At 30.3% G+C, this 57,671-nt stretch carries 51 protein-coding genes (2 of these 51 running past the window's edge); 35 read left to right on the forward strand and 16 right to left on the reverse strand.

The features are described from left to right. A protein-coding gene (locus CX675_RS03920) for a YafY family protein (protein ID WP_130733909.1) crosses the window boundary here: on the forward strand, positions 1–138 show its 3' end. It extends 888 nt beyond the left edge of the window; only the last 138 of its 1,026 coding nucleotides appear in the window; the start codon falls outside the window, past its left edge; the stop codon is at positions 136–138. Positions 139–187: 49 nt separating this feature from the next. Here the strand turns inward: CX675_RS03920 and CX675_RS03925 are convergent, their stop codons facing one another. Then, on the reverse strand, positions 188–1,078 hold the full coding sequence (locus tag CX675_RS03925; protein ID WP_130733910.1) for a hypothetical protein: 891 nt from the start codon (positions 1,076–1,078) through the stop codon (positions 188–190). A 119-nt stretch (positions 1,079–1,197) separates the two neighbouring features. Between CX675_RS03925 and CX675_RS03930 the strand changes: the two genes are divergently transcribed. Together CX675_RS03930 and CX675_RS03935 are read left to right on the forward strand one after the other, a co-directional pair. Further along, complete coding sequence (locus CX675_RS03930) at positions 1,198–2,229, forward strand: formimidoylglutamase (protein ID WP_130733911.1); 1,032 nt, start codon at positions 1,198–1,200, stop codon at positions 2,227–2,229. A 60-nt stretch (positions 2,230–2,289) separates the two neighbouring features. Further along, positions 2,290–3,555, forward strand: a complete 1,266-nt coding sequence (locus tag CX675_RS03935) for a DEAD/DEAH box helicase (RefSeq protein WP_130733912.1) — start codon at positions 2,290–2,292, stop codon at positions 3,553–3,555. A 12-nt stretch (positions 3,556–3,567) separates the two neighbouring features. On the opposite strand, the gene CX675_RS03940 is transcribed toward CX675_RS03935, so the two are convergent. From CX675_RS03940 to CX675_RS03950, 3 genes are all read right to left on the reverse strand, one after another. Further along, positions 3,568–5,775 carry a response regulator gene (locus CX675_RS03940; protein WP_130733913.1) on the reverse strand — a complete coding sequence of 736 codons (2,208 nt, stop codon included), beginning with the start codon at positions 5,773–5,775 and terminating at the stop codon, positions 3,568–3,570. Positions 5,776–6,010: 235 nt separating this feature from the next. Then, complete coding sequence (gene ettA, locus CX675_RS03945; RefSeq protein WP_130733914.1) at positions 6,011–7,705, reverse strand: energy-dependent translational throttle protein EttA; 1,695 nt, start codon at positions 7,703–7,705, stop codon at positions 6,011–6,013. A 40-nt stretch (positions 7,706–7,745) separates the two neighbouring features. Beyond that, complete coding sequence (locus CX675_RS03950) at positions 7,746–7,928, reverse strand: CAL67264 family membrane protein (protein WP_008258152.1); 183 nt, start codon at positions 7,926–7,928, stop codon at positions 7,746–7,748. 356 nt (positions 7,929–8,284) lie between these two features. Here CX675_RS03950 and CX675_RS03955 point away from each other — a divergent pair, with 356 nt between their 5' ends. The 4 genes from CX675_RS03955 (at position 8,285) to CX675_RS03970 (ending at position 15,035) form a co-directional block, all read left to right on the forward strand. Continuing rightward, positions 8,285–11,359, forward strand: a complete 3,075-nt coding sequence (locus CX675_RS03955) for a gliding motility-associated C-terminal domain-containing protein (RefSeq protein WP_130733915.1) — start codon at positions 8,285–8,287, stop codon at positions 11,357–11,359. A 39-nt stretch (positions 11,360–11,398) separates the two neighbouring features. Continuing rightward, positions 11,399–12,331, forward strand: a complete 933-nt coding sequence (locus tag CX675_RS03960) for a type IX secretion system membrane protein PorP/SprF (RefSeq protein WP_130733916.1) — start codon at positions 11,399–11,401, stop codon at positions 12,329–12,331. Positions 12,332–12,341: 10 nt separating this feature from the next. Beyond that, positions 12,342–14,294: an OmpA family protein gene (locus CX675_RS03965; RefSeq protein ID WP_130733917.1), complete on the forward strand. Its 1,953-nt coding sequence runs from the start codon at positions 12,342–12,344 to the stop codon at positions 14,292–14,294. 84 nt (positions 14,295–14,378) lie between these two features. Then, a complete protein-coding gene (locus CX675_RS03970) occupies positions 14,379–15,035 on the forward strand; it encodes a hypothetical protein (RefSeq protein ID WP_130733918.1) in 657 nt (218 codons plus the stop codon). On the opposite strand, the gene holA is transcribed toward CX675_RS03970, so the two are convergent. After that, positions 15,036–16,040 carry a DNA polymerase III subunit delta gene (holA, locus tag CX675_RS03975; RefSeq protein WP_130733919.1) on the reverse strand — a complete coding sequence of 335 codons (1,005 nt, stop codon included), beginning with the start codon at positions 16,038–16,040 and terminating at the stop codon, positions 15,036–15,038. It lies immediately after the preceding gene. Between the two features lie 65 nt (positions 16,041–16,105). On the opposite strand from holA, the gene CX675_RS03980 reads away from it, so the two are divergent. From CX675_RS03980 to CX675_RS03995, 4 genes are all read left to right on the forward strand, one after another. Next, positions 16,106–16,561, forward strand: a complete 456-nt coding sequence (locus CX675_RS03980) for a type I restriction enzyme HsdR N-terminal domain-containing protein (RefSeq protein ID WP_130733920.1) — start codon at positions 16,106–16,108, stop codon at positions 16,559–16,561. Positions 16,562–16,694: 133 nt separating this feature from the next. Beyond that, the gene (locus tag CX675_RS03985) at positions 16,695–17,690 is read left to right on the forward strand and encodes a glycosyltransferase family 2 protein (RefSeq protein WP_130733921.1); all 996 of its coding nucleotides are present in this window, start codon (positions 16,695–16,697) and stop codon (positions 17,688–17,690) included. Positions 17,691–17,762: 72 nt separating this feature from the next. Continuing rightward, the gene (locus CX675_RS03990) at positions 17,763–18,605 is read left to right on the forward strand and encodes an OmpA family protein (RefSeq protein ID WP_130733922.1); all 843 of its coding nucleotides are present in this window, start codon (positions 17,763–17,765) and stop codon (positions 18,603–18,605) included. Positions 18,606–18,765: 160 nt separating this feature from the next. Then, on the forward strand, positions 18,766–19,341 hold the full coding sequence (locus CX675_RS03995; protein ID WP_130733923.1) for a chalcone isomerase family protein: 576 nt from the start codon (positions 18,766–18,768) through the stop codon (positions 19,339–19,341). 51 nt (positions 19,342–19,392) lie between these two features. Here CX675_RS03995 and CX675_RS04000 read toward each other — a convergent pair whose 3' ends face one another. Genes CX675_RS04000 through CX675_RS04010 form a run of 3 tightly spaced genes read right to left on the reverse strand, consistent with a single transcriptional unit; the run spans position 19,393 to position 23,411 of the window. Then, entirely contained in the window at positions 19,393–20,415 is a 1,023-nt protein-coding gene (locus tag CX675_RS04000) for a carboxypeptidase-like regulatory domain-containing protein (RefSeq protein WP_130733924.1), read from the reverse strand. Positions 20,416–20,417: 2 nt separating this feature from the next. After that, a complete protein-coding gene (locus CX675_RS04005; RefSeq protein ID WP_130733925.1) occupies positions 20,418–21,038 on the reverse strand; it encodes an L-threonylcarbamoyladenylate synthase in 621 nt (206 codons plus the stop codon). Positions 21,039–21,077: 39 nt separating this feature from the next. After that, positions 21,078–23,411 carry an ATP-dependent helicase gene (locus tag CX675_RS04010; RefSeq protein ID WP_130733976.1) on the reverse strand — a complete coding sequence of 778 codons (2,334 nt, stop codon included), beginning with the start codon at positions 23,409–23,411 and terminating at the stop codon, positions 21,078–21,080. Between the two features lie 279 nt (positions 23,412–23,690). On the opposite strand from CX675_RS04010, the gene CX675_RS04015 reads away from it, so the two are divergent. Then, the gene (locus CX675_RS04015; protein ID WP_130733926.1) at positions 23,691–24,212 is read left to right on the forward strand and encodes a hypothetical protein; all 522 of its coding nucleotides are present in this window, start codon (positions 23,691–23,693) and stop codon (positions 24,210–24,212) included. Positions 24,213–24,266: 54 nt separating this feature from the next. Here CX675_RS04015 and CX675_RS04020 read toward each other — a convergent pair whose 3' ends face one another. From CX675_RS04020 to CX675_RS04050, 7 genes are all read right to left on the reverse strand, one after another. Next, the gene (locus CX675_RS04020; RefSeq protein WP_165395968.1) at positions 24,267–26,015 is read right to left on the reverse strand and encodes a hypothetical protein; all 1,749 of its coding nucleotides are present in this window, start codon (positions 26,013–26,015) and stop codon (positions 24,267–24,269) included. An 85-nt stretch (positions 26,016–26,100) separates the two neighbouring features. Beyond that, positions 26,101–26,733 (reverse strand): response regulator transcription factor, encoded by a 633-nt coding sequence (locus tag CX675_RS04025; RefSeq protein ID WP_130733928.1) that lies wholly within the window; start codon positions 26,731–26,733, stop codon positions 26,101–26,103. After that, complete coding sequence (locus CX675_RS04030) at positions 26,730–28,055, reverse strand: sensor histidine kinase (protein ID WP_130733929.1); 1,326 nt, start codon at positions 28,053–28,055, stop codon at positions 26,730–26,732. Before CX675_RS04030 ends, CX675_RS04025 begins: the two co-directional genes overlap by 4 nt. A gap of 72 nt (positions 28,056–28,127) precedes the next feature. Next, positions 28,128–29,351 (reverse strand): kelch repeat-containing protein, encoded by a 1,224-nt coding sequence (locus CX675_RS04035; protein WP_165395969.1) that lies wholly within the window; start codon positions 29,349–29,351, stop codon positions 28,128–28,130. A gap of 18 nt (positions 29,352–29,369) precedes the next feature. Then, positions 29,370–30,152, reverse strand: a complete 783-nt coding sequence (locus CX675_RS04040) for a hypothetical protein (RefSeq protein ID WP_130733931.1) — start codon at positions 30,150–30,152, stop codon at positions 29,370–29,372. A gap of 122 nt (positions 30,153–30,274) precedes the next feature. Next, positions 30,275–31,183 carry a patatin family protein gene (locus tag CX675_RS04045; RefSeq protein WP_130733932.1) on the reverse strand — a complete coding sequence of 303 codons (909 nt, stop codon included), beginning with the start codon at positions 31,181–31,183 and terminating at the stop codon, positions 30,275–30,277. Next, the gene (locus tag CX675_RS04050) at positions 31,184–33,265 is read right to left on the reverse strand and encodes a M1 family metallopeptidase (protein ID WP_130733933.1); all 2,082 of its coding nucleotides are present in this window, start codon (positions 33,263–33,265) and stop codon (positions 31,184–31,186) included. 85 nt (positions 33,266–33,350) lie between these two features. Here CX675_RS04050 and CX675_RS04055 point away from each other — a divergent pair, with 85 nt between their 5' ends. From CX675_RS04055 to CX675_RS04070, 4 genes are all read left to right on the forward strand, one after another. After that, positions 33,351–34,073, forward strand: coding sequence for a diphthine--ammonia ligase (locus tag CX675_RS04055; protein WP_130733934.1), 723 nt, complete (start codon positions 33,351–33,353; stop codon positions 34,071–34,073). 6 nt (positions 34,074–34,079) lie between these two features. After that, entirely contained in the window at positions 34,080–34,574 is a 495-nt protein-coding gene (locus CX675_RS04060) for a hypothetical protein (RefSeq protein ID WP_130733935.1), read from the forward strand. Further along, positions 34,559–35,278, forward strand: coding sequence for an aspartyl/asparaginyl beta-hydroxylase domain-containing protein (locus CX675_RS04065; protein ID WP_240723587.1), 720 nt, complete (start codon positions 34,559–34,561; stop codon positions 35,276–35,278). Before CX675_RS04060 ends, CX675_RS04065 begins: the two co-directional genes overlap by 16 nt. Before the next feature lie 103 nt (positions 35,279–35,381). Further along, positions 35,382–35,978: a hypothetical protein gene (locus CX675_RS04070; protein WP_130733936.1), complete on the forward strand. Its 597-nt coding sequence runs from the start codon at positions 35,382–35,384 to the stop codon at positions 35,976–35,978. 102 nt (positions 35,979–36,080) lie between these two features. Here the strand turns inward: CX675_RS04070 and CX675_RS04075 are convergent, their stop codons facing one another. Then, a complete protein-coding gene (locus CX675_RS04075) occupies positions 36,081–36,554 on the reverse strand; it encodes a MerC domain-containing protein (protein WP_130733937.1) in 474 nt (157 codons plus the stop codon). 239 nt (positions 36,555–36,793) lie between these two features. On the opposite strand from CX675_RS04075, the gene CX675_RS04080 reads away from it, so the two are divergent. From CX675_RS04080 to CX675_RS04170, 19 genes are all read left to right on the forward strand, one after another. Next, entirely contained in the window at positions 36,794–39,331 is a 2,538-nt protein-coding gene (locus tag CX675_RS04080) for a DUF559 domain-containing protein (protein ID WP_130733938.1), read from the forward strand. A 313-nt stretch (positions 39,332–39,644) separates the two neighbouring features. Continuing rightward, entirely contained in the window at positions 39,645–40,757 is a 1,113-nt protein-coding gene (locus CX675_RS04085) for an acyltransferase (protein ID WP_130733939.1), read from the forward strand. 354 nt (positions 40,758–41,111) lie between these two features. Next, positions 41,112–41,345 (forward strand): hypothetical protein, encoded by a 234-nt coding sequence (locus tag CX675_RS04090; RefSeq protein WP_130733940.1) that lies wholly within the window; start codon positions 41,112–41,114, stop codon positions 41,343–41,345. 218 nt (positions 41,346–41,563) lie between these two features. Next, a complete protein-coding gene (locus tag CX675_RS04095; RefSeq protein WP_130733941.1) occupies positions 41,564–42,556 on the forward strand; it encodes a hypothetical protein in 993 nt (330 codons plus the stop codon). Positions 42,557–42,638: 82 nt separating this feature from the next. Beyond that, entirely contained in the window at positions 42,639–44,171 is a 1,533-nt protein-coding gene (locus CX675_RS04100; protein ID WP_130733942.1) for a right-handed parallel beta-helix repeat-containing protein, read from the forward strand. Positions 44,172–44,413: 242 nt separating this feature from the next. Beyond that, positions 44,414–45,220, forward strand: coding sequence for a hypothetical protein (locus tag CX675_RS04105; RefSeq protein ID WP_130733943.1), 807 nt, complete (start codon positions 44,414–44,416; stop codon positions 45,218–45,220). A 54-nt stretch (positions 45,221–45,274) separates the two neighbouring features. Further along, positions 45,275–45,838 (forward strand): DUF6705 family protein, encoded by a 564-nt coding sequence (locus CX675_RS04110; protein ID WP_130733944.1) that lies wholly within the window; start codon positions 45,275–45,277, stop codon positions 45,836–45,838. Positions 45,839–46,276: 438 nt separating this feature from the next. Beyond that, positions 46,277–46,960 (forward strand): hypothetical protein, encoded by a 684-nt coding sequence (locus CX675_RS04115; protein ID WP_130733945.1) that lies wholly within the window; start codon positions 46,277–46,279, stop codon positions 46,958–46,960. A 193-nt stretch (positions 46,961–47,153) separates the two neighbouring features. Next, entirely contained in the window at positions 47,154–48,269 is a 1,116-nt protein-coding gene (locus CX675_RS04120) for a WG repeat-containing protein (RefSeq protein ID WP_130733946.1), read from the forward strand. Between the two features lie 16 nt (positions 48,270–48,285). Next, a complete protein-coding gene (locus CX675_RS04125) occupies positions 48,286–48,675 on the forward strand; it encodes a DUF1801 domain-containing protein (RefSeq protein ID WP_130733947.1) in 390 nt (129 codons plus the stop codon). A 172-nt stretch (positions 48,676–48,847) separates the two neighbouring features. Continuing rightward, entirely contained in the window at positions 48,848–49,417 is a 570-nt protein-coding gene (locus CX675_RS04130) for a Crp/Fnr family transcriptional regulator (RefSeq protein WP_130733948.1), read from the forward strand. A 95-nt stretch (positions 49,418–49,512) separates the two neighbouring features. Continuing rightward, the gene (locus CX675_RS04135) at positions 49,513–50,034 is read left to right on the forward strand and encodes a YceI family protein (protein ID WP_130733949.1); all 522 of its coding nucleotides are present in this window, start codon (positions 49,513–49,515) and stop codon (positions 50,032–50,034) included. A 6-nt stretch (positions 50,035–50,040) separates the two neighbouring features. Then, entirely contained in the window at positions 50,041–51,102 is a 1,062-nt protein-coding gene (locus CX675_RS04140) for a nitronate monooxygenase family protein (RefSeq protein WP_130733950.1), read from the forward strand. 132 nt (positions 51,103–51,234) lie between these two features. After that, entirely contained in the window at positions 51,235–51,810 is a 576-nt protein-coding gene (locus tag CX675_RS04145; protein WP_130733951.1) for a superoxide dismutase family protein, read from the forward strand. A 204-nt stretch (positions 51,811–52,014) separates the two neighbouring features. After that, on the forward strand, positions 52,015–52,473 hold the full coding sequence (locus CX675_RS04150) for a GNAT family N-acetyltransferase (protein WP_130733952.1): 459 nt from the start codon (positions 52,015–52,017) through the stop codon (positions 52,471–52,473). Then, the gene (locus tag CX675_RS04155; RefSeq protein WP_130733953.1) at positions 52,470–52,838 is read left to right on the forward strand and encodes a hypothetical protein; all 369 of its coding nucleotides are present in this window, start codon (positions 52,470–52,472) and stop codon (positions 52,836–52,838) included. Before CX675_RS04150 ends, CX675_RS04155 begins: the two co-directional genes overlap by 4 nt. Positions 52,839–52,952: 114 nt before the next feature. Beyond that, entirely contained in the window at positions 52,953–54,014 is a 1,062-nt protein-coding gene (locus CX675_RS04160) for an efflux RND transporter periplasmic adaptor subunit (protein ID WP_130733954.1), read from the forward strand. Between the two features lie 2 nt (positions 54,015–54,016). Then, positions 54,017–57,103 carry an efflux RND transporter permease subunit gene (locus CX675_RS04165; RefSeq protein WP_130733955.1) on the forward strand — a complete coding sequence of 1,029 codons (3,087 nt, stop codon included), beginning with the start codon at positions 54,017–54,019 and terminating at the stop codon, positions 57,101–57,103. Positions 57,104–57,105: 2 nt separating this feature from the next. Continuing rightward, on the forward strand, positions 57,106–57,671 hold the start of the coding sequence (locus CX675_RS04170; RefSeq protein WP_130733956.1) for a TolC family protein. It continues 739 nt past the right edge of the window; 566 of the gene's 1,305 nt are visible here — the first part of the coding sequence; its start codon is at positions 57,106–57,108; its stop codon lies off the right edge, out of view.

The following is a 57,671-nucleotide window of genomic DNA, read 5'->3' on the forward strand; positions in this document are numbered from 1 at the left end:
CCAAATTATGAGTTAGAACGTTTATTATTAGGTTTTGGCAATGGATTAGAAGTTATAAAACCAAATAATTTAAGAAAAAGAATGATCCGCATTATAGAAAAAACCTATGAACGATATCAATCTAAAATAGCAGAATAAAAAAACGGAACTACTATAGTTCCGTTTTTTTTGTTAAAAGTAACAGGTATTATTTTAAAACAAAACTTGTTTTAGAAACATTTTCACCTTTTTCGCTAAATACATTTACAAAATATGTACCCGCTTCAAAGTTGTCTCCTGCTAATTCTTCAGTAACTTGTACCGATTTATTTTCGTACTTAACAGTAGTAATAAAACTATATGTTAATGTTTGATCTTCTCCCATTGGAATTGTTTTCTTCTCCCCTAAGATATTTCCTTTAGTGTCCATCACCTGAACATAGTATTTTCTATCTCCAGAAGAAGCAATTTGATTTTCAGCAATTACAAAACTAATTTTTAATTTATCTGCTCTACTTGCTTTTGTTGTTTCTACTTGTTTTCCAGAACTTCTTTCTTTAACAGCTAATACATTTAAGTTTAGTACTGCTAATTTAGATGCTTTTTCAATAGTTTTAGTCATGTTGTTGTTTTGAACTAAAAGTGTATCAGTAAACTTTCTGTTTTCTTCTAAAACAGTATTTGTACTGTCTAAAGAAGTGGTTAAAGAAACATTTTGTTCTTTTAATAATTTGTTTTCAGCTACCAAATTATCCATTTCTCTTTTTAAACGGAAATACTCTCCTTTGTATCTTTCCATTGCTTTGGCATCACCTTTAGATTTTTCTAATTCTTCTAAAAGTTTTGTCATTTCTTCTTTTTGCTCATCAATCTCGCCTTTTAATGCAGTATTTTCTCCTGACATTGCCTCTAATTCAGCGATTCTAGCTTTGATATCGTCTTCTAAAGCTGTTTTTTCAGTAGTTAATTCTGTTAACTGTTTTTTATTATCAGAGGTTAATTTATAAATATAACCGATACTACCTAACAACAATAATGCTAATACAACTATTGCCGCTTTTAAACCTGAGTTACTCTTTGTGTTTGTGTTTTCTTCCATAAATTTTTGGTGATTACTTAATTTTTTAAACAAATGTACAATTTATAAAGTATTTATTCAATCTTAGAACGAAAGTTATATTAAAATAGTATTTTTGATGTGAAATTTTTTTAAAAAAAATGGAAAAGATCAACTTATTAACCGTTAAGGAATTGGCCAAAATTACCCATCACAGAAGTGGTGAAATAAAATTAGGTGAAAAAGTAATAACTATCCCATCAAATGAAAATATTTGGGAATTTATATCCAAATGTGATGCTCAATTTGTTGTTTTTGGGATTCCAGAAGACATTGGTGTCAAAGCAAATTTAGGAAGAGTGGGAACAGCTTCTGCTTATGAAAGTGCTTTAAAAAGCTTGGTAAATGTACAACATAATAAATTTTGTAAAGGAAACAATATAATTGTATTAGGTCATTTAGAGGTTACTGAAGAACTTCAAGAAGCAAATGAACTAAAGATATCAAACAAAGAACACAAAAAGAGGCTTTTTACATTAGTAGAAAAAATAGATAAAGAAGTGTCGCATATTATTCATCAAATTATAAAATGCGATAAAATTCCTATTGTAATTGGTGGTGGACATAACAATGCTTACGGAAATATAAAAGGACTAGCATTGGCAAAAGGGAAGCCGGTAAATGCTATTAATTTTGATGCTCATACCGATTTTAGAATTTTAGAAGGTAGGCACTCTGGTAATGGTTTTAGTTATGCATTTGAAGAAGGTTTTCTTAAAAAATATTTTGTCTTTGGTTTACATGAAAATTTTGTTTCTAAAAGCGTTTTCAATTCTATAAAAGAGCAAGATACGAGGTTAAAATATGTTTCTTATGAAGAAATTGAAGTGAGAAAACAAAAAAACTTTGCATCTCAATTAGAAGAAGGATTAGCCTTTATAAAGCAAGATCCTTTTGGAATTGAATTAGATTTAGATGCCATTCCTCATATTTACTCTAGCGCCATGACTTTGAGTGGCTTTAGTGTACAGCAAGCAAGAGAATACATTCATTACTTTGGGAAACATAAAAACGCAGCTTATTTGCATATTTGTGAAGGAGCACCAGATCTAGATTTAACAAATAACAATCATTTAACTGGAAAATTAATGGCTTATTTAATAACCGATTTTATAAAAAGTAAAGTTTTGTAATCCCATTTTTAATAGCAAAACTCTATTTTCTTTTAATTACCTTTGTACAAAAATTTTGTAATGACATTTAAAGAACTTCATTTAATAAACAATATACAAGAAGCTTTAGAAGAAGAAGGCTATGTAAAACCTACTCCTATTCAAGAGCAAGCGATACCTGAAATTTTAGCTGAAAAAGATTTAGTAGCATGTGCACAAACGGGAACAGGTAAAACAGCCGCTTTTGCTATTCCAGTAATTCAGCTGATTCATAAAATTGTAGGTTCGGCAAAAAAAGTGAAGCGTATTAGAACACTTGTTATTACTCCTACAAGAGAATTAGCCATACAAATAGGTGACAGTTTTGATACTTATGGGAAGTATACCAATATTAAAACATTAGTTATTTTTGGTGGTGTAAATCAAGTGCCTCAAGTAGATCAATTAAAAAAAGGAATTGACGTACTTGTAGCTACACCAGGACGTTTACTAGACTTATATAAGCAAGGATTTATTGATTTAAATCACATGCATCAATTAATCTTAGATGAAGCAGATCAAATGCTAGATATGGGCTTTATAAATGATGTAAAAAAAATAATTAAGCTTACTCCAGATAATAGACAAACTTTGTTATTTTCAGCTACAATGCCTTTGGCTATCAGAGAATTAGCTGACACCTTTTTAAATAATCCAAAATATATTACCGTTACTCCTGTTTCTAGTACAGCTGAAAAAGTAAGTCAAAAAGTATATTTTGTTGACAAATCGGAAAAAAGGAATTTATTATACCAACTCATTACAGAAGAAAATTTAAAAAATGTTTTGGTTTTTACCCGAACAAAGCATGGTGCAGATAATATTGTTAAAGCTTTAAAGAAAAAAGGTATTGATGCAGGTGCTATTCATGGAGATAAATCGCAAAGTGCCAGACAACGTATTTTAGAAAGTTTTAAAAATCAAGAAATTCCAATTTTGATTGCTACAGATATTGCAGCTCGTGGAATTGACATTGAAAGCTTACCTTTTGTAATTAATTTTGATATTCCAAATATATCTGAAACCTATGTGCATCGTATAGGAAGAACGGGTAGAGCTGGTAATACAGGACTTGCTATTTCTTTTTGTGGTAAAGATGAAAAAAACTACTGGAATGATATTGAAAAATTAATTCGGATTAAAGTAAAAGTAGTTGAAAATCATTCTTTTCCTTGGAAAGAAGAAGAAGAAAAAAAAGAAGGTGCAAAACCCGACTATAGAAATAAAAACAAATCCAAATCTGATAACAAAAGCAATAATTCCAGAAAATCAGATGGATCGAAAAAGAATAAAAAAAGATGGTATTAACCTGAAGAAATTTTATTCTTCTTTATTGTTCACATGCAATCGAATCATTTGGAATAATTTTCTAGCATCAAATGGTTTAGCAATAATATCGTCTATACCCGATTGTTTGGCTTTCAGCTGAACTTCTTCTTTTTCAAAAGCGGTAACAGCAATAATTGGAATGGTAACTCCTTTCTGACGAATTAATTTTGTAGTTTCAAAACCGTTAATTTTAGGCATATTAATATCCATCAAAATGGCATCAAATTGATGTTTTTCGAGCAATTCTAATGCAAAGTAGCCATCATCAGCAATTTCACATTGAAACTTGTGGTTTTCCAATAATTTTTTGGTAACAATTTGATTAATTTTATTGTCTTCCACAACTAATATCTTATAGGTTTTTGGCAACGATAAATCTACTTCAATATTGTTAACAAATTCATTTACTTTATTTTCTCCCGATTCGAAAGGAATCGTAAATGTTACTGTAGTTCCTTTGTTAACTTTACTTTCTAATTGAATATCTCCTTTGAATAATTCAATTAATTTTTTCACAATAGTTAGTCCTAATCCAGTACCTTGATAATCATCTTCTTTTCTATCTATTTGGACAAATTTGTCAAATACTTTATCTTGATACTCTTCTGGAATTCCTGCACCTGTATCTATTACTTTAAATTGAATAAAAATTAAACCATCTTGTTCTTTAACTAAATCTGCTGAGATAGTTACTTTTCCATCATGAGTAAATTTTAAAGAATTACTGACTAAGTTTAAAATAATTTGCGACAATCGGATACTATCACCAATAATATATTCTGGAATTTTTTTATCCACTTTAATTAGAAGATCATTATTGTATTTTAAAGCAATATTATCTAACGAATTTTTTATCGTTTCTAATTTGTCTTCTAAATTGAATAAGTTATTTTCAAGAACCACTCTATTTTCTTCAAACTTATATACTTTTAAAATATCGTTTACTAATGAAAGTAAGTAATTTGCTGAAAATTTTAACGCTTTTAAATGAGGGCTATTTTCTAATTCTTGATGCTCAACCTCTATGATATCAGTAATCCCTATAACTCCATATAAAGGTGTTCTTAATTCATGACTAATGGTTGAAACAAATTGTGATTTTACTTTAGAAGCTTCTTCTGCTTTTTCCTTAGCTATTTTTAGTTCTTCGTTAGCTTCTCTTAATTCTTCATTCGATTTTCTTCTAACTCGATTTAATTTTAGTTGAGAATACAATATAGTAAGTGTTGTTAAAAAGATAACACCAATTAATATAATTAATATTTTGATATTCAGAAGTTTTTGATCTTGGACGCGTTTATCTGCTTCCATCTTAATTAAATCTCGCTTTACTTCTTCTTTTTCAATTTGTTCAACTAACCCTTTTACTTTTTCATTTCTTTGTGCTTCATTTTCTAATTCACGAAGAGAATCAGTAGCTAATAAATATTTATAGGCTTTATCGTATTGTTTTCTACTAAAGTAGAATTCGGCTAAGCTTTTATTCATACCAACTTCGTGAGCAGGATTAAAATTTTTGTATTTTGATTGGCAAATAGCTAATGCTCTCAATAAGTTATTTTCAGCTATTCCAAAATTACCTTTAAACGCTTCATAATCGCCATTTAAAGAGTAATAAAAAAATTGAGCTTCATATTCTTGTTTTAATGAATCTATATGTGATCTTACCTCACTTAGATGTACTTTTCCTTCTTCATATCTTTTCTTTTCAAAATAGGTATTTACTAAATTTAATTTATTATAAGTAAATTCGATAATATCTACTTTTCTAGCAAATTCTAAAGATTGTAAATAATATTTGATACCTGTTTCGTCATCTCTCTTATTGTAAGAATATACGTTTCCTAAATTATTGTATAACCAACTCTTAATTGTATCATTATTTGCATTTGCAGCATGAATTAGAGCTTTATTATAATAATCAATAGCTTTATCAAAATCATAAATTTCAACGAAATTTAACCCAATAAAATTATACGCTTTAGCAATAGAAGATTCGTCATTTTTTTTTATGGCTAATGCCAATGCTTTCTTTGCATTTTGCAACGATAATTCTGGTTGACTAGAATGCAGATATTTCCCTGATTCATATAAGTATTTTTTAATTGTTTTAGTTTCAGAATTTTGTATTTGAGAAAACGTTACAATTGAAAAAACGAAGCATAAAATAGGTAATAGTATCTTATGTAAATAACTCATTGGGTAGCGTTTGGACCATTTTAAATATTCTCTAACTTGTTAAAAGTACTATTTTTATATAAAAAAAACTATAAAAAGAAAGAATTGTTCTTTTCTTTATTAAGAAAGTACTGCTATTTTCAATATCCTTAAAGACAAGTATTTTAAAAATAAGATTAGTAATAGTCATAAAAAAACCTACTTCAAAATGAAATAGGTTTTCTATATTATTGATTAAAAAAGGAAAAGTACATTTTTAATTTCGAATCAATTTTTTATATTTAATTCGAGTAGGCGTTACCTCTTTTCCTAAACGTTTCTTCTTATTTTCCTCATATTCTGAAAAACTTCCTTCAAAGAAATAAACTTGAGATTCTCCTTCAAAAGCTAAAATATGGGTACAAACTCTATCTAAAAACCATCTGTCGTGAGAAATAATTACGGCACATCCTGCAAAGTTTTCTAAACCTTCTTCTAATGCTCGTAAGGTATTGATATCTAAATCATTTGTAGGCTCATCTAATAATAAAACGTTGCCTTCTTCTTTCAAGGTCATGGCTAAATGCAAACGGTTTCTTTCACCACCAGATAAGGTTGCCACTTTTTTGTTTTGATCGCTACCTCCAAAATTAAAACGGGATAAATACGCTCTAGAATTTACTTGTCTTCCACCCATCATCATTAATTCTTGACCATCACAGAAATTTTCATAAATAGATTTTTCGGGGTTAATATCACTATGCGACTGATCTACATAGGCGATTTTAACAGTATCTCCTATTTTAAAGCTACCACCATCTGGCTTTTCTTCATCCATAATCATTTTAAAAATGGTAGATTTACCAGCTCCATTCGGTCCAATAATACCTACAATGCCTGCTTGAGGTAATGTAAAATTTAAATTATCATATAGTAATTTATCTCCAAATGCTTTAGCAACATTTTGAGCTTCAATAACATTGGTTCCTAAGCGTGGGCCATTTGGAATATAAATTTCTAATTTCTCTTCTAGCACTTTTTGATCTTCATTTAATAACCGATCATAATTTTGCAAACGTGCTTTTTGCTTTGTTTGTCTTCCCTTTGCTCCTTGTCTAACCCAGTCTAACTCACGTTCTAAGGTTTTTCTTCTTTTTGAAGCCACCTTCTCTTCTTGTTCCATACGTTTAGACTTTTGATCTAGCCAAGAAGAATAATTTCCTTTCCAAGGAATACCTTCTCCTCTATCTAATTCTAAAATCCAACCTGCAACATTATCCAAGAAATAACGGTCGTGTGTTACTGCAATTACTGTTCCAGCATATTGCTGTAAATGTTGCTCTAACCAAAGTACAGATTCAGCATCCAAGTGGTTAGTTGGCTCATCTAATAACAACACATCTGGTTGTTGTAATAATAAACGACAAAGTGCAACACGTCTTCTTTCTCCTCCTGATAAAAACTGAATTGGAGTATTAGCTTCTGGAGTACGAAGTGCATCCATGGCTACTTCTAGTTTGTTGTCTATCTCCCAAGCTCCAGCAGCATCAATTTTGTCTTGTAGTTCTGCCTGACGATCCATTAATTTTTGCATCTTATCTGCATCTTCATATACTTCTGGCAAACCAAAACTATCATTTATTTTATTAAACTCATCTAATAAATTATAAATTTCTGCCGCACCTTCTCTTACAATTTCAATAACTGTTTTAGTTTCGTCTAATTGTGGTTCCTGTTCTAAATACCCTACAGTATAACCAGGGGCAAAAACTAAATCTCCTTGAAAGTTTTTGTCTAAACCAGCAATAATCTTTAATAATGAAGATTTACCAGAACCATTAAGACCTAAAATACCAATTTTAGCTCCATAGAAGAAACTTAAATAGATGTCTTTTAAAACTTGTTTATTTGTACTAGAGTAAATTTTATTTACTTTAGACATTGAAAAAATTACTTTCTTATCGTCTGACATATATATTGTTTGTTACTTAATTTTTGTTTTTGAAATAGACTTATACTCTTCCTTTTAATGCATTAAAAACCCAAGCAATAGCAAAAAAACCAACTCCTACTGCTGAAAAACCCCATCCTGCTACATCAGCATAGCGGTAAATACCTAAACCAATTAATAATAATCCCATAAGTATCATAATAAATGTAGCCCAAGCTAATACTGTATTTTTATTCATTCCCATTTTATACTTTTTTAAATTTGAGGATAGCAAATATACAAAATCTATCAAAAATATAATTAATTATAATTTTCAATACAATATTTCTTACAAAATACAGGTGAATTTATATATCTTTTATTTTTTTAACATTTTTTACAGTAAAACAACAAGTGTTTTAACAATAATTTTTGTAAATTTACAAAACAGGCAAAAAAACAAAAACATTTCTTTACAACTATCTGTAATAAAATACTGTAGTTTCTTTATGATTCTTTTCATATCTAAACTTCAAGTACAAAAAGCTTTTTTTCAATAATTTATATTATTTGGGGAAAGCATAATCGATTAATTGATTTATTAATTTATTATAGACAGTTATGAAAAAAAACTACATCCAAACCAGTCTAGAAAAATGGACATTTATTCCGCTATTCCTTTTTCTATTTTCCATTAGTGTTTCAAACGCACAATCTGTTATTTATGCGCAAAACATTGTTTCTGAAAGCAATGTTGATAATAGCGCAAATGCTATTGACCAAAACCAAAGTACCTTTGCAGTAGTTAGAGCAAGTACAGGAATTGCTGTAGGTATTGGTAGTTACTCTGGTCATATTGAACTAGAATTTCCAACAACCTTACATGCTAATACAACTACTTTTGTTAAAGTAGAAGCTGAGGATAATTTGTTTGATGTTTTACTAGGGGGAAGTTTAGGTAATTTACTGTCTGATGTTTTAGGAATTGTAATTATTGGTAACCAAGAATTTACTATTCAAGCTAAATTAGATAATACAGTTATACAAACCGGAAATTCACAAATTGTAAATGATTTTGCAAGTCCTAATCTAAAAGTAGTTATTAATGCTGCGGGCGAACATTTCATAGCTATTACCCCAAATGCTGACTATAATAGAATTCGTTTAACCAATAGAGTTGGTTCTTTATTAGGTTTAAACAATGTTAAAGAGCTTCATGTTTATGGCGCTTTTTATATGGATGAAACTTCTGAATGTGGTAGACCTTTATATACTTCCTATGATGGTAACGGTCTTAATCTCGATTTAATAAATCTTGCTGGAGCCGGAGTTGATAATCCTGAATATGCAATTGATACAGATATAAATTCCTATTCTGAACTAAGTTTAGGTGTATTAAGTGTTGCAGCATCAATTGAGCAAGTCGTTTATTTTGGTGGTTTATCCAATACTAATGATGTTTTTAATATTAGATTAAGAGTAGATCCTTCCTTATTAGCAATTGGTGTGGCCAATAATATTAATATTACTGCTTATGATGGTACTACTGTAGCAAGTTCCATAAATTTAAATAGTCTTTTAAATCTGGAGCTCATTAATTTAATGCAGAGTAATCAAATAGTAACTATTCCATACACACCTGGAATGCCTGTTGATCGAATTATGCTACGATACACCTCTTTATTAAATACCACAATCTTCCAAAAACTAGATTTATATGATATTGAAAGAGTACCTCCTGCTCCAACAATTGATGCCAATTCGCAAAACGTAGCAATTTGTGCTGGAAATATTGCCAATTTAGTAGCTTATGCAGATCCAAATACATTACAATTATATTGGTATGATGTACCTAATGGTGGCACACCTATAGCTATTGTAAATTCAGGAGAAGCATTTACAACTCCAGTTTTAACAACAACAACTAGCTTTTATGTTGCTGCAAGAAATCCAAACTGTAATGAAGAATCACAAAGAGTTGAAGTTGTTGTTACTGTTAACCAAACCCCTACAGCAAACGATATTGATGTGAGTGGTGCTGAAAATGCAATTTGTGCTATAGATGAAGTTGTTTTAACACCATCAAGTACTACCGTTTCAGGAACTTTTAATTGGTATTTTGATGCCAATGCAACTACAGAAATCACAAATGGATTAGTGGTGGGTAATATTTCTTACGCAATTGACTCTAATGGTGTTTTAACTATTACTGGATTAAACATTACAGATAGTCCAGCCACATATTATGTAAGTATTACAGATGCAACAACTTCCTGTTCAAATGCTCCAGGAGATTTAAAAGGAGTAACAATTACTATTACAGATGAGGCGACACCAACAACTAATAATTCCACACAAGAATTTTGTCTTTTATCCAATGCAACTATTAATGATATTCAAGTAAATGAATCTCCAATTAATTGGTATGCAACATTAACTGGCGGTACTCCTTTAGATCCAAGTACATCATTAACTAATAATACTACTTATTATGCCGCTTTTGTAGGCGCAACATGTGAAAGTAGTATCCGTCTTGAAGTTACAGTAATGATTAGTGATGAAATGACACCAACAACTAATAATACAACACAAGAGTTTTGTAATTCTCAAAATGCAACTGTAAATGATTTACAGGTAAATGAGTCACCTGTAAACTGGTATGCTACTCCTACTGGTGGTACACCTTTAGCTACAACAACATTACTTACTGATAATACAACATATTATGCGGCTTTAGTAGGTGCAGCTTGTGAAAGTAGTGTTCGTTTAGAAGTTACCGTTAATTTAACAACTGACAGTCAAGCAAGTATAAGTGGAGACTTTGCAAATGTTTGCTACAGCAATGAGTATACCTATACTACAGAAAGTAGCATGAGTGATTATCAGTGGACAGTAACAGGAGGAACAATAACTGCCGGTGGTAGTGTGTCATCTGATTTTGTTACTGTAAATTGGAATCAAACTACTGTTGGTAATGTTAGTGTTAGCTATTCTAGTCCATCACTTTGTAATGGTACTGCTTCATTTTCACAAGATATCACAATAAATAGTTGTTCCGATATTACAATAACTAAAGTCGCAGATAACGCTATCGTAGCTATAGGTGAAACCGTTGTATTTACCATCACAGTTCATAATAATGGGATATCTAATATTAATGATATACAAGTTTCTGAAAATCTTCCTTCTGGTTATACTTATGTGTCTAATACAACTACTAATGGGAATTATAATATTTCTACGGGAATTTGGACCATAGACAGTTTACTTGCAAACCAAAGTGCTGTTTTACAAGTAACAGTTACTGTAAACGCGAGTGGTAATTACACGAATACTGCATCAATTATAGATTCTGATCCATTAGATACAGATTTAGACAATAATAATGCAACTGCAGAAGTAGAAGTTTCTTGCTTAATCGTTTACAATGAATTCTCGCCTAATAATGATGGTCAGAATGAACATTTTATAATTGATTGTATTGAGAAATATCCTAATAATAAACTAGAAGTATTTAATAGATATGGCAATATTGTTTATGAAACTAGTTCGTATAAAAATACTTGGAATGGTGTTGCTAATGTAAGTGGTGTTGTAAATCAAGGTGAAACCTTACCAGTAGGAACCTATTTCTACACTTTAAAAATAGACGATTTAAATATGACGCAATCGGGTTGGCTATACATTGCTAAATAAATCCTTTCTATAATTCAACAAACAAAATCTACTTCGTTTATGAAAAAAAATTATAAAATCTTTATAAAGACACTTCCTGTAGTATTGTTTTCGCTCACTTTTTTTATCACGTTTGGGCAACAACAACCTCAATATACGCAATATATGTATAATACTATAAGTATTAATTCGGGATATACTGGCACGAGTACAAACCTTGAAGCCGTTTTATTGCATCGATCACAATGGGTAGGTATTGATGGAGCTCCTACTACACAATCGCTTGGTATACATGGAAAAATTGGTGATTATACCGGTTTAGGCTTAAGTGTTATTAATGACAAAATTGGTCCTCAAAGTCAGCAATATTTTAATGCAAGTTTTGCCTACAGAATACAATTAAGCGAAAGTACTACACTCTCGCTCGGTATTAATGGAGGGATGAATTTATTAAATATAGATTGGTCTAAAGGAACCTATAAAATGGCAACTGATAATGCTTTTAACAATAATATCAATAATAATATCAGATTAATTTTTGGAACTGGAGGTTTTTTATATCATGAAAATTGGTATGTAGGTCTTTCTATCCCAAACTTTATCATTTCTGAATCATATGATGACATTCAAGAATCAGTAATAAGAAGACGAACACATTATTTTGTACAAGGTGGTTATGTTTTTAACGTATCTCCTAAAATAAAATTTAAACCTGCCTTTTTAGCAAAAATTGTAGAAGGTTCCTCTGTTACTTATGATGGTTCTTTAAATTTCCTTTTATATGAAAAGTTAACTTTAGGTGCTGGTTACCGATTTACAGATGCTGTTTCTGGACTAGTCGGTTTTCAAATAACCAATTCTATTTTTGCGGGTTATGCCTATGACCGATCTGTAACTGATTTACAAAAATACAATGATGGTTCTCATGAAATTATATTCAAATTTAATTTAAACGGAAAAGCGAAACTAGCTCGTTCGCCAAGATTCTTCTAAAAAAAACATTATGAAAAAAATATTCCAATTCTCAGTTCTAGTATTTAGTTTTTGTGTGTTTTCGCAATCTAATTTAGAAAAAGCAACAAACTATTACAATACAATGCAGTATAAAAAGGCAATCGAATCGTATCAAAAAGTCATTGAAAAAGAAGACGTTAAAAGCCATGAGACAATTTTTAGAATTGCCAATAGTTATTTTTATATTAATGATTATCAAAACGCTAAGAAGTGGTTTGATAAAGTATATGAAATTCAACAAAAGACAATGGCCGAAGTTAACTTTCTAAAATATATAGAATGTTTAAAAGCAAACAGAGATAATGAAACGGCTAATAAAATATTAAAAGAATATTACAGCGATAATCCTAAAAAATTAAAAACATTAGCTTTTCAAAAAAGAAACTTAGATAGTATTAACAGTGAGAAATCACTTTATACTGTTAAAAACCTTTCTATCAATACACCTATGTCCGACTTTGGTGCAGTAAAATATGGTCCCAATAAAATTATTTTTTATTCTACCAGAGACACCGCTAAAATGAATGTGAAGATATATTCTTGGAATGAACAACCTTACTTAAATACTTATGTAGCAGAAAAAAATCTTTCTACGGGAGAAATAACCAATGTACAACCTTTTCTAGAAAATCTAAATTCTAATTATCATGAAGCTACTGTTGCATTTTCAAATGATTTAGAAAAAATATATTTTACCTCTAATTATTTAAAAAAGAACAAAATTAAAATAAATAGAGAAGGTTGTTCTAATATGAAAATTTTAAGAGGTGTAATAAAAGATGATAATATTATTAAAACTGAAGTTTTAAAATTTAATGACGAAAAATATTCTTTCGCACATCCTGCTTTATGTGATCAAGGAAAATATCTATTCTTTGTTTCTGATATGCCAGGTGGTTATGGCTGTACTGATATTTATTATGCAGAAATATTTGAAGATGGTACAATAAACACTCCTGTTAATGCGGGTCCAATGGTTAATACTGCTGGAAGAGAAATGTTCCCTTATTTTACAGATAATACGTTATACTTTTCATCGGATGGCCATTTTGGAATGGGAGGCTTAGATATATTTGAAGCCAAAGTAGGTCCAAACGCAACTTTTTCAACACCACTTAATCTGGGTGAGCCCATTAATAGTAATATGGATGATTTTTCTTTTACCTATGATATTACTGAAAACACAGGCTATTTCTCATCAAATAGAGCTATGGGAAAAGGAGATGACGACATCTATTATTTTATAAAGCAAAAACCAGAAAAATACCAAATATATGCTGGTAATGTTTTAGATGAAACCACTAAATTACCCATTCCTTTTGCTGATGTAAAAGTAATTGATGCTTTTGGTGATACCGTTCAAACCTTGCAAACTGATACGGTTGGTTTTTACGAATTAAAATTACCATGTGATTCTGAATTTGTAATAAATTTCTCAAAACCCGATTATAATTCCAAAAATATAACCGTAAAAACCGATAGCACTCCTTTAAAAGAAATGAAAAATAATATTGTTTATTTAGTAAATTATAACAATCTAGTGGTTAAAGAAGGGGATATTGAAAAAGTTAAAATTAATCCTATTTATTTTGACTTAGATAAATATGACATAACTGCTAGAGCAGAAATTGAACTAGATAAAGTGTATTATTTAATGAATGAATTTCCAAATGTTATTATTAAAATTGAATCACATACCGATTCTAGAGGTTCAGATTTACACAATTTAACACTTTCAGACAATAGAGCTAAAGCCACGCAAACTTATCTATTATCTAAAGGTATTTCTCCTACCAGAATTGTCGATGCTAGAGGATATGGAGAAACTCGATTAAAAGTAAATTGTCCAAATGGTGTTAAATGTACCGAAGAACAACATGCTATTAATAGACGTTCCGACTTTATAATAATTAATGAATCCAATGCTATAAGTTATAAGTAAAAACGGTCTATAATTTTCTCGAGTAGAATTTTAATTAACTATTGTTATTAGCCATTACCCTAGTATTAATTTAATTCTTTTATTATGAGAAATTATTTACTGTTACTTACAACACTTTTTTTAAGCTATTTACCAAGTTTGGCTCAAGTTGGTATTAATGAAACAGAACCTAAAGCAACTCTTCATATAAACGGAGATGCCATAATCGAATCAGTTCCAAAGTTATCTACTCCACTACAAAAAATTATTACATTAAACGCATCAAATAACCGAATTGAATATGTTGAAGCAGAAAAATCTTTTGTAAAGGGTTTTGGAGGAGCTGGATTTTCAGTTCTTGGAACAACTTTAATTAGTGGATGGAACCAAATATCATTTCCTAATTTAGAATTTGATGAAAATGCAGATTATAATACTACAAATCAATATTTTGTTGCTCCCATGAATGGTATATATAATGTAGCTGTATATGTAAAAATGACATCATTAGTCAATGTATCTAATTTAGGTGTGGGTATTTTTAAATATACTGGTGGAACTACCACTCTTATTGCAGACGAATCGTATGAATCGTTATCAGTTACTATTTTAGGTATTGGTGTTACTTCTCCACCAGTTAGAAATACACAAACACTAGTGAAACTAAATACTGGAGATCGTATTTATTTTGGAATTAGATCTAGTAATTTAGTCGTTTTTAATAATGCTGAAGCACAGTTTTCAATATTTCAAGTTAAATAACTAATTAAAAATCTTAATTAACATTTCCTTTAAAAGATCGTGTTGAGAAATTGAATTTGCCCCTACTCCTTTACTTTTTACGTCTATATCACGTAAGGAAGATACTATTGCGCTTACTTTTTTCATTGGATAATTACGAATAGCTACATCATAATCGGAGACAAAAAAAGGATTTATCTTTAAAACTCTAGCTACATTTGCTTTCGATTTATCTTTTAAACCATGATACTGCAATAATTGAGAGAAAAAACCAAAAACTAAACCCGTTGTTACCACAATAGGATTATCTTTTGGGTTCTGTGAAAAAAAAGCAATAATTTGATAAGCTTTTAATTGATTTTTTTCTCCTATCGCTTTTCGAAGTTCGAAATTATTGTAATCCTTACTAATTCCAATATTTTCTTCAATGTCTTTTGCGGTTATTGTATGTCCTTGAGGAAGAATAATTTTTAACTTATCCAGTTCATTACTAATTTTCGATAAATCGGTACCTAAAAATTCTACTAGCATAGCAGCCGCTTTGGGTTCTATAGCATATTTTTGACCTGCTAATACTCTTTTAATCCAATCACCTACTTGATTTTCGTATAATTTTTTACTTTCGAAAACAACGCCTGTTTTACCCAATAGTTTGGTTACTTTTTTTCTTTTATCTAACGTTTTGTATTTATATGCAAAAACCAAAACTGTAGTAGGTTGCGGATTTTCAGCATACGCTTCTAATTTATCAATATTTCTAGATAACTCTTGGGCTTCTTTTACCACTACTACTTGTCTTTCCGCCATCATAGGATAGCGTTTAGCATTGGATACAATATCTTCTATAGAAGTATCTCTACCATATAAAACCACTTGGTTAAAACCTTTTTCATCTTCCGTTAATACATTATCTTCAATATATTCCGTTAATTTATCAATATAATAAGGTTCTTCACCCATGAAGAAATAAATAGGTTTAAAATTTCCCGATTTAATTTCTTTTATAATTTGTAAGACTTCATCCATAGTTTTGTTGTATTCTATAATGCAAGTAGTGTTGGCTTTTTATTTTATTTAGCTAATTTTGTACTATGATTCAATTACATTTCCCAACGTATTCCTTCCGGTTCAAAAATAGTGAAAATAAAACCTTTATTTTTGATGAAATTAGAAAAAAATTTGTGGTACTCACACCAGAAGAATGGGTACGTCAAAATACTTTACAGTATTTAATTCAGGAAAAAAAATATTCAAAATCATATATTAATGTAGAAAAATTAGTAAAAGTAAACGGCATAAACAAGCGATATGATATAGTTGTTTTTAATTCTGATGGAACTATTTTTTTATTAATTGAATGCAAAGCACCAGAAGTTCCAATTTCCCAGCTCACTTTTGATCAAATCGCTCGCTATAATTTAGTTTTAAAAGCTAGCTATTTAATGGTTACCAATGGACTAAATCATTATTTTTGTCAAATGGATTTTGAAAATGAAAAATATCGTTTTCTAAAAGAATTACCACATTATAATACCTCAAAACTTTGAATGAAATAGATAATATAATTGAACGAAAAAGTCAAATAAAAACAAAAAAATCAACCTGAGAAACAACCCTACTTATACATTCATTTTTGGGTTAATAACATTATTAAAATATTTAATTTTTCAATTTTTATAAATGAAAAAAATAGCCGTAGTTATCTTAAATTGGAACGGAGTCGATTTACTGAGACAATTTTTACCAAGCGTACTTCAATATTCTGAAGAAGCAACGATTTATGTTGTAGATAATGCTTCAATTGATGATTCAATTTCCGTTTTAAAAAATGAATTTCCAGATGTTCAGATAGTTGAAAACAAAGGTAATTATGGCTTTGCTAAAGGCTATAATGAAGGATTGCAAAATATAAAAGAAGCCTATTTAGCCTTAGTAAATAGTGATATTGAAGTAACAGAAAACTGGTTGCAACCTATTACTAATTTATTTGAGGAAGAACCAGAAACAGCTATTATTCAGCCTAAAATTTTGGATTTTAAAAACAAAGCTTATTTTGAATATGCTGGTGCAGCTGGTGGCTTTATAGATAAATTTGGTTATCCTTTTTGTAGAGGTCGTATTTTTGATTGCGTAGAAAAAGACGAAGGACAATACGATTCAGAAAGAAATATTTTTTGGGCATCTGGTGCTTGTTTTTTTATTAGAAATAAAGTGTATCAAGAATTAAAGGGTTTTGATGAAGATTTTTTTGCTCATCAAGAAGAAATTGATTTGTGTTGGAGGGCTTTTAACACAGGTTACATTGTAAAATATACACCTCAATCAGTAGTTTATCATGTAGGTGGAGCGACTTTAGCTGCAACAAACCCGAAAAAAACCTATTTAAATTTTAGGAATTCTCTCTTTATGCTTACCAAGAATTTGCCCCAAAATAAATTATTCTCAATTCTATTTTTAAGATTAGTTTTAGATGGAATAGCTGGGATACAATTTTTATGCAAAGGCAAACTCAAACATTTTGTATCTATCTTACGTGCTCATTTTCATTTTTATAGCCATCTAAAACATAATTATAAAAAAAGAAAAACCAAAAATAAGAGCGATTATTATGCAATATCTTCTATAGTAATCCGTTTTTTTATTAAAAAACAACACTTTTTCAGCAAATTATTTTAACAATAGTTTAGCTATATTTATTTTAATATTACACAAAATTGTGATTAATTTTGTACAAAAATAATTGAAATTATGAAAAAAATAACAGTAGTTGCTACCGTATTAATGCTAACACTTTCGTCGTGTGTATCGAAAAAGAAATTTACAGAACTGGAGAATAAAAACAAAGAAATCCAAGATCTGTTAAATACTGCAACAGTTAAATTAAATAATTGTTTGACTGAAAAAGCTGCCATGGGTGATCAGTTAGATTATTTGAAAAAGAATAATGCTGATTTAATTAACAGTTCGAAGGAGTTAACTGTGTTAACCACTAAAGGAGCAGAAAATTTAGAAAAATCTTTAGAAAGCTTAAAAGAGAAAGATTTAAAAATATCGAGATTACAAGATGCTTTGTCTAAAAAAGACAGTGTAACTTTAGCTTTAGTTACTAGTTTGAAAAAAGAAGTTGGTTTGAATGACCCAGATATCAATGTAAATGTTGAAAAAGGAGTGGTTTTCATTTCTATTGCTGATAATCTTTTATTCAAATCTGGAAGCTATGAAGTAAGTCCTGGAGCTAAATCTGTTCTAGCTAAAGTAGCTAAAGTAATTAACAGTAAGCCCGATTTTGAATGTATGGTTGAAGGACATACTGATAATGTGCCAATTAAAAATGCTGTATTATTAGACAACTGGGATTTATCAGTTAAGAGAGCTACATCAATTGTAAGAGTTTTACAAAATGATTTAGGTGTTGATCCAAAACAATTAATACCAGCAGGTAGAAGTTTCTATATTCCATTGGTAGAAAATGATACTCCAGATAATCGTGCAAAAAATAGAAGAACAAAAATCATCATTTTACCAAAAATCGATCAATTTTATGATATGATTGAAAAAGAAATGAAAAATTTAAGCGGAGATAAAAAATAAAAACATCAAAAGTATTGAAAAAAGCATGGTAAGTTTTATCATGCTTTTTTTTTGGCATCAATTTTGTAACTAACATGTTAAGAAAAATTATTTTTTTAATTAAAAAAATGTTATCTTTATTATTAATTAATTAGTTTTGTAATCCCAAATTTTGAAATTTATGAAAAAAATTATTTTGTTATTAGCTTTTCTTGTGAGCTATTCATCTTTTTCTCAAGATGAATTAGATGTTGACGGAATCAAAATTAAGAAACACATTAAAGTAAGAGATTCTGGTGGTAAGACTAAATTAGTTCTTAACGGTTATGGAATTAGAGATAAAATGTGGATTAATTTATATGTTCAAGCATTATATCTAACTGAAAAATCTGATGATCCAAAAAAGATTTTAGACTCTGATGAAACTATAGCTACAAGATTATATGTAACTTCTTCTTTGGTAACTAGAGAAAAACTAATTAAAGCAATTGAAGAAGGGATTGAAAAATCATATCAAAGTGAAATTGAACCTCTTAGAGAGAGAATGCATAAATTTATGTCTTTCTTCGAAAACGTTACAGAAAAAGGATATCTAGAATTTGTATATTCTAAAGAAGATGTTAAAACCTATGTTTTTATAAATGATAAACTAACTGGAGAAATTGAAGGGTTAGATTTTAGAAAAGCGTTATTTGGTATCTGGTTAGAAGATCGATGTGTAGATAGAACCTTAAAGAAAAGATTATTAGGAAAATAATTTTATTAAATATAGTATAAAAAAGCTTCTCAAACAATTGAGAAGTTTTTTTTATAAACCATAATCAGAAGGTAATAAATCCCCTATTTTTCTTTTGGTAATATCACCAGAAAAGTAAATGGCGTTATAATTTGAAAATAGACCAAATCTATCTACAAAAAAAGTATCCGTAAAGAAACTTATTTTTGATTGTTCTTTATTATCATATAGAATACTAAATTCAGCCACAAACCCTTTTTTAGTAAGACTTTTATTTTGTTTAGTAACATCTACTCTATAGAAAGCATTATTTTTATCTTTAGAAATTACAAAATGCTCGTCTGGATTAGTGATAAAACTTCCTTCAAATAATACAAATTCGTCTTTTCCCCATTTTTTTGCTACCAAATTCCTAAAAAAATGTAACGATGAACCTTGATAAGAAGCGACTCTTCTTTTTAAAAACTTCTTCTCATTTTCAATTGCTGTAAAAAATGAAGTTCCAGCATACAACGAACTCAGCATATCTGATGTCTTTAAACTTATCTTATAGAATTTACATTGAAAATCTACTAACTGATAATTAATTTTATAACTTAAATAGTTATTTGTTATTAATAAAGGTTTGTCTGAGTATGCCTTAAAAACAAAGTTTTTACTATCATAATCAAAATAAATCTCCTCTTCATTTTCAATAACGCAATTAGAACCTGCTTTATTAGTTCCTAAAAATTGTTCTCTAAAAAATTGAAGCATCTGTTTTCTTGAAAACGGACTTTGTTGTACAACAATTTCTTTTAATGCTTTTACTTCTTCCGATAAAATAATATTTAGTTTTTTTTGAGTGGATTCAATAGGTATATATTGCGTAATAAATCCAAAATAACTAATTACAATTACCGAATTTATTGTACTTGGTACTGTAAGTATAAAATACCCCTTATCATCTGTTGTTGTACCTATAGTTGTTCCATCAATGTAAACAGATGCACCTAATAAAGGCAATTGATTATTATCTATAACAAAACCCTCAATTGTAACTTGTGAACAAATAGTATTAACTGCAACTAAAAAAAATAAAATGACAGTTTTCATGGTTATAAGATATCTAAACTCCCTTTTCCTTCTCTAATAACTTCTGGTTCATAACCTGATAAATCTATAATGGTTGACGCTACATTATCACCATAACCACCATCAATTACAGCATCAACTTTGTGTTGCCATTTTTCAAAAATTAATTCTGGATCAGTAGAATATTCTAATACTTCGTCCTCATCTCTAATAGACGTTGATACAATAGGATTACCTAATGTTTTTACAATTTGTAACGCAATATTATTATCTGGAACACGAATACCTACTGTTTTTTTCTTACGAAATTCTTTAGGCAGCTCATTATTACCTGGTAAAATAAAAGTATAAGGTCCTGGTAGTGCTCTTTTTAAGATTTTAAATGTAGCTGTATCGATTTGCTTTATATAATCGGAAATATTACTTAAATCACTACATACAAAAGAGAAATTAGCTTTCTCTAATTTGATACCTTTAATCTTAGCAATGCGTTCCAATGCTCTAGAATTAGTAATATCACAACCTAATCCATAAACAGTATCAGTAGGATATATTACTAATCCTCCATTTTGCAATATGTTGACTACTTTTTTAATTGCAGCTTCACTAGGTTTGTCTTCGTAGATTTTAATAAATTCGGCCATGTTTGTTTGTTTATGCTTTATGTTTATAGTTTTCAGAAATTATCCAATAACTTCTAATTTGGCAAACTTTAATAATAATTTTTTCAATCCGCCTACATCAAATTTTATTTCAGCTTTTTTGTCTGCTCCTACTCCTTCAATACTCATAATTTGTCCCTTACCAAATCGTTCATGCATAACGATATTTCCAACTACTAAATTTGTATCAAATAAATTGGCATTGCCTTGTGTTTTTATTCCTGAAACTGGTTTTAATTTTCGAATGCTTTGTTTCTGATTTGATTCTGTATTTAAATGAACTGGCGGTTTACTTGAAACTGGTTTGGTTAATCTTAATTTTGATTTATCTATGTCTCCAAAAATATCGACGTCCATCATAGGTTTGTAACGATATCCACCATGATCTACTGGATTTAGGTACTCTAAATAGGAATCATCAATTTCTTCAATAAACCGAGAAGGTTCACTATCAACTAATTTCCCCCATCGATAACGAGATTGGGCATACGTTAAATAGGCTTGATGTTCAGCTCTGGTTAAAGCAACATAAAATAAGCGTCTTTCTTCTTCTAATTCACTTCGAGTGTTCAAACTCATTGCACTTGGAAACAAATCTTCCTCCAACCCTACAATAAATACATGTGGAAATTCGAGTCCTTTAGCCAAATGTATCGTCATTAAAGCCACACGATCATCATCTCCTGTATCTTTATCTAAATCGGTAGCTAAAGCAACATCTTCTAGAAATTCTGCTAAAGCACCTCTTGCTCCATCAATTTCTTTTTGACCTTCTGTAAAATCTTTTATACCATTTAATAATTCTTCAATATTTTCAATTCTTGTAATTCCTTCAGGTGTGCCATCTTTTTTTAATTCTTGAACTAAACCTGTTTTTTTGGTAACATGCTCAGTTAAATAGAATGCATCCTGATTTTCATTAATAACTTGAAAACTCTTAATCATTGTAACAAAATCTTGCAATTTTGTTCTTGTTCCAGCATTTAACTTTAGGTCAATTTTATCAATATGCTCCATTACTTCAAATATAGAGCGTTTAAAATGGTTCGCTGCTACGGTTAGCTTCTCAACTGTAGAATTTCCAATTCCTCTGGCTGGATAATTAATTACACGCACTAAAGCTTCTTCATCTTTCGGATTTATAACTAATCTAAGATAAGCCAACACATCTTTAATTTCTTTTCTTTGGTAAAAAGATAAACCGCCGTAAATACGATATGGAATGTCTCTTTTGCGTAAAGCATCTTCTATAGACCGTGACTGGGCGTTGGTACGATATAAAACAGAAAAATGACTATTCAATAATTGATTTTGCATTTTTTGTTCGAAAATAGTAGAAGCTACAAAACGCCCTTCTTCACTATCTGTTACACTACGATGCACTTTAATCTTTGGTCCATCATCATTTGCTGTCCAAACTACTTTATCTAGTTTTGTTTTATTTTTATCAATAACATTATTTGCCGCTTCAACAATGTTTTTAGAAGAACGGTAATTTTGTTCCAATCGATACATCCGTACATTATCATAATCTTTTTGGAAATTCAGAATGTTATTAATATTAGCTCCTCGGAAAGCATAAATACTTTGCGCATCATCTCCTACTACACATATATTCTGAAATCGATCTGATAAGGCTCTAACAATAAGATATTGAGAATGATTGGTATCTTGATACTCATCTACTAGAATATATCGAAAACGATCTTGGTATTTTGCTAAAACATCGGGAAAACGATTTAATAATTCATTTGTTTTGAGTAATAAATCATCAAAATCCATGGCTCCTGATTTAAAACAACGCTCTACATACTGTTGATAAATTTCACCCATTCTAGGCTTTTTGCTCATTGCATCAGCTTCTTGCAGTTCGGGATTATTAAAATAAGCCTTAACAGTAATTAAAGAATTTTTATACGATGAGATTCTTCCTAAAATTTGCTTTGGTTTATAAATGTCTTTATCCAGTTGCATTTCTTTGATAATAGAACCTATCAAACGTACTGAATCTTGCGTATCATATATCGTAAAATTAGAAGGATAGCCTAATTTTTCCGATTCTATTCTAAGAATTTTAGCAAACACAGAATGGAATGTTCCCATCCAAAGGTTTTTAGCCTCATTATTTCCTACAATATCGGCAATACGTTTTTTCATTTCACGTGCTGCTTTATTGGTAAATGTTAGTGCTAAAATATTAAACGCATCTACTCCTTGACTCATTAAATTTGCAATCCTTACGGTTAATACCCTAGTTTTACCTGATCCAGCACCCGCAATTACAATCATTGGTCCATCTTTTTGCAAAACAGGGGCTTGTTGCGCTTCGTTTAATTGGGAAATTATATTTTGTATCACGATATTTTTTATAGTTTTACGAATCTACAAAAATAAGTTTTTCCAATACAATAATCAACTGCAATACTCAATTTCAGAAAAAATCAATTCTATTCGTTTTCACAATCAATTTATTCAGTATTGCTATTTTTTATTCCTGTTGCAATTGAATTTTAATTAATATTTGGAATTTGGGAAAGTTTAGTTTTATTTTGTTCCATTAATACAGGTAATGCTAAGCTTTTAATCAAATAATTTCCTTAGCAATAGTAAATAATAGATTAGCTCCTAAACACTATGAACAGTACAAAACTTATCGAATTAGCTTTTTATACCTTACCCGCTTTAATTACAGGTGGTATAGCTTATTTCTTATTTTATTCTTTTTTTAAAAGTGAAGAAAACAGAAGACGATTTGAATTATTAAAAGAAAATCAAAAACAAGCTTTACCAATTCGTTTACAGGCATATGAACGCTTAGTATTATTATTGGAACGAATTACTCCAGCTCAATTATTATTACGTGTTAGTCCTCCTAATACCGACAAAAATGATTATGCCACTCTATTAATTCATACCATACAAACCGAATTTGAACACAATTTAACTCAGCAAATTTATACGACGGCTGCAACTTGGGACGTAATTAATAAAGCTAAAAATTCTACCATACAAATGATTCGTCAAAAATCTATATCGGAAGACGTAGCTAATGCTGAAAAGTTAAGAGAAGCCATTCTTATTGAATTAACTGAAAATGAAGCGCCTAGTACCATTGCAATACGTTACATAAAAGAAGATTTAAAGAACGTTTTTTAAATACAAAATCCCGAATTGCTTCGGGATTTTTTTTTCTTTTTCTTTTTTAAACAATTAATTATCTCTAATAACATGAATAACACCAGTTATACTATGTGTTACATTAGTAGTAGAATCTTCATATGTACCACTAAAAGTCATATCAATGTAAGTACCTACTGTTCCAAAATTACTTAAATTAAAAGAAACGGTATTTGTTGTCTGCTGACCAATATAATTAAAGTCGCCACCTTCTATTTGATACGTACTCGTCGTGTAAATACCAGGTACATTATTGTTACCCCACAAATAAAACCCTCCAGTTGTCGTTCCATTACCTTGAATACTTATGCTTAATCCATTTGGAGAATAACCAGCACTAATAGAACCAATTAGATATACCACAGGGTCGTTATCAATTTGATAGGTAATATATTCATTTACTGCTGTACAAGCGATAAGGTTACCAATATTAGTTACAGGAGTTGTAAATGTATAAGCTATTTCTCCTGAAGTTTGTAAATTAGTATAATCATATGCTTCTAATGTAAAGGTATCATTACTGCTACATACTAATGTATTAAAACTGAAGCTACCATTAGTAACGTCTGCTACTAATGTTTGATTACCATAATGTAATAAAACATAACCATCAGTTACTGCTGCATTATTACATTGTATTAATGTACCCTCTACACTTGTTTGTTGTACCATACCAGCAGTTAAGATAATATTTGGCAATACAGTATTTGAAGAAAAAGGACCAATTTGTGAGGTGTTAATTACATTTCCACAATTGTCTAACACATTCATAGTTAATGTTTCATTCGCAGGAATTAAACCACAAATTTCACCATTATTATCACTTATACCAGTTCTTGGGTAGGTTTGATTATTAGGAACTAACTCTACATGAACGTTTGCTATTGGTTCTCCATTTGGATTTACAACCGTTAAACATAAATTAACTGTTGGGAATTGTGCATCGCAATTCCACCATGAAAAATGAGATACAGTACCAATGTATTTACTGCCTAATTTAGTTGCTGAACCTTCTTCAACCCAATAACCCGCTTCTTCATCAAAATGCCATAATGGAATAATACTTGGTGATGAAGATGCTTGTGCTGGATCGATAGGCATTTCTATAGATGCTGTACCAGATAACTGTAATTTTTCGCCACCAGAACCATGTAATTCTACATTAATCATACCAAAAGTTTCTAAAACTTTAGCTTGTCCATTAGTATCTGAAGCTAATAAAGAACCTGGCATTTTTACTTCTAAATCTGTATCAGATGGATCTAAATGATGCAAGACAACACTTACTGCTCCTGAATAAGCTGTACCATCTTCTTTCTTAAAATTACCATCAAAATTAATTTTTGTTCCATTAGCTAAAGTTACATTTTCATTAGCCCCAGAATTAACAGTTCCTACAACAGTAGCACTAAGTAACATCATTTTTACTTGGTTTACTCCAGAAGTAGGAACAATAGTTCTTGAACCCATCAGATAACCTGATTTTGTGGCTTTTATATAGGCAAATTTAGATTTAACCGTAGCATTCTTTATAATAAAAATACCATTTGCATCAGTTTGTGCTTGTAATGAGCCAATACTAACCGAAACACTTTGTATTGGATTATTATTTTCATCTACAATTTGTCCCATAAAATCTCTTGAAACTGATGTTCCAAAGTCATAATTAATGGTTGTATTCGAATTTTCTTCAGGAATGTATACATCATCGTTTGTGTCACAGCTCACTAAAAGCAAAGCTGTAAAGATGATACTCGTAAGAATGAATTTTAATTTTTTCATGATAAATGTTTTTTTAAAGTTATATATAAACAAATACATTTACCTTTTACTTTGTTACCCCAAAAAAAATATTTTTTTTATTTTTTTACAATAATCCTTTTTCAATAGCTATTTTAACTAGGCCAGCCGTGTTTCTCACATTTAACTTTTGAATTAGATTACTTCGATGTGCTTCAATAGCTTTGGTAGAAACAAATAATTTTGATGCTATTTCGTCTGTAGTAAATTCTTGAACAATTAACTCGAGTACTTCTTTTTCTCTACGAGTAATTTTTGGTAAAAAATCGATTCTTTTTTCTAGGCCAATCGTTTCGCTTAAAATTTGATTTTTCAATTCCTTTGGTAAAAAAATTTCGTTATCCATTACCATGGTAATTGCTTTTATTATTTCTTCAGAAGAAGTATTTTTTAAGAGATAGCCTTTAGCTCCATTTCTAAGCATTAATTTTACCATATTAACATCTTCAAAACTGGTTAAAGCTATTATTTTTAGTTTTGGTACTAATTTTAAAATTTCTTTACAAGATTGAGTTCCATTGCCATCTTTAAGATTAATATCTAATAACAAAATATCAGGTTGATCAGAGGCTATGTTTTCTATTGTTTCTTTCAAAGAAAGATAAGAAGCAACGATTTGATAATTTACGTCTAATTGAAACATAGCTTTTAAACCTTCTATAATCATAGCATGGTCATCTGTAATGGCAATTGAAATCATAATAATGGAATATTTATTAAAATGGTTGTTCCTTGTTGAGACGAGTCTATTTCCATTTTTGCATTAAGATAATTTATTCTATTCTCTATATTTTTAAAACCTATTCCCTTAAATTGTGCATGGGATTCAAAACCGATACCATCATCTTCTACTGTAATATTTAAGTATTCTCCTAAATTATTACAATGTACAGTTACTTCTTTTGCTTTTGCATGTTTAATGGTATTTTGAATCAATTCTTGAACAATGCGATAAATACTAGTTTCAATATTTTTTGCCAATAATAATTCCCCTCCAAACCATTGGTAATCAATAAGAAGAAAAGGACTATTCATTTTATTACAAAATTGTTCTAATGCATACGATAAATCATTCTGTGAAATTGCATACGGAGTAAGATTGTGAGAAATGGTTCGAACTTGCTCGCATGTAGTGTCTATCATAGTAATACTTTTTTCAAGATTCTCTTTGTTAATTTCATTGGAGAGTTTATTTTTAAAAGCCATTAATTGAAACTTAATAGCAGATAAATCACCATTAATACCATCATGTAAATCTTGAGCAATTCTATTCCTTTCCTTTTCTTCACCTTCAATAAGAGCATTTAGTTTTGTTATTTCTAATTTATGCTTCGCTTTCATCTGTTTATTTCTTTGGTTTATACTTTCATCATTAATCAATTTAATTTTATATGCCAAACCTAAACTAAAACAAAATGTTTCTATAATAATACCAATAATAAAATATTGCAAAGGTTGATAGTCTCTTAATTGATGATAACTTAATATAAAAGCTATCAGTGCAAAAATAATATAAGCAATTATTCCCGTTAATAAAAAATATTTATGTTTATCTGAATGTTTTAATGCTAATGGAAAAAAATAGAAAAATAGCAATAATACTATTGGTAAAAACAAATAGGTAAATGTTTTAAAAAATAAAGTGTACCAATGGTATTGTATTGAAAATAAAGTCAACAAAATAAAAAAAATGATGACAGAAAATAAAAATAGACGAACTTTTTGAAAAACCTTTGGTAAAAACTTTTGAAAATCTAAAAAATACAACGCAAAAATAAAATAAAAACTATAAAATATAACTTGTATTAACCAATTGTAATGTAATAGTAATTCTTCACTCACAAATTGTAATAAATAACTATATATTCTTTCTTCTTTTGTACTTAAATAGGCTAATAAAAAAGTACCATAAAAAACATAATACTTAAAACTTTTTTCTTTGGTAAAAAAATAAATACATCCACTGATAACTGTAAATAATATCAGATAAGACAAAGCGGCATACCATAAAAAGAAAAGCATATTCTGTTTTTAAGTAAAAATAAATAAAATATCATTGTACCAAAGTGAAATAGCACAATGATATTTAAAAAATTAATCTAAAAACCAAATACCGTTATTTGGCTCTTCACTAGATGAAGCAAACAGTTTCAGCCCTCCAATAACCCAAATTTTATCTTTAAAAGCGGTTGCTGTATGATCAGATCTATCATTAAAGTTAGCACTTTCCACATTTCTAATCCAATTGATGCCGTCTTTTGAAAACCAAACATCGTTTCGATCAATGGTTGCAAAACCTGCTATTAGCCAAATTTTATTATCATAAACCACGAGTTGATGGCGAGAACGATTACCAAAATTAGTAACCGTTGTTTCTAATTGCCAAGTGCCTCCATTTGTTGAACTTCTAACTTCATTTCCATTAACTAGGTACATTTTATTATTAAAAACTACTGTAGCATGATCCTGCTTAAAGGCAATATTGGCATTATTAGTTGCTGGCAACCAATCAATTCCATCTGTTGAAAACCAAACATCATGTAAAGATTGTGACGGATTTAGATGTCCTCCAATTACCCACATTTTATTATCAAAGACAACAGAAGAATGGCCTTGACGAATGGAAAATGCTGCTGCTGCAGTTGCTTGTGTCCAAGTAACTCCATCCGTAGAAAACCACACATCATTTTTATTATTGGTAGTATTTGTTTTTCCACCAATAACCCATATTTTATTATCAAATACAACAGATGAATGATTTTTTCTACTTCCAAAAGGAGGATTCGCATTAATTACTGTCCAATTTACACCATCAGAAGAATTACGAACGCCATTATCTTCTCCTCCCAATATCCAAAGTTTGTCTTGAAATACAACTGTAGTATGTTCATTTAAAAGGGTAAATCCATTTAATGCTAAAGTTCCATTTGTTAAGTTTCTGGTGGTAAAATTAAAAGTACTGTTAGCTTGCGTTTGTGCTCCTACATTATCATTAGCTCTTACACTCCAAAATAAATTTTCAGATAAGGGTAGTCTTGTCGTTGGTACGAATGAAGTACCATTTATATTAGACGCTATCGGTTGTAAATCATTTTCTGAAGTTCCCAAAAGTAAATCGTAAGTTACATTAAATCCTTCTGGGTCTAGCGCTGGTTCCCAAATAAATGTTGGTTTTAGGCCTACGTTTAATTCGCCATTAATCACGGATACTAAATCAAAAGCTTCTGGTTTTTGATTGGATTGATTGTTTACTTCCTCTTTACTGCAACTGCTCAAAATCGAAGCAAAACCTAAAAAAATTAAAAGACTTTTTTTCATAATACTCATTTTAAAACTTTATTGTACTTTTATAAGCAATGTTTTTCCTCCATTTTGACTAGTAATCAACATTTTATCATTCTCTACATAGTATTTTCCAGCGTCTACTGTTTGTGTCTGTCCATTTTGTGTTACTGTAATAAATAAATGCTTGTTTTGGGTAGACCAATTAACTCCTGAAGCTTTACCTCCAGACCCTGAACTCGAATTTCCAGAGTAATCACTTCCACTCATTGTGGCTTGACTACCTCCATCAGCAATAGAACCATCAGCATAAAAAATAACTTTCTGAGTAAAACTTCCACCAAAATAATTATCCCCTGAACCCGAATTGTAAAGTTGTTCTTGTTTCCAGAGACCTACTAAATTTAAATCTCTTTCCTTATTGGAACTCTTTTGAGAAAACGAGGTATTTTGAGAAGGTGTTGTTTTGCTATTGTAATTGTCTTGTTTGGTAAAAAGTACATTTTGGGTTTGTGCTAAACCTACATTACTAAAATCAAAACTCATATCAATTTGATTGCTTTGCAAACAACCTGATAGTATAATATTAATTTGTAGATTATTTTCAACAGCATTTCCTTTTAAACAATTATCTACTATTTTAGCAGAAATAGCATAGGTTTGTTGTTCGTCTTGCATGGTACCTACATAATCATTTTTACTTTGCTTTTTTAAAGAAAGTGTAATCGTAGCTCCATTAATTTCTCCAATATAGTTTCCTTCCATTTGTGCTTGTGTAGTATTTTGGCACGACATAAATAATGTCGCAATCCATAAACATAAAAATTGTGCTCTCATATGAATAGTTTTTTAACTACTGCAAGTTGAGAAAACAAATAAAACAATGGAATAGGAATTTACCTAGATTTTAAAATCTAGGGTTTTCCCTAAGTTCAGAAATAAAATATTTAGATAAGGTTTTATTCTTCCTCAGGAATTTCCTGACGGTCAATTTCTTTAGTTTTAGCATACTCATAACCAATTTTCCACCATTCTAACATTTGTTTTTTATTGAAAACCAAAGAGTTTGTTGTTAATAATGTAGGTGTAAAATAAAAATTAATCGTAGCATTGTTTAGTTTGGCTTCGTATTTACCAATTTTAATATTTTGATACTCAATACGATCCATCATGAATGCAAAAAGATTACTTAATAACCCAAACGGACCACGAGCTGGCATTCGGTTGTATAAATTGGTTTCACTTTGCAAAATAATAGCATCAACATGGGTTGCGCCTCTTTTAATTGCTTCTTCAATTGGAATCATAGATGCGAAACCACCATCTGCGTACTCAAAATTATTTTTCCTTACCAATGACATAAATGGAATATAATTACAAGAAATCCAAACCCAATCACAAAAATCATCGTAGGTAAAATCGTTGATAGATTTGTATTCTACAACATTCAAAGATAAATTGGAAACCGTAACAATAATTTCTTTTGGACCACCTTTTAATTCCTCAAATTCTTCTTCAGTGAATACTTTGCGAATTAGTTTTTTTAAGTTTTTACTTTCACCAAATGTTTTAGAACCTTTGATAAAGTTTCTAAAAACATTAAAATGATTGATCGCAATTGTGTCTTCTCCGTATCTTTTTTTAATAATGAAAGGGCAATTACTAAAAATACTATTTTGATTAACGGAAGTATAAATTTCTTTTATTTTGTCTACTTTTTGTAAAGCCAGATGAGAAACTAACAAACTACCCGTAGAAGTACCTAAATATAAATCATAATCCTTGTGTAAATCTTCAATTAAATATTGCGCTACACCTCCTGCAAAGGCTCCTTTACTACCTCCACCCGATATTACTAATGCTCTCATTTATGCTGTTTCCTTTAAAAAATAGTTGATTCTTTCTTTCTGAGTTTCGTTTAATTTATCCTTTAAAAGTATAAATTTTTCTCTAAACTCTTCATTGGAAATTAAAACTCTGATATTATCTTTTGCAAATTTTACAAATTGCCACTTGTGATGTAAAGAAGCATTAATTAATTCTTCTAAGACAGTATCTGATATTTTTCCAAGTTTAATTAACGTTTCTAATGCTGGTTCGCGTACAGAAACTTCATAAGGCAATTGCGTATAGGTTTCTAATTCATGTACAGCTTTTTCTCGCGCTACTGGATTATCATTGGAACCTACAATGGCTAATGTTAAATGTGCTAATTTCAAATTGTAATTCAAACCTGTCCAATCTTTAGACAAAGCAACTAAACGGTCTCGATCAGCTTCAAAATTAGTCCACAATCGAAATAAAGCTATCTCTTTAGTGATGTAAGAGGCATCATTTAATAGGGTTACAAAATCATTTTTAAAGGAAAATGGTATACGAGAAAGTACTTCTGCAACGGCTTGCCTAACTTTAGTATCATTTGTGGCTAAAGCTAATTTTAAAATATCCAATTGCTGTGCTTCTGTCAAGTTTTGCGTTTCATACACAATTTCTTGTTTCACTGTATAATACACCTTGGATTGAATCATGGTATTAAATTTGTCAAACAAAGCTTCATTCGATAAATGTTTGTTGGTTTTTCCAAATTCAACCAATTGATTAACCGATTCGTTTTGTACCAAATAACCAATCGCTTCTTCTAAATTAAATACTGAATTTTCTAACCAATTCTTTTTGAAAGAAACAACATCATAGTTTGACACTTTTTGTATTTCTGCTAAAAAATCATCAGTAGTTACATTTTGAAAAGCATACTTTTTCAAATAATTTTGAACGGCTTTCTGAAAATTTTTCTCACCAACATTCATTCTTAAAACATGCAAGGCCCAAGCGCCTTTTTTGTAAAAGGTTAACGAACTCGCCTTTTCGTTTAAAATAGGAATGCTATCATAGGAATTGGCTTGCTTTAATTCCAATGCCGATTGGTACAATTGATTGTAAAAATAATCGTCCCCAAAAACATTTTTTTCCGCTAATAAAGCATAATATGTAGCAAAACCTTCTTGTAACCAATGGTGTTTACTTTCCTTTGCTGTAATTAAATCGCCAAACCATTGGTGTGCCAATTCATGTGCATTTACATTCAAATAATTTTTGTCATTGAAACCAATCGAATCTACTACAAAATCTTGTGAAAAAATCGTGGAAGTAGTATTTTCCATTCCTGCGTATAGAAAATCTCTCACTGGAACTTGTCGGTACACTTCCCAAGGGTACTTCACTCCTATTTCTTTTTCTAAAAATTCAAAAATTTGTTTGGAATATCTAAAAGTAGGTTCAAATTTTGAAACATCTTTTTTATCCAAATAGAATTCTAATGTAGTTCCTGATTTTGTCCTTGTGGTTTGTTTTTCAAAGTTACCAATGGCAAGCATAACTAAATAGGAAGACATGGGTTTTTGCATTTTGTATTCCCAAACCTTATTACTTGAAGATAAAGGAGGATATTCTCCTATAGAAGTAAGTATTCCATTTGATAATACTTCAAAAGCCTTATCAAATTCAACTGTAAGATTAAAAATCACCTTCTCATTCACATCATCAAAACTGGGCAACCAATAACTGGTATTTTTACCTTGACCTTGTGTCCAAATTTGTAAATCTTCTCCTGCTCCAGTAAAATATAAAGTTTGTTTCGGTTTTGCTTCGTAGGAAAATGAAAGGGTGTTATTTCCTTTGGTAAAACCTTCAAAAAGTAATAATTCTTTATCAGAATTTTTATAGGCAACTTCGTTATTATTGATTGAAACATCTTTAAAATTAATACGAATAGCATCCATTCTAATCGTATCTATCATACTTAAAACCTCAAAGGTATAGGTTACTTCTCCTTTTATTGTTTTTTCTAAAAAATTTGGTTGTACCAAAGCATCACATTGTATAAAATCTACTTTTTTGGTTTGTTGGGCAAACAAAGAAAAAGTAAAGAATAAGATAAAGAAGTATTTCATGATTCGGATTAATTGTTTCAAATTTACAAAGCTTAGTGTAATAATGTATCGATTTTTGTAAGTTTACACTATAATTATACCAAAATTGAAAAAGAAAGCTATTTTTAACTGGAGCAGTGGCAAAGATTCGGCCTTAACCTTATATAAAATCCTTCAAGAAAACGAATACGAAATTGAAACCTTGCTTACGAGTGTAAATTCGCAATACCAACGCATTTCGATGCATGGTGTGCGTATTGAACTATTGGAAAAGCAAGCGGAGCTTATGGGTTTGCCCTTAACCAAAATGATGATTCCAGAAATGCCAACCATGGAAATCTATGATGATATCATGCGTAAGACTTTGCTTGGGTTCAAAGAAAAAGGAATTGAATATTCTATCTTTGGAGATATTTTCTTAGAAGATTTACGAAAATACAGAGAAGATAAATTGGCTTTGGCCAACTTTAAAGGGGTTTTCCCGTTATGGAAAAAAGATACCAAAGCTCTAATTCAGGAATTTCTAGAACTGGGTTTTAAAACGATTATTGTTTGTGTCAACGAAAAATACTTAGGCAAAGAATTTGTAGGCCGCGTTATCGATGAAAATTTCATCAACGATTTACCTTCTAATGTAGATCCTTGTGGTGAAAACGGAGAATTTCATACCTTTACATTTGACGGCCCTATTTTTTCAAAATCTGTTCCTTTTGAATTAGGTGAGATTGTGTATCGAAAATATGAACCAACCAACTCTTCTTCAAACGATGTTTGTAAAACGGAAGATTCACCTTATACCTATGGGTTTTGGTATTGTGATTTAATGTAAACGATTATGGAAGCTACTCTTGAAAAAATTACTTCTTTTTTGTCTGAAATAGGCATTCCTCTTTTAAAAAAAGAACTTACAGATGACACTTTTTTACCTGGTTTAGCTCTTTCCAATAAAGGAATTGAAATTGATTACAACAAACTTTTATATCCTGGTGATATTTTACATGAAGCCGGACATTTAGCGGTTACCACTGCTGAAGATCGAGAAAAAATTGGTACGCCAAATATGCCTCAAGAATGGCCTACGCAAGGAGATGAAATTGGAGCAATGCTTTGGTCGTATGCTGCAGCCATTCATTTGGAAATTCCTCTCGATGTCGTTTTTCATTCCAATGGTTATAAAGGAAGTTCGGAATGGTTGATTCAATCCTACAAAGAAAATAATTTCATTGGTTTACCTTTATTAGAATGGTTTGGTTTAACCTATGGACCAGAAAAAGCAATTGAAAACAACACAAAACCATTTCCTCATATGAAACAATGGATGAGAGATTAACAATGGAGAATGTAGTCAAACATATTCGCTTTCCTTTTACATTCGATGTTGTGAAATTACAACAAGAAGTACAAACCATACTCGCACAAAAATGGATCAATCATTATAATACCAATGATTATGAAGGCGAATGGGCTTCTATTGCGTTGCTTTCGCAAGGTGGAAAATCAGAAAATATAAACGCACTGAATATTGGGAATGAAAAAGTGAGTTATACGGAAATAACTTTGTCTTGTATTTATCTGAAAGAATTAATAGATTCCTTTTTGTTTGAAAAAACTACAGTAAGACTCTTGCGTTTAGCTGCTGGAGCTTACATTAAACCGCATACAGATCATTGTTTGGGGTATGAGGATGGTGTTTTTAGAATTCATATTCCTGTAATTACCAATCCAAATGTTGAATTTATTTTAGATGAAGAACGTTTGATTATGAAGGAAGGGGAATGTTGGTATATTGATGCTAATTTCACGCATTCTGTAGCCAATAAAGGAAAGAAAGATCGCATTCATTTAGTGATAGACGGTATTAGAAATGAATGGACCGATACCTTGTTTTTTAATGAAGCCAATCCCAAACAATTTATTAAACCAGAACCCCAACTTTCCTTAGCTGAAAAAAAACTACTTATTGCACAGCTTAAAACCATACAAACACCCATTGCAGAGGAGTTAATAAAAAAAATAAAGAAAGAAATAGAGTAAAATTGGGGAAAAACCCGCTTCAAAAAACCTCTTTTTTCCTTATATTTTTGTTATAATTATAAGACATCTTTGTAGTATCAATACAACTATAAATACTATAATTATGTTTGAAAATTTAGATGTTTTAAAAATCTTAGGATACGGTATGACTGGCTTTAGCTTTTTACTGGTATTACTTACTTTTTTTCTGCTTAGAGCTGAACAAAACAAAGATCAAGAGCCAAGACCTTTAATCATTAAAATGATTTGGCGATTTATGTTAATGACTGTTTTTATGGTCGTTCTAAACGGTTTTATATCCTTGCCTCTTTTTAATCAGAATTTGAAATTACAAGAAAGTGTAACCCAACTTTCAAATGGCAACAATGAAGAAATTACCAAAGAAATTGCTCAAAACACAAATGATCTAGAAAATTTAATTACAACTCCAAAAAACAACGAAGATTCTATTCGAAATGCCATGCAGGAAATTATCAACAAGCAAAATAAAGCCTTAGATAGCATTAAAGCAACCTTAACTATAGCTAATTCTGATAAAGATAGAATTATAAAAATTGAAAATTTAAAGAAAGAGATGGCTATCAATTATCAGGTCTTATTAAACCCTAATACAGATAAAAGTAAAAAAATGGAAGCGAATCAAAATTTAAAAACCTTAAATATTGATTTGAAAAGAATTGCCATTGCACCAAGGAAATAAAATAAATCCAGATTTTCGTATTGAAAATCTGGATATTCTATCATTTAGTTGGCAAAAAACTATCTATATTTTCTAAATGATATTTCTCAAAAAAAGCTCATATTACTCCTTATAAAATAAATTATTATTCATTATTTTAGGATAAGGCATTTTAAAATTGTTCCATAATGATCCAGTTATAACCAAAAACATTCCGGTAATAGTAATCCATTCAGGTAAATTAAAAACTAACTTACTTGGAATCATAATGGAAAATCCAATAAAACTGATGATAAAAGGACCATAACCTCTACTTGGTATTTTTCGAAATAACAAGCCTAAGTGTATGGCTAAAAACACTATAAACACGGGTAGTAACCACTTCATGTAAGGAATCTCAGTTATACCAATACTTCCTAACATACTCATATAAATAGCCCAACAAACAGGACATTTTGGAAAAAAAGCAATAAGAATACTTAAAATAAAACTTGGAATAGATTGCATTGTTTTTTTAAAAGGACTCTTTTGTACTTCCTTTTGATTAGGACAAGAAGAAGAATGACAAGTACAAGTTGTATTTTTACTAGTTTCCATAATGACTTATTTGTCTGTTAGAGCATGAAAATTTACTTTTATAAAAATAAAACTTCTAAAAAAATCTCATACAGGTAGTTTTACCTGTTTTTATAAAACGAAGATTTCATATTCATTTTATTATTCTTAAATTATACTTTATCTTCGCTTTTGATTATAGAAACCAGAAATCCAAATCTTAATCTCCTTTCTGAAGTTTAAATTGAATTTGATTTTTGATATTGACATTGCCATTAAACATGAATTTATTAGAAACACCTATTGAATATTTAAAAGGAGTGGGTCCCAATCGAGGCGATTTACTCCGAAAGGAACTCAATATTCATAAATATGCTGATTTAATTCATTTGTTTCCGAATCGTTATATCGACAGAACACGCTATTTTAAAATCAATCAATTACAAAATAACAATTCTGAAGTTCAAATTATTGGAAAAATCATCCATATTAAAACGGTAGAACAAAAAAGAGGTAAACGCTTAGTCGCTACCTTTATCGATGATACAGGTGAAATGGAATTGGTTTGGTTTCAAGGTCATAAATGGATCAGAGAAAGTTTAAAACTGAATGAAGTATATGTCATTTTTGGTAAAGTCACACAGTTTGGCAGTACTTTTAACATGGCTCATCCTGAAATGGAATTAATCGCAGAACATAAATCGAGCTTACGATCAGCTATGCAACCCGTTTATCCAAGTACAGAAAAATTAGCAAACAAAGGCATTTCAAATCGAGTGATTAACAAACTCATGCAACAGCTCTTTATTGAAACGCATGTGCTTTTTTCTGAAACCTTACCGAACTATTTACTTGACGAATTAAAATTGCTTTCTAAAAAAGAAGCTTTATTTAACATTCACTTTCCAAAAAACCAAGATTTATTATCCAAAGCACAATTTCGATTGAAATTTGAAGAATTATTTTTCATTCAATTGCAATTGATTACTAAAAATCTCATTCGTAAACATAAAATTAAAGGACTGCCTTTTAAAACTATTGGAGAAAATTTTACCAATTTTTACAACCATCATTTGCCTTTTGATTTAACTAATGCTCAAAAAAGAGTAATCAAAGAAATACGTAACGATTTAGGAAGTAATGCCCAAATGAATCGTTTACTACAAGGTGATGTAGGTTCGGGAAAAACAATTGTGGCTTTACTTTGTATGCTTATGGCTAAAGATAACGGGTTTCAAAGTTGTCTCATGGCTCCTACAGAAATTTTAGCTACCCAACATTACATTGGTTTAACCGAACTAGCTAAAAATTTAAATATTAACATTCAAATTTTAACGGGATCAACCAAAACTAAAGAAAGAAAAGTAATTCATGAAGCGCTCGAAAACGGTTCTTTAGACATCCTCATTGGTACACATGCTTTACTAGAAGATAAAGTGGTTTTTAATAACCTTGGTTTAGCCATTATTGATGAGCAACATCGTTTTGGAGTGGAACAACGTAGTAAATTATGGAAAAAAGGAAGCCTACCTCAATCCTTCCAAAGGAAGGAAGTAGAAAAAGTGCTACAAAAGTACCAAACTGCTAGACCCTCAGCTTATGCATTATTAAAAGAAAGAAAAATTAACAATAAAAAGAAAGCTACACAAGCTGAATCTATACTTTGGGAATTTTTGAGAAATAAAAAACTGAATTATAAATTTAGACGACAACATATTATAGATATTTTTATTGTTGACTTCGTCAATCTTGAAAAGAATTTGATTATAGAAGTTGATGGTGGTTATCACCAATTACAAGAGCAAAAAGAAGCTGATGAATTAAGAACAGAAATATTAAATGAATTAGGATTCAAAGTAATTAGATTTACTAATGAAGAAGTAATTGGAAATACTACAGCTGTTTTAAATAAAATTGAACAAGTATTGCAAAGCCTCCCTTCTGGGGAGGTTGGTGGGGCTACTATTCCTCCACATATTTTGGTAATGACCGCTACTCCTATTCCTCGTACACTAGCGATGAGTTTATATGGCGATTTAGATATTTCAGTTATTGATGAATTACCAGCTGGTAGAAAACCCATTCAAACCGTACATCGCTATGATAGTAATCGCTTGAAAGTATGGCGTTTTTTAAAAGATGAAATAGCCAAAGGCAGACAAGTATATATTGTATATCCATTAATTCAAGAATCAGAAAAAATGGATTACAAAGATTTGATGGATGGTTATGAAAGTATTTCAAGAGATTTTCCTTTGCCTCACTATTCCATCTCTATTGTTCATGGCCAAATGAAACCTGCCGATAAAGAAGAAGAAATGCGTCGTTTTGCAGCTGGTAAAACCAATATCATGGTGGCAACAACTGTGATTGAAGTAGGTGTGAATGTTCCTAATGCATCGGTTATGGTGATTGAAAGCGCAGAACGTTTTGGATTATCTCAACTGCATCAGTTGCGTGGTCGCGTGGGTCGTGGTGCCGAACAAAGTTATTGTATTTTGATGACGGGTTTTAAACTAAGTGAAGATAGTAAAATTAGAATGGAAACGATGGTGCGTACCAATGACGGATTTGAAATTTCTGAAGTGGATTTGAAATTACGTGGCCCAGGTGATATTATGGGAAAACAGCAAAGTGGTGTCTTAAATTTACAAATTGCAGATATTGTGAAAGACAAAGAAATTCTACAATTAGCCCGACATAAAGCGATACAACTTTTAAAAGAAGATGCTGCGATGGAAAAACCAGTTCATGAAGCTCTCAGAAAAGCCTTTATAGAAGTGAGCAAAAAGAAAAACATCTGGAATTATATCAGTTAAACCATAGTTCAAATAACAACTAACCTCAATTCGAGTATTTTTGTGGAATGTAATGCAACAAAAATGTATCGAGATTTTTTTATACATAAAAATAAAATAGTTACTATTGCTACCTTTAACTCAACCTGTTTTAAAAAATTTACAAGTACCTAAATACGAATAAAATACCTCTTGCAGTTTAGTGGTAATTGTTTAGATTTGTAACGATATAAATAAATTATCACACTTATAAACAAGTTAGCGTTAAGTTTATTAAAACAGCGTTTAAAAACAACAAAATAAATTAACAAACAAAAAATTCCTTCAGAATAAATTGGACAAAAATATTCAGCAAAAATTTTATGGTCTAGACCATTTAAGAGCAATAGCCATAATTTTAGTTTTCTTTTTTCATTATTTCATTATCAGCGATGGACAACCTGAATGGCTGCCAAATGTAGCTTCTTTCGGTTGGACTGGTGTTGATCTGTTTTTCGTTTTAAGTGGTTTTTTAATTTCCTCACAATTATTTGTCCAAATAAAACAAGGACAAAATATTTCATTCAAGATTTTTTTTCTAAAAAGATTTTTCAGAATTGTACCTGCATTTTTGGTAACGGTTGGAATTTATTTTTGCTTTCCATTTTTTAGAGAAAAGGAAGCACTTCCTCCACTTTGGAAATTTCTAACTTTTACGCAAAATCTTGGTTTAAATTTAAAAGATTTTGGAACTTTTTCACATGCTTGGTCGCTTTGCGTTGAAGAACATTTTTACTTGTTTTTGCCAATAATTTTACTTGTTCTTCAAAAGCTTAATTGGTTTTCAAAATCATTTTGGATATTGATAACTTTATTCATTTTTGGATTCGCAATTAGAATTTATAGTTTTGAGAATTTATATCTTCCAAAAATAAATGATGAAATTAGTTGGATGTATTGGTATAAATTCGTTTACTACCCAACATATAATCGGTTGGATGGACTTTTAGTTGGTGTTGCCATTGCAGGAGTTTATATTTTCTTGCCAGAATTATGGAATAGAATTTCAAAATATGGCAACTTATTATTTATTGTAAGTTTACTAATTTTAGCAAGCGCTTATTTTCTATGTAATGACCAAATGACTTTTAATGCTTCAATATTTGGTTTTCCAATAATTGCAATTGGTTTTGGTTCTATTGTTATGAGTGTAATTAGCCCAACCAATTTTTTATTTAAGTGTAAATCTAAAATAACGACATTTATTGCGACAATTTCTTATGCAATTTATTTAACACATAAAGGAGTAATTCATACGACACATCAACTATTGGCAGACTTTAAAATTGACACCAATTTGATGCTTTTAATTTGTATAATAACGTGCATAAGTTTTGCTTATTTGCTACATTTGACAATAGAAGAACCATTTATGAAATTACGGAACAGAATTATCAACAAGAAATAAAACCTACCAATAGCAACGGTTTTACGTCAGGCAGGCTGACGTACAAACTTGGAGCTTTGTGCTTCTATTTAAGTACAGTACACGTTGACAGTTTTGTACTCCGAAACCGCCCGAACGCAAAGCTACAAACCGTTACCTAACATTTGAGAAAACTAAGTATATTTTACATATTAATAATATTGACCTTTAATTGTTGTGATAAAAAAAGGATTCTGATAACCGAATTATTTATGAGTTGTCTGAAAAAGCTTCATTGAAAATAACGGAAATATATAAGGAGAAAAAAATAAATCTAAAGATGATTATTTTTATATTACAATATCTGAATCTGAAAATGGCACAGAAGAAACTTATTTGACTTTAAACAGTTGTAATAAAGAATATACGTGTATTTATTCTAATGATTTATATAAAAAAACAAACAGGTTTTTAAAATTAAACGACAATTTATATATCCCAGTTTTTATCTCTGCCGATGTATTGCTTGTGAAGAAAACTACAAATGAATTATCTCAAAAAATTGGTGGCGGAAAAGTATTCAAAATTGACTACAATGGAAATATTATTGAATATGGAGTTACAATGTAAACGGAATAAAAAAACGTTGGACAACAATGTGTACCCTAATAGATTTACTTCATCAGTTTGGTTAAATACGCGCTACGAGTGCAAGAAAAAAACATCTGGAATTATTCAGCTAAATATAAAATGATTTGTTTAAAATACTTATTTATAAGTATTTCTAAAAGTAATGTATAGCCTATTTTTGTTAAAATACAAATAAACAACAAATATCGCTTTACATTATGTGGAAACTAAATAAAGAATTTTTAAATATTTTAAATCCAAATGCTAACAGAAAAAATATTCATTTTGCAAAAAGTTATAATAATAAACTTTTCATAATTCAAGAAGATACCGTTTTAAGTATTTGGAAAATAGATCCTCATTTTCAAATTACAAAAGAATACGATGTTAATTTAGGCAGCAAATTTTATAATCCAAATTTTCAATTTCTAGACAATAAACTCCTATTAAATAATCGTTATGGCGAAATATGTATCATAGACTTCAATGATTATAACAATTTAATAACAATTTTTTCAAAAGATATTGAAGGTAGAGAATCTTGCTGCATGTATAAGAATAAACTATACAGTCAAATATATTTAACCAATACTGATGGATACAGTATTTCCGACCTACCTACAATTAAAAACCCCAATCCAAAAACAACTATTGCAATACAAAAAGAAAACATTTCAAGTGGATCTTATGCTTTAGTGACCAACACTGTAATTTATTGGATAAATCAAGAAAGCATTTTTATAATGGATGTTTCCAATCCCGATATACCTAAATCTATAGTAGAAAAAGAAATAGTTGATTTAGTGATGGGCTATCCCATACTAGTAGCAAATAATAGAATGGTTGTTATAGAAACATATGATGCTAATAGAATAGGCTGTAATTTTTTTGATATTTCAAATAACAATATTAAACGTTTGCAAAAAGGTCAATTTAAAAATCACTGCATAAGAGCCTTTCACTTAAGCAATGATTATTTATTTTTGGTACATTTAGATTTTAAAAAAATAAATAATGAAAGAAAGTATAAAACTTACCTAAGTGCTATAGATATCAATAATGACTTTTCAATCCGTTTTACAAAAGAATTACCATTTATTGAAATCTATGGAGATGATAGTAGTAAAATAGTATGGGTAGGAGAATATAATAATAAAATAATTATACTATTAGCCAATGGAAAGTTTTTTGATTTGATATTATCAACCTAAACTTCAATTACGAAGCTGTATTTGCTAAATCCTAAAAAACAGGTATTTTTACCTATAGCCAACTTATTAAAATGCTATAGATTTGTCATCAACCAAACCTATAAGTATGCTATTAGAACGCTCGCACCACATGGTGAAAGAACTTTTTTCTCATGATATTTTTAATACAATAAACAAAGAAGCATTATTTAAAAAATACAATATTACTCCTTATATTTACGAGTTAAACCATAAGATACAACCCTTACAGGAAGCTTGGTTACAAGAAACTTCAGAAATTAAAACCATCCCTTCAGCAGGAATTATTATTTACAAAGAAGGACATTATACGTTTTCAAATAATATTACTTGGGAAGCTTTGCCTAACACGGCTGCTATTACGATTCAGTGTTCCAATGTAATCCTAGATTTAAACGGATTTACTCTCAAAGTAGAAAATAAAGAGAGTACAAACAATTGTATCGGAATTTCAATACTAAATCCAAATACGGTATTCTTAAACCCAAACAAACACAAAAAAGTAAATCATACCGAAATTGTAAATGGAACAATTTCTGGTACAAGTTTGTATGGTATTTGCGCTCAATCGGTTTCAGAATTACTCATTGAAAACATTACCATTGAAAAAATAAAATACGAAAACCTCACAGAAGCCAATGTAAGTCCAGGAGGTATTCACATTAATACAGCGGAAAACATTACCATTACAAATTGTATCGTAAGCGATCTTAAAGTAACCTCTTCTTCTTGTGCAGGTATTCAATTATTAGAAACAGAAAATGCAATACTTACCAACTGTACCATGACCGATTTTACCAATTATGATGGTTCAACGCAAGGGTACAGTTACATTGGTTGCAAAAATAGTACTAGTTCGGGTTGCAAAGCCAAACATTTTGCCTCTCATTATCAAGGTAAAACCCAAACATTAGGTCATACTGTTATTGGTTTTTGTCCTTGGTTCTCTTCTAACCTAACATTTAACGATTGCGAATCGGTAGGTATGACTGGTTGTTGCGATGATTGTCATGGTATGTCTATCTTTCTCAATTACAATGTGGAAGTAAACCGTTTTCATGCAGAAGCAATTATTGATGGTTGGGGAACCAATACCGGTGCAAAAGCAACCGGATTAGAAGTATATGGTATTAAAACAAACATAAAAGACTGCACCGTAGAAAATATTAAAGCTATTCAACCACAAGATCTACAAAGTGCTGGCTACAGTGCTTGGGGCATGGCTATTACTTTTACCAATTGCCTAGCAAAAGATGTAAAAGTTTTAGCCCCAAACCAAGAGCCAAATACCCAATACGGTTTTGGAACCGGTTATGGTTGGGCACCAGACCCAAGGGAAGAATTCCGTATCATTCCAGCCATAGATGTCACGTATACGAATTGCAAAGCGATTGATTGCCAAGTAGGTTTCGACACTTGGTTTCATATCAATTCGACTTGGGAAGACAATTGCAGTCAGGAAAATTGCGACATTCCTTTATTGGTACAAATTAATGGTTTTAGAACCCTTTCTGGTAATAAATGTTCAGAATGCCTAAAACCCTTTAGTGTAACATTAACCAATGTTGCCAAAGACAATACCTACCCTGAAATGTAAACAAAACCATAAAATAATTAGACTTTTTGTATCCTAATTTATATTGGTACAACAAAATAGAATTAATATCTTAGCTTATTATTCTTTTACAATCAAAATGAGAAATGCGGCTATCTACTTTCAAAAATTTTTACTAATACTCTTTTTAATTAATACTCTTTTTAATTAATACACCTGTTCTTCTATTTGCTCAAAATACTATTTGTGAGTGCTGTTCGCATTCAACTTTAAAAAATGAAGAAATGTATTCCAATTTTTTTTCTCCTGAAGTAATCGTATCTAAAGGAATTAAAGAAGTTATGGTATATACAAAACCAAATAACAGTACCACGCAATATAAAGAAGCAAAATATGCTTTTAACAATAAAGGATATGTAATTGCTGCTACTTTTTACTATGCGGGTATTCCTAATAGTATGCAGGTTTTTAAAAGAACTAAAACAAACAAAATATACCAGCAAATACAATATGATTTAGACAGCCTTGAGCGAAAAATACCTTACCATACTCCAGAAATTACAAGCTTAAAATATGATGCTAAAAACCGACTTATTAAATTGCAAAAAGGCTCCTTTAATAGGGAAAGAACAACTAATAGTAAATCAGATTATACACTTTTTAAATACGATAACAAAGATAGAATTGTATCTATAGAAAATTTTTATTATAACTATAATGGTAGCTTACAAAAATCAATAGCTAACTACATCTATAACGATAGCTTATCTACTGTAATAAAAGAATCCTTTCGCAATGGAAAATTATCTACTACAGGTGAAGCAAAACTTAACAGTAGGGGAACAATTATTTATTTTAAATTATATAAAGTAAGCTTAAAAGAAGTTGCTCTTGAACAACATTTTATATACAACTCTTTAAACCAACTCATAGAACAAAAAAGCAAAAATTATCAAGAAGGTGGAAGCGAATGCTTAGAAGGACAAACCTATACAGATAAATTCCAATACAACGATAACACACTTATTGCATCCATTCTGCATACGTTTCAAGAAAATAGTTGTGAAATGACATTTGAATACAATAAATAAGCTAAAATTATGTTGTATAATTGATTTTTAATGTATTCAATATCAATATATAGAATGAAATATATAGTTTTAGTTTTATTATTCTCAACAACAACATTTGCTCAAACTCTTGAAGAAAAACCTCTTGGAACTTTTTTTAACCCTAATGAAAACAAACATGTTTATTATAAAGATGTAAACAATCTCTTAAATAAATATGTAGGAACTTGGGTTTTTGATGATGGCACACACTATTTTAAAATTCAATTTTATAAAGAGACATTTCATAGAGAAACTCCTATAGGCAATAAAAAAATAACCATTTTTACAGATAGAATTGTTGGACATTATCAATATAAATTGAACGGTGTAGTAATCTATGATGTCACTGATAATAGATATGTACATAGCACTAGTGGTGCTTTTTTTAATGGGCTTAGAATTTTTTATGATGAACCAACCAATGCATCATGTGGCAGGTCAATAATGGGTAAAGTTACGCTCGATTATTCAAATAGTAATAACATCGAACAATTAACTTGGAACAGAACTGATACTAATTTCGAGACAATTTGGTGTCAACCTTTTGATAAGACACCTTACAAGACACCTACTAATATGATATTGATAAAACAATAAAAAAAATAACTACTAATTAAAGTCCGAAGTTAAAAACTTCGGACTTTGTTTTATTATTTACTACAGTAACCGATATACATTACAAGTGCAAATAAGCATACTCCTACAGTATTTTTAAAATTTACAAGTGTAAATAAGCATACTCCTACAGTATTTTTGAAATTTGCAAGTGCAAATAAGCATACTCCTGCAGCATTTTTGAAATTTACAAGTGCAACAGAGCATACTCCTACAGGAAGTAGTTTAAAAACACTTGTATCTTTTAGTATATCCATCGGTCAATAATAGCTACAACTTCACTTTTTAGCGTAATCTTTTAGTTTTTTTTTGAATTTTTCATTTATAAAAAAGAGGTAATTTTTATACTATTAAGACTACAAAATTGGCACGTCGTTTGATAGTTGTAGTATAAAATGTATCACATTAAATTCTACAATTATGACACAAACAACAGCAAACATGGAAAATGTTAAATCGGTTAAAAAACGCAATGTACCTGCAACCGATATCAATTTTGGTAACGTAATTACTACGGTAAGTAGCAAATGGTTGGCTAACGATTGGTTGACACTACAATGGCATGATGCCGCACAATTTCAAACCAATGCCATTAATTTTAACAACATCTTACAATCACGCCTACAAAAAAGAGCTACCAGACCCCAAATTACGCAGTCTTTAAAAACCTTAGATAAAAGTATAGACACCGCATTGTCTTATGTAAAAGGATATATTATAGACAAATACAAAAAAGAAAATGCCACCAGTTACTACGCAGCTTTTGGTATTGAGCACAAAGGCAATAAATATATACTTCCGCAAGATCAAAATAGAAGGATTACAGCTTTACATTTAATGATAGATGCCTTAACAGAACATGATTTTGCTACCAAAGAGTATGGTGTCGCCTACTGGACACCCATAAAAGACCAATACATCGCTTTAGTAAATGAAGCTACTACTATGGATGGTAGTGTTGCGATACAAGTAGGTAATAAAAACACTTTAAAAAATGATTTACGAAAAGCCTTAAACGCTATCATTAATGTTTTAAAAGCAAATTATCCAGATACCTTTAAACAAGAAATGAGAGATTGGGGCTTTCAAAAAGAGAAATATTAATTGGGTTTAATATGTTTATTTCACTATCCTATTCCTTAAAAAAGAATAGGATTTTTTTATGGATTGATAAAAGAAAATAATATTGTCTCAAGTTTTTACAGTTATATGTAATATAACCAATAAATTTATATTTTTGATGTATCATCTCATTTTGAAAACTATCTGAAAGTTTGTTATAATTATATCAATTTCTATGAAACTAACCCCTTTCCTATTTTTCTTTATTCCTATGGCTCTTTTTAGTCAAAAAGACAAGTATTGGTATGCTTTTCACCAAGAAATTTCAGAAAATACTGCCATAGGCTTTAAAAACAATCAAGGAACGATTATGCTTAAGCCCCGTTTTAGTCCGTTTACAATAAACCAAAAATTTGAAAAAATTATCGCTATAAATGATGCTAATGATTCGCATTATACCTCCTATTATGTAAATAAAAAAGGTAAAAAATTCGGTTTAGATAGTTTGTATGTATTCGACTTTACTTATGATGTGGAATTAGAAGGGCATATTCGCTTTTCAACAGGTAAGTATTTAGATTCTATTGGTCTTTTTAATGCAGAAGGAAAAATTACAATTGAGCCTATATACAACAAATTAAGCCGCGTAAATAATGGTTTGGTAATTGCAAAAAAAGGTGCAAAACAAGTACATGAAAAGCATGGAGGTGATTGTGATCATTGGTCGTTTGAAGGAGGAAAAGAAATGTTATTAGACACTTTAGGCAAGGTATTAATTGATAATTTTAGAGACAATGATTTACACTTAAATTTATACTCCTTAGAAATAACAGAACAAGAAAATAGAGCAAAATTTAGACATAATTTTACAGGCGTAGATCAAAAATATTATAGTTTTATTAGTTACAAGGAAGAATTTGAAGACTTTATCTATACGAATCTTAAAAATATTCGAAAGGATACTATAAATGATTATTTATTTCTAAACTTACAACAAAATAAATCAAAAAGTAAAAAAAAGAAACAAGATCATGAGTTATGGAAAGCGCTTGTTTTGTTAAACGAAAACCAAATATCTATTTTAAGTTTTACTCTATTTCATATTGATTACAGTAACTCCGAATTAATTACTTCAATAGAAAAATACCTAGACAATGCCTACCAACTAATTGTTGAGAAATATCCAGTATTTGAAATACAAATCATGACCAATACTGAGACAAAAATAAACATCTCTTTTATCAGAACTGAAAATGGTTATAAAATATATGATTATAGTATTTACAAATACAACTCCAAACGCGATCAAGCTGAACCACCAGCTGCAATAGAAATTCAATCTAAGGAATAAAATAATATTTATTAAAATGAACCCAGAAATTCAATACTACAACAATTCCTTATCGGAAACAGATAAAGCCATTTGTACTAGTTTAGCACAGCTTATTTGCAGTGAATTACACGATGCTGAATATAAAATTTGGCATGCGCACCCCGTTTGGTTTTTAAATGAAAATCCGATTGTAGGTTATAGCAAGCAAAAAAAAGGTATTCGACTGATGTTTTGGAGCGGTGCCGATTTTGAAGAAAATGAATTGAACGTTTTAGGACCCAAATTTAAAGATGCTTCCATTTTTTATACTGATGTAACAGACATTCAACCTGAGGCAATCATGCGTTGGTTACAAAAAGCAAGAATAATTCAATGGGATTATAAAAATATTGTGAAAAGAAAAGGACGCTTAGAACGCTTGTAAGTTGCCTTTAAAGAATTTAGTAAAAAAGAACTCCTATAGTTAATTATTGGTAAATTCAAATTGGTAATAAAAGTTTTATGAAAGCAGCCAAATTGAACACATTTAAATTCTGTACCTTTGAGAAACAATTACATGTTATTTAATAACCTTTCCCAAGTTATAGCATACCTTCATGAGTGAAATTTTAAAACAACAATTGGAAAAAATTATTTCCATTTCGACAGCAGAATTTGACTATGTATTACAACATTTTACTTATAAAAAATTTAAAAAACATCAATTTTTAGTACAGGTAGGGCAACCCGTTACCGAAGATTATTTTGTTTTATCTGGTTGTGTTAAATCCTATTATACCGATGAAAATGATAAAACACACATTCTTTTATTTGGATTACAAGATTGGTGGATTACCGATTATGAAGCATATTATTATGAGCAACAAGCTACCGTTAATATCGATTGCTTAGAAGATACCGAAGTATTGTGTTTAACCAATGAAAACCGTGAAAAAATTTGCAGAGAATTGCATAAAATAGAACATTTCTTTAGAAAAAAAACAAACAGACGCAACGTAGCTTTACAAAAAAGAATTCTTAACTTATTAAGTAGCAGTGCCAAAGAACGTTATGAGATTTTCATCTCTCAGTATCCCACATTAGTTCAAAAACTGCCCAAACATATTATGGCATCCTATTTAGGTGTTACCAGAGAAACCCTAAGTCGTTTGTATGCTTCTAAATAATTTGATTTACATCACATTTTATTTGTGAGCTATGTCCTTATCCTAAAACAGCTAATCTTCTGAAATTTGTCATGTACAATTTAATATAAAATACAATGACAAAATTTAACATTCATCCTGAAAGTAGTTTAGTAAGCTGGACAGGTAAAAAAGTGCTAGGACTACATACTGGAACCATTCAAATTCAAAATGGATACCTCACATTGCACCACGAAGAAATAGTAGATGGTGAAATTAGCATAGATATGACAACCATTAACATCACAGATATTTCTGACAAAAGCATTTATAAAAACTTTCTGGATCATCTTAACAATTCCGACTTTTTTGCGGTAGACCAATATAAAACAGCACAATTAAAAATAGTATCTGGAAAAAAAGAAAATAATCAATACCACATCTCTGGAAATCTTACCATAAAAAATCAGACGCATCCTATTACTTTTTACATGTCTGTAGATATTCTAACCGATTTTTTACATGCTTTAGGAGAAATAACTATCGACCGTACTCAATATGATATTACCTATGGTTCTGGAAAATTTATCTCCAACTTAGGTAATAAATTAATCTATGACGAATTCGTTTTACAATTCAAATTAATTGGAAAAAAATAAATAGCTATGTGGAATAAAACAAAATTTACAGAACTAGTAAACATCAATTTACCTATTGTCCAAGGCCCTTTTGGAGGTAAATTATCCTCTGTATTACTAACTTCAACAGTATCAAATGCTGGTGGATTAGGTTCATTTGGATGCCAACCTTTTTATGCCAATGAAATAACAGACATTGCAACTCAAATAAGACAAAACACTTCAAAACCTTTTAATTTGAATCTCTGGGTAAATGATAAAGATGAAAATGCAAAAGATTTTGACAAACAAGCATTTGAAAAGGTAGTACAAATTTTTCAACCTTATTTTGAAGAAGTGGGTACAGAACCACCTACTTATCCTCTACCAGAAAGTCCTACTTTTGAAAATCAGATTGAAGCGATTTTCAAGGTAAAACCATTGGTGTTTAGTTTCGTTTATGGTATACCTTCAGATGATATTTTAGAAAAATGCCGACAATTAAATATTCTAACTGTGGGAACAGCCACAACACTAGATGAAGCAATAGCAATTGAAAATGCTGGTATTGATGCAGTGGTAGCTACTGGTTTGGATGCAGGAGGACATCGTGTTTCCTTTCTAGAAAAACCAGAAGATTCGTTAGTAGGCACTTTTTCATTAGTACCACAAGTTGCCGATCATGTAAAAATTCCAATTATTGCTGCTGGAGGCATTGCAGATGCAAGAGGTGTAAAAGCATCTTTTGCCTTAGGAGCACATGCCGTTCAAATAGGTACTGCCTTTTTAGCTACACAAGAATCGGGAACTAGTAACATTCATAGGGAAAAGTTATTTTCAACAGCTGCAAGATATACGACATTAACCAAAGCCTTTACAGGTAGATTGTCTAGAGGGTTAAGAAATAGATTAACAGAAGAACTAAAAACATTTCAAGAGGCATTTGCTCCTTATCCATTACAAGGAAAAATAGCTGGCAAATTAGGAGCTTATCCTGCAAATACAGAATCTAATCCAGATTTAAAAGCGTTATGGGCTGGTCAAGCAGCTCCTCTATTAAAATACCATCATGCAAAACAAGTGATTGAAAATATTATAGATGCCATGTAAAAAATAGTGCTTACGCTACTTCTTTCATAATTATACGTTTGGGCCAAATGGAGATTATGTAACATACGACCCATTCTAAAATAGTAATTTAGCCATATGAAAAAAAGAAAAACTAATTTAAAACAAACACACATGAAAAATTACTTAATAATAGGATTGCTTTGTTTAAGCATTATAGGTTGTAAAAAAAATGAAAAAGTAGAAGATACAGAAGTAATCACAGATACAGTTACAGATACTATCTCTAAAACAGTAACGGCAACCGCAATTATCTCGGCTAAAAGCAATAGTACTGTTTCTGGAACAGTAACATTTACAGAAAATGAAGGAGTTGTATCCATGGAAGCCAAGCTAACTGGATTAACACCAGGAAAACATGCGATACATATTCATGAAACTGGAGATTGTAGTGCACCCGATGGTTCATCAGCTGGAGGACATTGGAACCCAACGCAAGCAGCTCACGGTGAATGGGGACATGATGGATTTCATTTAGGAGATATTGGTAATTTAGAAGCTGATGAGAATGGTATAGCTACCATAACTAAAGATACTGATTTATGGTGTATTGATTGTGGAGATACTAATAAAGATATTTTAGGTAAAGCCATTGTAGTACACAAAGAGGCAGATGATTTAAAATCACAACCTAGTGGTGCAGCGGGTGATCGTGTAGGATGTGGAGAAATTGTATTAGAAAAAGAATAAAATTCCAGTTATAACTCTTAGAGTGCTATAACGCCCATATATATCTAAAGAAGCCAATTCTGAATTGAATTGGTTTTTTTTATAAAACATTTAAAAACTGTAATTCATATTTATATCTATTTTAACGAAGAAGGATAAATCTTTAAATATATTTGCATTGTAATTCCTATTAAAACCATTGTGTCGATTTATTAACTTCAATTTATGGCAATCATAACAGTACAAAAAGAAGCATTTTACATTTCAACAGATAAAGAAATGTTAGATATAGAGGCTATTCATGATTTTTTGTCAACCAAAGCCTATTGGTCGTTACACATTCCTAAAGAAACGGTTATAAAATCGATTGAAAATGCCCTTTGTTTTGGAGTATATTATGAGCACAAACAAATTGGTTTTGCCAGAATTATTACAGATTATGCTACGATTGCTTATTTAGGCGATGTTTATATTGTAGAAGCATACAGAGGTAATGGCCTTTCAAAATGGCTTCTAGAAACAGTAATGAATCATCCTGAATTACAAGGATTAAGACGTTGGATATTACTAACAGGTGATGCACATGGTTTGTATCGTCAATATGGTTGGACTGATATTGTCGATGCTACTAAATGGATGGAATTGCATCATAAAAATGTATATGTAAAACAAAACGAATCGTGAAATACTTTAATATAAAAGCCTACTTTTTTGTAGCGTTACTCAATATAATTCCTCTAATTGTAGGTACCACAAATTGTTCAGGAGAAGGTTGTATGATTATAATACTTATGCTTTTCTATTGGGTTTTATGGTTAATAAGCTATATTCCTTACTTTCTTATTGGTTCAAAAAGAATAAAATCTAAAGCTGAAAAAATTGTCCTTTTTTTAATTCCTTCTTTACTAGCGTTACTTATTATTTTGTTATCCCAACTTAATTTTGCTCCTAAAGATGTTTCAATTATTGCTTTAATTATACTTCCAAACACCGTTTTACAAGTTGTACTTTATTTATTTTATACCAATAGAAGTGCTAAGAACAAATAAAACAAAATCATATGATTTTGTTTTATTTGTAGTTACAATTGTTAAATAAATGATAAGTTCTACGGATTATAAAAAGTGAACAATTAGTTTTGTAGTTTAACTTTTACTATACTAATGAAACTCAAAACACTACTTTTAACCTTACTTGCCCTTTCATTTGTAGGTCTTATTGCCTATCGCATCAAAAGTAATTCCGATGCTAAAGGAGATAAAAAAACAAATACTACTGCAAAACCCGTATCTAATTTAAACGGTTATCTAGTAAAAACAGAAGATTTTTCAAATGTAATTTCGGTTTCTGGCTCTATAGATGCCAAAGAGCAAGTAGAAATAAGAAGTGAAGTTTCTGGTATTGTAGAAAACATCTATTTTAAAGAAGGAACAACTGTTTCTAAAGGTCAATCCTTATTTAAAGTAAATGATTCCGAATTAAGAGCTCAATTAGCACAAGCTATAACAAGGAAAAATTTAGCCGGTGAAAATGAAAGAAGAGCCCAGTTACTTTTAGAAAAAGAAGCTATTAGTCAAGAAGAATATGATATAGCTAGTGCAGAATATCGAAGTTTACAATCACAAACCCAATTAATTCAAGCACAAATTGCCAAAACGAATAGTAAAGCCCCATTCTCGGGAAAAATTGGGTTACGAAATATTTCACCTGGAGCTTATTTAACTCCCACAACTGTTGTTACTAATTTGGTAAATGCAAGTGAAGTAAAAATTACCTTTTCAATTCCTGAAAAATATGCAAGCGAAATAGCCTTAAATAGTCTAATCGAGTTTACTGTTTCTGGTGCAACAACTCCTTTTAAAGCTACAATTTATGCTATAGAACCTGCCGTTGATGTAGCTACTCGTACACTTTTAGTTCGTGCAATAGCAGACAATAAAGAAAGTAAGCTGTTTCCAGGTACTTATGCAAATGTAAAATTACCATTAAACGAAATTAAAGATGCCATTTTAATTCCTACAGAAGCTATAATACCAGTTCAAAATGGAAAAAAAGTATTTATTAATGAAAAAGGAAAAGCAAAAGAAATACGAATTGAAACTGGAGCAAGAACAGAGACATCTGTTCTAGTTACCAAAGGTTTAAAAGCTGGTGATACTGTTATTACTAGTGGTATTATGGGATTAAAACCAGGAACATCAGTTAATATTAAAGTAACGAATTAAACATGAGTCTATCCACCTTAAGTATAAAAAGACCTGTCCTTACTATTGTATTAAACTTAGTAATTATTTTATTTGGTTACCTTGGATATAAATTTTTAGGTGTTCGAGAATATCCATCAATTGATCCTGCTCAAATTTCTATTCGTACCAATTATACTGGTGCTAATGCAGATATTATTGAATCTCAAATTACAGAACCTTTAGAAAAAGCAATTAACTCTATTGATGGGATTCGAAATATTACTTCTTCAAGTAATCAAGGTAGTAGCTCTATTACTATCGAATTTAACTTAGAAAAAGATTTAGAAGCTGCGGCAAATGATGTACGAGATAAAGTTTCTCAAGCGATTCGAAGCTTACCAGAAGATATCGATTCGCAACCTATTGTTTCTAAAGCAGATGCAAACAGTGAGGCCATTATTTCTATGACAGTTCAAAGTGAAACAAGAAACGCTCTAGAATTAAGTGATTATGCAGAAAATGTAATCAGTCAACGTTTAGAAACTATTCCAGGTGTTAGTGGAGTTCAAATTTGGGGACAAAAACGGTATGCCATGCGTTTATGGATTAATCCTTATAAATTAACATCATATGGTATAACTGTTGCCGATGTTCGTAAAGCCTTAAACGATCAAAATGTAGAATTACCTTCAGGAAAAATTACAGGTAATAATACAGAATTAACTGTAAAAACGGTAGGAAACTTAACCACCGAAGATGAATTTAATAACATTATTATTAAAGCAGAAGGTGAGAAAGTCATTCGTTTGAGCGATATTGGTTCGGCAACATTAGGGCCAGAAAATATTGAAACTCAACTTACACAATCAGGTAAACCTATGGTTGCTGTTGCAATAGTGCCTTTACCAGGTGCCAATTATTTAGAAATTTCCGATGCTTTTTACACTGAATTTGAAAAACTAAAAAAAGATTTACCCAAAGATATTCAATTAAATATAGCCATTGATACCACTACTTTTGTAAAACGTTCGGTTACAGAAGTGGCAGAAACATTACTCATATCTATTATACTAGTAATCCTAATTATTTATTTGTTTTTTAGAAATTGGGCCATTGCATTTCGACCATTAATTGATATTCCAGTCTCATTAATTGCTACCTTTTTCATCATGTGGTTGTGTGGTTTCTCTATTAATGTTTTAACGTTATTAGCCATTGTGTTAGCCACTGGTTTAGTCGTAGATGATGGAATTGTAGTAACAGAAAATATCTTTAAAAAAGTAGAAGAAGGCATGTCACCTATTGAAGCGGCTATAAAAGGTTCAAATGAAATCTTTTTTGCTGTTATTTCTATTTCAATTACACTAGCTGCTGTATTTTTACCTGTTATCTTTTTAGAAGGTTTTGTAGGTCGATTGTTTCGAGAATTTGGTGTTGTCATTGGTGCTGCTGTATTAGTTTCGGCTTTTGTATCATTAACCTTAACACCTATGTTGAATGCCTATTTAATGAAAGGTGGTGAACAAAAAAGAACCAAGTTTTACGATTTTACCGAACCTTATTTTGAAAAATTAAATACAGGTTATGCGACTTATTTAGAACGATTTGTAAAACACAAATGGCTTAGTTTTGCCATTATAATTGTTTGTTTTGGATTAATTTTCTTGTTTTTTAATATTCTCCAAAAAGAAACTGCACCATTAGACGATCGTAGTGGATTTGTAATGCGTATGTCAACTCCTGAAGGGGCAACCTATGAATATACCGATCGTTTTATGCAAGAAATGTCGCAATTAGTGGATGATTCAATTCCTGAAAAAAGAGTAAGTTTAGTTATTTCTTCACCTGGTTTTGGTGGAGGTTCTGTTAATAGCGGCTTTATTCGTATTTCATTAAAAGACCCAAGTGAAAGGGAAAAATCGCAGATGGAAATTGCAGATAATTTAACTAAATGGAGTAAACGCTATCCAGATGCGCGCACTTCGGTAATTCAACAACCTACTATCTCTGTAAGCAGAAGAGGTGGTTTACCTATACAATATATTATTCAGGCTCAAAATTTTGAAAAACTACAGGAAAAAATTCCTTTGTTTATGGAAGAAGCTTCCAAAGATGATACATTTTCTATGGTGGATGTTAATCTAAAATTCAACAAACCTGAAATTAACGTTACTATCGATCGTGAAAAAGCAAAAAGTCTTGGAATTTCTGTAATAGACATAGCGCAAACCTTACAATTATCTTTAAGCGGACAACGTTTTGGCTATTTTACCCGAAATGGAAAACAATATCAAGTAATTGGTCAATTTTTACAAGAAGATAGAGCTACTCCACTAGATTTAACTTCCATTTTTATTCGAAATGATAAAGGAGAACTTATTCAGATGGATAATGTAGTTTCGGTTGAAGAGCAAAGTAATCCTCCTCAATTATATCATAACAACCGCTATATGTCTGCAACAGTTAGCGCAGGATTGGCTCCAGGAAAAAGTATTAATGATGGTATCGAAGCTATGGATGTTATTAAAGCTAAAGTGTTAGACGACACCTTTACTACAGATTTAGGAGGAGAATCAAGAGATTTTGTAGAAAGTAGTTCTAATACTTCGTTTGCATTTGGATTAGCATTATTATTAATTTTCTTAATCTTAGCGGCTCAATTTGAAAGTTTTATCGATCCTTTTATTATTATTCTAACGGTGCCAATGGCTATTGCTGGTGCCTTGTTCTCCTTATGGTTATTTGGTCAAACTTGGAATATTTTCAGTCAAATTGGTACCATTATGCTTATTGGTTTGGTTACCAAAAATGGAATTTTAATTGTTGAATTTGCAAATCAATTACGCGAACAAGGAAAATCAAAATATGAGGCTATCATTGAAGCTTCAGAATCACGATTAAGACCTATTTTAATGACTAGTTTAGCCATTGCACTAGGAGCATTACCTATTGCCCTATCTTTAGGAGCAGCATCGGCAAGTAGAATGGGAATGGGAGTTGTTATTGTTGGAGGAACTCTTTTTTCTCTTGTTTTAACTCTATTTGTCATTCCAACAATCTATTTATTATGGTCTAGACAGAAAAAACACCGACCAGAATTTGATAATTTAGACGCTTTAGAAAAATAATTATGTTACGAATCACATCCTATATTTCACTCTTTTTAATTAGTTTTCAAATTCAGGCACAAGAAGTATTAACACTTGAACAAGCCATTAATATTGCATTAGAAAATAATTATGAGATTAAAATAGCTCAAAATAATTTAAAAGTAGATGAAACTAATAATAACCTAGCAAATGCAGGACTTTTGCCAAGTATAAATGCTAATTTAACGAATAATAATAGTCAAACCAATACCAAACAAACCCAATCAGACGGTTCTGTAAGAGAATTAGACAATGCAAAAAATTTCAGTTTGAGTTATGGCATTGGATTAGATTGGACCATTTTTGATGGATTTAGTATGTTTGCCAGAAAAGAACAATTAGAAACTTTAGAAGCACAAGGAAAATCGGAATTACAAGCTACCATACTAAACCGAATTAGTGCCGTGTATCTTACCTATTATGATTTAGTACAACAACAGCAAGTTATGGCTTCTATTGATAGTGCCATTGTTATTTCCAATGAAAGAGTAACTACAGCTCAAAATCGTTTTTCTATTGGTAAAGCTTCAAAATTAGAAGTTTTAAA

Source organism: Flavobacterium sp. J27 (genome assembly GCF_004303025.1).
In the GTDB taxonomy this organism is placed as follows: Bacteria; Bacteroidota; Bacteroidia; order Flavobacteriales; family Flavobacteriaceae; genus Flavobacterium.

What these genes read in the sequence shown, in the direction of transcription:
- ettA (WP_130733914.1), bottom strand. Translation starts at nt 7,705, where the DNA reads ATGTCAGACGATAAGAAAGTAATTTTTTCAATGTCTAAAGTAAATAAA.
- CX675_RS03940 (WP_130733913.1), bottom strand. Translation starts at nt 5,775, where the DNA reads ATGAGTTATTTACATAAGATACTATTACCTATTTTATGCTTCGTTTTT.
- CX675_RS03985 (WP_130733921.1), top strand. Translation starts at nt 16,695, where the DNA reads ATGAAAAAAATAGCCGTAGTTATCTTAAATTGGAACGGAGTCGATTTA.
- CX675_RS03935 (WP_130733912.1), top strand. Translation starts at nt 2,290, where the DNA reads ATGACATTTAAAGAACTTCATTTAATAAACAATATACAAGAAGCTTTA.
- CX675_RS04165 (WP_130733955.1), top strand. Translation starts at nt 54,017, where the DNA reads ATGAGTCTATCCACCTTAAGTATAAAAAGACCTGTCCTTACTATTGTA.
- CX675_RS04000 (WP_130733924.1), bottom strand. Translation starts at nt 20,415, where the DNA reads ATGAAAACTGTCATTTTATTTTTTTTAGTTGCAGTTAATACTATTTGT.
- CX675_RS04110 (WP_130733944.1), top strand. Translation starts at nt 45,275, where the DNA reads ATGAAATATATAGTTTTAGTTTTATTATTCTCAACAACAACATTTGCT.
- CX675_RS04080 (WP_130733938.1), top strand. Translation starts at nt 36,794, where the DNA reads ATGAATTTATTAGAAACACCTATTGAATATTTAAAAGGAGTGGGTCCC.
- CX675_RS04125 (WP_130733947.1), top strand. Translation starts at nt 48,286, where the DNA reads ATGAACCCAGAAATTCAATACTACAACAATTCCTTATCGGAAACAGAT.
- CX675_RS04045 (WP_130733932.1), bottom strand. Translation starts at nt 31,183, where the DNA reads ATGAGAGCATTAGTAATATCGGGTGGAGGTAGTAAAGGAGCCTTTGCA.
- CX675_RS04075 (WP_130733937.1), bottom strand. Translation starts at nt 36,554, where the DNA reads ATGGAAACTAGTAAAAATACAACTTGTACTTGTCATTCTTCTTCTTGT.
- CX675_RS04030 (WP_130733929.1), bottom strand. Translation starts at nt 28,055, where the DNA reads ATGCTTTTCTTTTTATGGTATGCCGCTTTGTCTTATCTGATATTATTT.
- CX675_RS03950 (WP_008258152.1), bottom strand. Translation starts at nt 7,928, where the DNA reads ATGGGAATGAATAAAAATACAGTATTAGCTTGGGCTACATTTATTATG.
- CX675_RS04140 (WP_130733950.1), top strand. Translation starts at nt 50,041, where the DNA reads ATGTGGAATAAAACAAAATTTACAGAACTAGTAAACATCAATTTACCT.
- CX675_RS04130 (WP_130733948.1), top strand. Translation starts at nt 48,848, where the DNA reads ATGAGTGAAATTTTAAAACAACAATTGGAAAAAATTATTTCCATTTCG.
- CX675_RS04115 (WP_130733945.1), top strand. Translation starts at nt 46,277, where the DNA reads ATGACACAAACAACAGCAAACATGGAAAATGTTAAATCGGTTAAAAAA.
- CX675_RS04065 (WP_240723587.1), top strand. Translation starts at nt 34,559, where the DNA reads ATGGATGAGAGATTAACAATGGAGAATGTAGTCAAACATATTCGCTTT.
- CX675_RS03960 (WP_130733916.1), top strand. Translation starts at nt 11,399, where the DNA reads ATGAAAAAAAATTATAAAATCTTTATAAAGACACTTCCTGTAGTATTG.
- CX675_RS04135 (WP_130733949.1), top strand. Translation starts at nt 49,513, where the DNA reads ATGACAAAATTTAACATTCATCCTGAAAGTAGTTTAGTAAGCTGGACA.
- CX675_RS03925 (WP_130733910.1), bottom strand. Translation starts at nt 1,078, where the DNA reads ATGGAAGAAAACACAAACACAAAGAGTAACTCAGGTTTAAAAGCGGCA.
- CX675_RS04050 (WP_130733933.1), bottom strand. Translation starts at nt 33,265, where the DNA reads ATGAAATACTTCTTTATCTTATTCTTTACTTTTTCTTTGTTTGCCCAA.
- holA (WP_130733919.1), bottom strand. Translation starts at nt 16,040, where the DNA reads ATGGATGAAGTCTTACAAATTATAAAAGAAATTAAATCGGGAAATTTT.
- CX675_RS04015 (WP_130733926.1), top strand. Translation starts at nt 23,691, where the DNA reads ATGAACAGTACAAAACTTATCGAATTAGCTTTTTATACCTTACCCGCT.
- CX675_RS04060 (WP_130733935.1), top strand. Translation starts at nt 34,080, where the DNA reads ATGGAAGCTACTCTTGAAAAAATTACTTCTTTTTTGTCTGAAATAGGC.
- CX675_RS04145 (WP_130733951.1), top strand. Translation starts at nt 51,235, where the DNA reads ATGAAAAATTACTTAATAATAGGATTGCTTTGTTTAAGCATTATAGGT.
- CX675_RS03990 (WP_130733922.1), top strand. Translation starts at nt 17,763, where the DNA reads ATGAAAAAAATAACAGTAGTTGCTACCGTATTAATGCTAACACTTTCG.
- CX675_RS03995 (WP_130733923.1), top strand. Translation starts at nt 18,766, where the DNA reads ATGAAAAAAATTATTTTGTTATTAGCTTTTCTTGTGAGCTATTCATCT.
- CX675_RS04150 (WP_130733952.1), top strand. Translation starts at nt 52,015, where the DNA reads ATGGCAATCATAACAGTACAAAAAGAAGCATTTTACATTTCAACAGAT.
- CX675_RS04095 (WP_130733941.1), top strand. Translation starts at nt 41,564, where the DNA reads ATGTGGAAACTAAATAAAGAATTTTTAAATATTTTAAATCCAAATGCT.
- CX675_RS04070 (WP_130733936.1), top strand. Translation starts at nt 35,382, where the DNA reads ATGTTTGAAAATTTAGATGTTTTAAAAATCTTAGGATACGGTATGACT.
- CX675_RS04005 (WP_130733925.1), bottom strand. Translation starts at nt 21,038, where the DNA reads ATGGCCGAATTTATTAAAATCTACGAAGACAAACCTAGTGAAGCTGCA.
- CX675_RS04160 (WP_130733954.1), top strand. Translation starts at nt 52,953, where the DNA reads ATGAAACTCAAAACACTACTTTTAACCTTACTTGCCCTTTCATTTGTA.
- CX675_RS03955 (WP_130733915.1), top strand. Translation starts at nt 8,285, where the DNA reads ATGAAAAAAAACTACATCCAAACCAGTCTAGAAAAATGGACATTTATT.
- CX675_RS04035 (WP_165395969.1), bottom strand. Translation starts at nt 29,351, where the DNA reads ATGAAAAAAAGTCTTTTAATTTTTTTAGGTTTTGCTTCGATTTTGAGC.
- CX675_RS03965 (WP_130733917.1), top strand. Translation starts at nt 12,342, where the DNA reads ATGAAAAAAATATTCCAATTCTCAGTTCTAGTATTTAGTTTTTGTGTG.
- CX675_RS03930 (WP_130733911.1), top strand. Translation starts at nt 1,198, where the DNA reads ATGGAAAAGATCAACTTATTAACCGTTAAGGAATTGGCCAAAATTACC.
- CX675_RS04025 (WP_130733928.1), bottom strand. Translation starts at nt 26,733, where the DNA reads ATGATTTCAATTGCCATTACAGATGACCATGCTATGATTATAGAAGGT.
- CX675_RS03970 (WP_130733918.1), top strand. Translation starts at nt 14,379, where the DNA reads ATGAGAAATTATTTACTGTTACTTACAACACTTTTTTTAAGCTATTTA.
- CX675_RS04020 (WP_165395968.1), bottom strand. Translation starts at nt 26,015, where the DNA reads ATGAAAAAATTAAAATTCATTCTTACGAGTATCATCTTTACAGCTTTG.
- CX675_RS04040 (WP_130733931.1), bottom strand. Translation starts at nt 30,152, where the DNA reads ATGAGAGCACAATTTTTATGTTTATGGATTGCGACATTATTTATGTCG.
- CX675_RS03980 (WP_130733920.1), top strand. Translation starts at nt 16,106, where the DNA reads ATGATTCAATTACATTTCCCAACGTATTCCTTCCGGTTCAAAAATAGT.
- CX675_RS04120 (WP_130733946.1), top strand. Translation starts at nt 47,154, where the DNA reads ATGAAACTAACCCCTTTCCTATTTTTCTTTATTCCTATGGCTCTTTTT.
- CX675_RS04105 (WP_130733943.1), top strand. Translation starts at nt 44,414, where the DNA reads ATGTATTCCAATTTTTTTTCTCCTGAAGTAATCGTATCTAAAGGAATT.